Raw genomic sequence first — 57,671 nt, 5'->3', positions numbered from 1 at the left:
ATTATCAAATTCACTATGATACGCCCTTCCGAAAGCTGATACTAACGACGTTACACTTGCTTCACCTTGTTTCACGCACATACACTCTCCTTCATTTTCACAACAAAAATAGGGTTCCCCTGGCCAGGAGAACCCTATTATACACCTTATTTTTATATTGGTAAATTATAGCATAAATAAGTTTTTTTGTCAAGCTCCCAGCCTACTAACGCTCCAATAATTTGTGTAATCTCTAGCAGGAAGATTTCGATCTACACCGAATATTCCAGTTCATAACAATACAAATGGAGGGCGTCATGAAAAGATTAGTTATCATTACAGTTGGAAAAACTACATTTGCTAAAGAGTACTCCCCTACCCCAAATAAGAGATTATAAAAATTACATAATCATAGATTATTATGCAAATACTTCCTCTAGACGGCGCAGATGGTATATAATGATGGAAGAATCTACTTCTATATGCTCAATTTTACACAAAACAGCTCATGCATATGAAAGAAAAGAGGTACAAAAATATGAAAACAAAACAAACAATCGCTGCGTCTACACTAGCTTTAGCAATGATTGCTGGCGCGAACTCTGCTCATGCGGAAGTAAATGATGCTACTCCTCAGCAAAGTACGGGAGATCGATTAGCTGAAATTAAGCAACATAAACAAGAGTTAGATGCGAAATTGCAGCAACACAAAGAAAACGTGGATCAAACATTAAATGAACTTAACAAAGTTAAGGAAAATGTTGATACTAAGGTGAATGAACTACATGAACGTAAACAAGTTGCTGATGAAAAAATTAACGAGATTAAACAACATAAACAAGAGTTAGATGCAAAACTTCAGCAAGACAAACAAATCGCCGAAGATAAAATCGCTGAAATTAAAGAGCATAAAAAACAAGTAGAAGATAAAGTTGCTGAAGTAAAAGAGCATAAACAAAATATCGATAACAAAGTGAATGAGATTAAAGAACATAAACAAACTGTCGATGAAAAAGTGAATGAAATGAAGCAACATAAAGAGAACATTGATCAAAAGGTTAATGAACTTAAGGAAGTTAAAAAACAAGTAGATGAAAAATTAGCTGAGTTAAAGAAAGCGAAACAAACTGCTGAAGACAAACTCGCTGAACTAAAAGAAAACAAGCCGCATACTGGTAACACGTTAGAGGAACTTAAGAAAATTAAAGGCAATTTAGACAGTCTTTCCGCTAACTTAGAACTAGCTAAACAAGATGTAAAAAACAAACTAGCTGAATTACAAAAGGCTAGAGAAGATTTACTAAATAAAATTAACGAAATTAAACAATCGAAACAAACTGTTTCAGACGATTTAACAAAGAAAAAACAAGACTTAGATATTAAAATCAACGACTTTAAGCATACTGAGAAAAAAATTGACGACAAATTAGCTGAGTTACATACAACGAAGCAAAATGTTGATAACAAGATTAATGAAGTATCACAGTCCAAACAAACGCAAGCAGATAATGGTACTAAAAACAATAACGCTAAAGAACTTCCTAACGCTGGTAGCGAGCAATCAAACAATATGGCTCTAGGAATGCTATCTGTATTAGGCGGTGTTTTATTACTTACTCGTAATAAAATTAAAACGTTATTCTCTAAATAAATCCATTAAAAAAAGGAAAACCGCACATACATGTACGGTTTTCCTTTTTTTATATTAACTGTCCATCTCGAAGCGTCAATATACGATCACATACATCAAGCATTCTTTCATCATGTGTAATCATAATTGCTGCTTTTTGGCTCTCTTTCACTTCACGTTTCATCATTTCTACAACTTCACGTGCGCGTTTTGAGTCTAAGCTTGCCGTTGGCTCATCCGCTAATATTAAATCTGGGTTGTTCATGAACGCACGAGCGATTGCTACCCTTTGTTTTTCCCCGCCAGATAGTTGATTTGGATAATGATTCTTTCTTTCTCCTAATCCAAATGCCGCTAATAAATGATCCGCACGCTTTTCTGATTCTTGTTTACTTTCTTTTTTTAACTTAGCAATGTAAAGTAATTGTTCTTTCACATTTAAATATGGAACAAGATTTGCGAACTGGAAAATGAAGCCGATTTTTTTCAAACGAATGTCTGTCATTTCCTTTTCTGATAGCTTCGTAATATTTTGCTCACGAATGTAAATATCCCCTTTTGACGGTGATAATAGTGCACCCGCGATTGATAATAATGTACTTTTCCCTGATCCAGAAGGACCGACGATTCCGATAAACTCTCCAGCTTTCACATCAAGCGACATCGGATGAAGGGCCGTTACTTCCGTATTCCCTTCTCCGTACACTTTACTTACTTTGTCTAATTTCAATAATGAAGTCATTACATCCCGCCTCCAATTGCTTCTAATGCATCAACTTTTAATACTTGGTATAACGAAATAAGTGTTCCTAAAATACTAATTACGATAAAGATTGCTGCGTATTGTGCAATCATCGGTGTTGTTAATAAGAACGGCATACCCGCTGGTAAAATTTGTTCTAACCCTTGTACAAGAACGATACTAATTACCATCGCAACGACTGATAAGAATAACGCCTGTACGACTAAGCTATTTGCTAAATATGAGTTCTTTGTACCAATTGCTTTTAATACACCTAATTGCTGTGTTTTTTGTAGTGTAATAACATAGAAGAATACACCAATTAATAACGCAGCGATCACAAGTAAGAACGCAATGATCATCGTTAATGTTCCTTGCTCTTCTTTAAATCCTGGAATACTTTGCAGTACTTCTTTTTTATCAATAACGTGAGCATTTTTAATTTCTTTATCTGTGTTAAGTGCAATTGCACTATAATCTTTTTGGTTTGGTTGTGAAATAGATCCCCATACGTCTTCATTTACATAAACGACTGGTGTATGGCTAAACATTTGATCTTTCGTAAATCCGACGATTGTAAATTCTTTCTTTGAAACAGGATCGATAATTGTATCTCCAATATCGATTCCCTTCTCTTTAATCGATTCATCAGCAACCATCTCGTTGTTTGCTGTACCTAATTTCTCACCTTTTACAATGTTCGGTTCTAAAAATGAATCTCGTTCGCTTGAGAAAATAGCGATATCAACCTTTTTCGAACTATCCTTCTTTTCATATGTTGAAACTTTCACACGAAACGGAACTGCCTCTTTGTCACCTACTTGATTTACTACGTTATCTACATCGTCTTTCTTAATTTGTGAACGAAGTAATTTATTTTCCGCATCATCTGCTAAAACGAACTTATTTGCCTCCATATTTTGAATCGATGAAGCATTATCATATGATAATCCATTTGCTAATCCTGAAATAACAAGGACTAAAAATGATAATAACACCATAATCAATCCGATTAATCCGTATCTTAATTTTGATTGTTTTAATTCACGCAGAGCTAAAAACATTTCGCTCGCTCCTTCCTCTTTCTTTCTATGCACTTATCATAAAAAAGAAATATGAACGGAATATGAACAGAAGATTACAGAGGGAAAATTAAATTACAGCGGATACTTTTTGAGCGCGGGAAAGGTGCGGCTTTATAGCGGAAATGGGAGTACGTGAAATTTATATCAGCGATTTTTCAAATATATCAGCGCAACTGGAATTATATCGGCGGTTTTCACAATATATCGGCGCAACTCAAATTATATCAGCGATTTTCCGATTATATCGACTTACCGACAAAAAACGACAAAAAGAAGAGGCCGTTCCGAAACAGCCTCTTTCATCTATTTAGGAAGTTCAACCCGAACAGTCGTCCCTTCCCCTTTCGTGCTATATACCGAAACGGTCCCTTTATGCAGTTCAACAATCTTCTGCACGATTGATAATCCTAAACCGCTACCTTCTACGTTTCTTGCCCTTGCTGTATCTACTTTGTAAAAACGGTCAAAAATACGATCCATTTCTTCTTTTTCCATACCGATTCCGTTGTCTGATATAGAAATTATAACGCTAGACTCTAACTCTTCCACGAAAAACTCAATCGTTCCACCATCGTTTGAAAACTTAATGCTATTCGTGAAAATGTTACTCCATACTTGATGAAGTAAGTTTTCATCACCTTGTATTGTAATGTCTGGTACATCAAATTCAACGGCGATATCTTTCTCACGCCATTTCCATTCGAGCATAAAAATAACGTCTTTAATTTGCTTCTGCAAATTGAATTCTTTTATTTGTAGAACTTTCTCCTCCTTATCTAATGAAGCGAGCGTAAGCAACTGTTTACATAAACTAGACATTCGCTTACTTTCACCTTCAATAATTTGTAAGTAATGATTTCTTTCTTCCTCACTCATCTTTTCTGTTTGCAACGTTTTTGAAAAACCTTGTATGGAAGAAAGTGGTGATTGAAATTCATGTGAAACGTTCGAAACGAATTCTTGTCTCATTTCATCTAGTTCTTTAATACTTTTCGTCATCTTTTGGAAGCTTGTAGATAACGTTCCTATTTCATCTTTTCGTTTTACGTCTAATTCAATTTTATATTCCCCACTCGCAATTTTTTGCGTAGCCTTCGTAAATTTACGGATTGGGCGAACGATATAACCTGCTGCAATCGCTATAAAGATAATGCTTAATAGTACGATAAACCCAAGTAATACCGCTAAGAAAATTCGCATTTCGCCAAATTGGTTCTGAATGTCGGGGCGAATAAATAACGCGTACTGTTTATCACCGTGCTTTACCGGTACACCGACACTATTTATTAATTCATTATCGAAAAAACCGGTAATAAATAGGCGAGTCGGATATGTAGAAACACCATTAAATGTTTCACCTTGCAATACTTTATGGACTGTATCATCACTTATCGTCGTCTTACGAAACGCATTGCCGATACGCTTTCCATTCTTTTGATCATCGACAATATAAATTTCATACCCTAACTTTGCAATAGAATGCAAATACGTCTCTTGATTTTCTTCACTTTGCTTTTCATATAACGATTTAACTTCTTCCGCATACTTTAAAATCTTTTCACTATTATACGGTTTTAACTTCACTTGATAATATACGTTCGTTAATAAAAAGCCGATAATACTACTAAGTAGCATAATGCCGACCGTCATAAATACAAATCTAGAATATAGTGATTTCATCTTATTTCAACTCCAACTTATACCCGAGGCCGCGCACCGTTGTAATTTGAAAATCATCCGTTCGTTTTGAGAAACGATCTCGTAGTCGCTTCACATGAACATCAACTGTTCGTTCATCTCCTTCAAAATCCATTCCCCATACTAATTCAATTAATTCTTCTCTTGAAAATGTTCTCCCAGGATAACTAGCTAGTTGTGATAATAATTCAAATTCCTTTAAAGGAAGTAAAATCGTCTGGCCGTTACACTTTACTTCAACACCTTTACGATCAATTGTCGTTCCATGGAGTGTAATTATGTCAGCGCTCAGCATTTGATAACGGCGTAATAAAGCTTTCATACGGAAAATGACTTCAGCTGGTTCAAATGGTTTTACAATATAATCGTCCGTACCAGAAATGAATCCTTTCTCTTTATCGACTAACTGATCTTTCGCCGTTAATAAAATAACAGGTATATCATGATACTTCCGTATTTCTTCACATAACGTATAACCATCAACGAAAGGCATCATAATGTCTACGATCGCAAGATGAATATTTTCCTTCTCTAATACTTCTTGCGCTACCTTTCCATCTTCCGCCTCAAAAACTTTAAATCCCTCTTTTTGTAAATGATAATGCAATAACTCTCTAATATGTTTATCGTCATCAGCTAATAAAATATGTATCATCTTCATTAAACCCTCTCTCGTTCATCCTTCTACATCACTACATTAAGAAACAATTAGATTTTTTGCAAGAAAAAGAAAAGGATTCCTTAGAAGATACTCTTGTTATCATTGTGGTCAGCTGCTTTATTACTCTTATAACTTGGTGATGTTGTACTCTGGTGTACGAATAAGTGATCTATTACTTTTTTAGTAAGTGGCATAAAGAAATTCAGTAATAGCCCACCTAAACAAACAGTTAATATAGTCCCAACACCAATTGGTCCATGTAAAATCGTTGCCATTATTAAGAATATAAGGTAAATACATGTTCGTGCTATAAAGATATTCGTTCTAGTTAATTCTTGTATGATTAAAGTTAATCGGTCAATTGGAATGGGAGCAAAATTTGTTTGTAAATATATTGCAGTTCCTAATCCTGTAATAACTAATCCGATTCCAAAATAAATCATTTTACTGTACCATATTTCACGTGTAATTAAATTGCGTAATAAAAATAGCCACACATCAATACCAATACCCGTTATGAATGCTGTTAACAACCCTAGTACCTCTGGTTTTTTTCTTTTTAATATCGAATTACAATATATTAATAATAAAGCTATTATTATTTCCCAGCTTCCCACAGTAAGCCCCACATTTAAAGAAAGTCCTACTAAAAGTGCATCAAAAGGTGAAGTGCCAAAATCTGATTGTATTGTGAAAGAAATACCAAGGGTTAATATTAAAATTCCTAATACATAAAAAACATACTTCATTTTAATCAACCTCTTCATCGTTATTTTTGTTGCATTTACAATAAAAATATTTTATATTAAATGTAATTTCAAATTGTTGCATTTGCAATAAAAATAAAAGATAAGGAGTTCATTATGAAAGAAATTCTTCGTGAAATTGGCATGATTGCAAGGGCATTAGATTCTATTAGTAATATAGAATTTAAAGAATATGAGCTTACAAAAGGTCAGTATTTGTACCTTGTGCGAATATGTGAAAACCCAGGAATCATTCAAGAAAAGCTATCTGAGATGATAAAAGTAGATCGTACAACCGCAGCCCGTGCTATCAAAAAGCTTGAACTCAATGGATTTATCGAAAAGAAAGAAGATGAATCTAACAAGAAAATCAAAAAACTTTTCCCAACAGAAAAAGGGAAAAACGTCTATCCTTTTATTAAAAGAGAAAACGATTATTCAAATACTGTTGCATTAGAGGGATTTTCGGAAACAGAAGCGGAAACTATTTCTAACCTTCTTCAAAGAGTAAGAAAAAATATAGAAAAAGATTGGGAATTTGTAAAAAAGGGAAATAAGAGAAATTATTGATTATATAAAGGAGCGAACTATTCAAATGACTACACATACAGAAAAGTGCACCCTTAAAGATATACACAGACTTCAAGAAATTAGTTATGAAACATTTAATGAGACTTTTAAACATCAGAATTCACCCGAAAATATGCATCATTATTTGGAAAAGGCATTTAACTTAAAGCAATTAGAAAAAGAATTATCCAATATCTCTTCTCAATTCTTTTTTGTCTACTTTAACGATGAAATTGCTGGATATTTAAAGGTCAATATTGATGATGCTCAGTCTGAAGAAATGGGCAATGAATCACTTGAAGTAGAGAGAATTTATATAAAGAGCTCCTTTCAAAAACATGGTCTTGGTAAATATCTACTAAATAATGCTATTGAAATTGCAATAGAACATAATAAAAAGAATATTTGGCTAGGCGTATGGGAGAAAAATGAAAATGCTATTGCTTTTTATAAGAACTTAGGTTTTGTACAAGCTGGCTCTCATTCCTTTTACATGGGCGATGACGAACAAGTTGACCTTATAATGATCAAAACACTCATATAACTTTTTTTGAAAGGTGGGCTATTATGTATATTCCAAAGTATTTTAAAGTCACAAATCTTGATGAAATTTGGGATTTTGTTCAAAAAAACTCTTTTGGAACAATCGTCACAACAAAAAAAGAAAAACTAATCGCAACTCATTTGCCCTTTGAATTAACTAAACAAGGTGATGACTATTTTATTACTGGACATATGGCTTATGGGAATCCTCAGTGGAGAACATTTGAAACTTGTGAAGACGTTCTTGTAATATTTCAAGGACCACACTCTTACATCTCTTCTTCTTGGTATGAACATGAAGAAGTTCCAACATGGAATTATCAAGCTGTCCATATATATGGTAAAGCAAGTATTTTAGATAAAGAGGAATTAATAGATGAATTAACAACAATGCTGAAAAAATATGAAGAGCATCGTGAAAATCCAGTATTATGGGATAAACTTTCCCCTACTCTCTTAGAAAATGAACTGAAAGGTATAGTTGGATTTAAGGTTAAGGTGGGAGACATCCAGGCTGCATATAAATTAAGTCAAAATCGAAATGAGACGGATTATATTAACATTATTGAGAAATTGTACGATGAAGAAAATCCAGATGCAAAACAAATGGCGGAACTCATGGGGAGTAGATTAAAAAATCGCATATAACCCATTGTTATTCAACTCTCACATTTTAAAATTAAAGAACAGACTGGAGCGCTTTATCGGCGGTTTTCTTTAGAACGTAAAAGATTGAACTGAAAGTGACTGGCGTTTAATTAAAAAAGAATCTATTTTGAAAAAAGACTATTCAAAATAGATTCTCACGTTTTAGTATTAAGATTATTTTAATCAAAAACAATTTTTAAGCCTTCGAAATATCAACAAATCCTTCTCCGAATACGTCACGAACATCGTGTATAGCGATGAAGGCAGCCGGATCTGTAGTTTGAACAATCCGCTTTAGCTTCACTACTTCTTGCTTATTAATAACAACATAAAGAATTTCCTTCGGCGTTTTCGTGTAATAGCCATGCCCTGAATATACAGTAACCCCTCTGCCCATTAAAGTAGTCACCTTCCCGGCAATTTCATCTGGTTTATCAGAAATAATCGTAATGGCCTTTTTCGGATTTAAACCTTCAATTACAAATTCCATTACTTTCGTTCCTACATATAACATAATAATTGTCAGCATCAGTTTTTCTGCACCAATGATGAAATAAGATGAAAACGCAACGATTAAATCGAAGAACAGTAGACCATAGCTAATACTCCAGCCTAAGTATTTATGTGTCATCCTCGCTAAAATCGTAGTACCTGCAGTTGTTCCACCAACGCGAATGATGAGACCAATACCACACCCGATAAATATTCCACCGAAAATGGCATTTACGAGCATTTCATCAGAAGCAATTGTCCATCCTTCTGTTAAATGAAGAAATAGTGAGTTCGTAACTACAGCGATAATCGTATAAATTGTTGTAATCTTATTTAAAAATTTATAACCGACTATTAACAAAATCGCATTTAAAATTAAGTTCACTAAACCTGGTGACCACTCAAATAAATAGTACGTAATAATCGTGATACCTGTTACCCCGCCCTCACCAAACTCATTCGGAATAACAAATAAATTGACACCTAACGCAAAAAGAAATGCACCGATAATAATAAAAATAATGTCTGTCGTTCTTTTTTTCATACAGTACCTCACTTCTTATGTAAATATTTATTCTGCCATAAACTCTCACTATTATATCGTGGAATATTCAAATCGAACAGTGGTTTGTTTTTATTTTAATATAAGATAAAAAATCAACATTATTTATTATGTACTGCAAATAAAGTTTTGATTTCACCCGTAATTTACTCTTAAAAAGAAATGCTAAACATTGACTTGCACAAATTTCAAATAAAAAAGTACCCATCTCATTGTCATACGCAATGAGATGGGTACTGCATGATACATTTAGTTTTCACATGTATTGTTTGGAGAAAATTGCAAATAACGACCTATACTCGCCTTATTAAGACCAAATCCATACATCATCATTATTTTCAGCGTTCGTCTTTGCTTCATGAACTTTTTCAATATGATCAACTGTGTTCCAGTTAATAGAAATACCACCCCAGCCCACATACTCCATATCAATTTTCACTTTCTCACCCACATTAAATACTTGTCCCTTTGTTAAGAAAACATCAATAATATCTTTCTTCCCATTTAGCGATGGATACTCAACTACAACATATTTAGTAGCACCGTCTCCCTCATCTTCCATCGTTCCTACTTTTGATACTTCTCCAATTACATAATTAGGTGAGCCATCTTCTTTCATGTGCATACCTAACTTGTTTGTTGTATTTTCAACTGCAGTTGCAACCATATATTCTGTAAAATTACGCATCATAGATCCAGTAGCTTTTACTTCATCTCCTACTTTCACGTTTGAAAGTGAATCAATATACACACTAACAGGTTCCTCATATTGCTTAGATTTTACAACAATTACACCGTTATCTACTTCTACTACTCGTCCTTCTAACGTCGAGAAGTTCGATTCAATAGAAGCTGCACTTGCTTTTGTTAGTTCTAATCCTGGTACATTTGTTCCTGATAATGCTGCGATCCCTAAAGCACCTGCTAAAATTATTTTTTTCATACCCATATGTAACATCTCCATTCATGATGATTTTATTTTTTTGATTGGTATCGACCAACCTGTAATCATTATAGTTACAGGTTGTGAAAATAACAACCGTTTTCCTCATGCAATGATGCATACTGTGATTTTCAAATATAAATTTTAACAAAAAATGTTTGTAGATTATTCCTATATTCAGCACTAATACTAAATTCTCAAATTACAGCAGGTGAACTTATTGGAGGCGGAGAAACTAATGTCATGTACAATGTTCTTCAACTCTACGGTTTGTATAGCCGTAGTTCATTACATTATGTAGGAGCGGGATTCATATGTTAATAAAACCAAAGAGGTTACAAGCAGGAGATATCGCGGCGACAGTAAGTCCTTCATGGGGAGGCGCAGGTGATTCTGAAATAAGATGGCGATATGAGCAAGGAGTTAAAAGATTAGAAGAAGTTTTCGGTCTTACTGTTATTCCAATGCCAAATAGTTTAAAAGGTAGCGAATTCATTTATAACAACCCACAGGCTCGTGCAGAAGACTTAATGACAGCATTTCAAGATACACGCGTGAAAGCAATTATCGCGAATGTTGGCGGTGAAGATAGCATCCGGTTACTTCCCTATATAGATTTTAATGTGATACGCGAAAATCCGAAAATTTTTATGGGTTACTCTGACGTTACTATTTCACATTTATTTTGTCATAAAGCAGGCCTTTCCTCTTTATATGGTCCAGCAATTTTGACCGATTTTGCCGAAAATGTAGAGATGGATCCATACACAATTGAAATGGTAAATCGTACTCTCTTTTCAAATGAAACGATTGGCGAGATTCAACCAGCTCATGAATGGACAAGTGAGCATTTAGAATGGATTACAATAAATAAAGATACAAGACGTACGATGCAGCAAAACAATGGATATGAGCTACTTCAAGGCTCTACCACTGTACAGGGGCGCTTAATTGGTGGATGTATTGAAGTATTGGAATTTGCAAAAGGAACGGAACTTTGGCCTGAGAAAAAACATTGGGAGAATAGTATTCTCTTCTTTGAAACTTCTGAAGATCATCCAGAACCAAGTTATATAAAATATTGGTTACGAAATTATGCAGCACAAGGCATTCTACAAAAAGCAAAAGGAATCATTTTTGGTAAACCGAAAGACGAAAAGTATTATGAAGAATATAAACACGAAATACTGAAAGCTATGAAGGAACATAATTTAGAAGCTTTGCCGATTCTTTATAATTTAAATTTTGGCCATACTGAACCGAAGTTTATTTTACCTTACGGTGCAATGGCAGAAATTGATTGTGAGAATGGATCTTTCTCTATTTTGGAGAGTGGTGTGGAATAAAGTGAAACTTTAATCAGTGAGTGTTCCATTCACATTGCTATCAAGCTAACATTTTGAAGTTCTCCCAGAACGAAAATTTATTCTTTTCATAGGTATTCAAGGATGTAAAACAAATTTTGTTTTTTGCATATCTTCTACAGTTTCTTTTTGTAGTATTTGGTTATTTTTAAATTTACCATCATTCAATTGAGCAATCATGAAATTGGCTACATCAATCCCTGTAGAAAACATACTCCCTTGTGGCATATCGGTTGGTCTAGTTTGATAAAATGGAATGGCATTACCTTTAGCATCATATCCTGTTGCAAGTTTTTCTTTAATAAAATTAATCATAACAAAACTGCTATTATGCATTTCTAAAGGGTAAAAAAACATTTTTGGCCATAAACCTCAGCATAGTCATCAACAAAAACTGGTTTGCTTTCTTTTTCCTTAACATTTGTTTTGATTTTAGTTCGAACGGTATCCTCTCTAAAATCACTCTCAAATAAAAACCATAGTAAATCTATTAGATGAATTCCCAAATCTCCCAAGGCTCCACTAGTTCTATTACTTTGAAAATCATCTCGCCAAGTAAACGAAGTTCTCCTAAAAGCGCTATTTTTTTCAAAATGCAATCTTATTACTACCATTTCCCCTAATTCTTCATTTTGAATTAATTGCTTTAAAGCCTTAACATAGGATAAGTAGCGATAGTTAACCCCCATTGAAGCGACTAGATTAGTATTTTTTGCTATTGTCATCATGTACTTTGCTTCCTCACAAGAAATCACCATAGGCTTTTCACATAAAACATGTTTGTTTTTTAATAATGCTTGAACAGCTTGAGATTTATGACAAAAATTCGGAGAAGATATTATTACCTCATCAACTACTTCTAGTAACTCTTCATAGCTATTAAAAACCTTCCCACCAAAATCCCCTACCAATTTATCGGCATTCTCAGAATTAACATCATACACTCCAACTAATTTACAATTATCAATAGTTGATAATGCTCTAGAATGAGCTCTTGCAATACTTCCTGCACCTATAATCCAAATATTCATTATATGAACATCCCCTTTTAATTAATAATGTGCTTTAAAGTATTTAAAATTCCAATCGAGTATTCACCTTGAGCTAGCATTGAGTGTGTTTTTTTGGCCTCTTCTGTTGCATTTTCTACTAAATAGCCATGCCTTACAGCTTGTAGCATCCTTAAATCATTCCCACTATCTCCAAAAGCAATTGCTTTTGTTTTATCTAGTTCGTACTTGTCTAAAATAAATTTCACTATCTCATCTTTACCTGTTCCAAGTGGAATAAAATCTACATCATAGCAATTTTCTGGATCACCAGCTAATGGATTACATTTGTTAATATTAACTCCAACTTGGAATATCTCTCCGATTTCTCCTATCTTTTCTAAATTCTTTGCATCAATAAATTCATTTTGCTCTTCATAATAAAAATTAAATTTGTACTTAGAACTTCCTAATTGTGTCTGAGGTCTTAAAAAAATTTCATATTTTGATTCTAGCAATTTAATAATTCTTTCAATCTTCGAAGAATCAAAACCACCCTCTATAATTCTCTCTTCCCAAATTTGATCATCTATAGTAGTCCCGTTGCTATCAAAGTACGTTATTTCTGTACCTAATCCACTCGCCACAAAATGAGGAAAATACTGTATACCACCCTTTTTCATTTTTTCAACAATTGATTCTAAACTACTTCCCGTTACCCAACCAATTACTAAATCCCCTTTACTTCCTTGTTCATACAAATACTTTTCTAACAATTTCATATTGCTTCTTTTAGAATCATCCATGTTATGAGGATAATAAGTTTCATCAAAATCACAGAACACTACATATTTAGGCTTTTTAACCAGTGGTAGTCTTTCAAAATTTAAAGACTTTAAAACTTCATTATTTATTGACATTGAATAATCCCTCCAAAACGAAATTTTGCTTTTCTAACATCATATTTGGATGTAAAGGTAGATGTAATATTTCTTTATGAACTTGCTCTATATTTAACAGATTATTTCCCTTTACCCACTTGGTATTTTGCATATGAGATAATACTGGATAATAAATATCTGTTTCAATGTTATACAATTGGTACAATTTATTTTTCAACTCGTCTCTTCTTCCATTTTCAATTCTAATCGGAAAAAGGTGCCAGACATTATCTTCTGTCATCATAGGTAGCTTTATTAATTCTCTATCCTCTAAATCCTTCAACTCACGAATATATCGTTGAGCTAAATACGCTCTTTTTAAATTGTTGCATGATAAATACTTAATCCTTTCCAAACCAATAGCTGCTTGCAAATTATCAATTTTAGAATTGAATCCAAAGTCTAATACCTTTTTATTTTTTTATCAATTTCAAATCCATGATAACTATATTGATTACAACGTATTGCAAGATTTTCATTATTAGTAACTATTGCACCAGCTTTACCACATACACCAAAATTCTTGTATGGATTAAAACTAAGGACAATAATATCTCCATATTCTCCAAGATTTGAAGAACCAATAGCTTGACATGCTTCTTCAATAACTCTTAATTGATATATATCCGCGATTTCACAAATTTTTTTCATTTCACACTGCTTACCATACAAATGCACAGGTAAAATGCATTTAGTTTTTTTGGTGATAGCTTCTTCTATTTTAGATGGATCAATACAATAACTCTTCTGATCTATATCTGCAAATATAGGTTTTGCTCCGACCGCTAACACAACATTTTCAGTAGTAGCAAAACTATTAGCTGGCATAATTACTTCATCTCCCGGCTGAATACCAATAGATAACAATGACACCATAAGGGCATCTGTACCACTGCTTGTTGCAATTACAGACTTTTTATTTAAATAACTTCCGATTACTTCTTCTAGTTTTTTTGAAAATGGTCCACTTGTGAATTGACCTGTCGGTAAAATATTTTTTAAAACTGCTATAATTTTTTCAACCTCATCTTGAGAAATCAACCGATTAACTGGCATAAATTATATTTTCTGTATATTTTTCTGCTATAATTGAACATATCTTTTTCTATATCAATATCCATTTTCAATTTGTTTTCCCTAAATAATTTCTCTTTCATCTTGTGATTCGGTAATATATTACTAATTTCAAATTCTTTTTCTTTTGTCCCCCCCCTGTAAGCACTTTAATAAAGCTAAATTGGCTTTACTATGTCAAGAAATTATAGTAAGAGTTTTCACGTTAAATTACCTCTAAGAAATTATTTTGAAAATCATGAGTAGACTATACTTTATGTTATCGATTACATGTCAACATATTTTTTACGGAGGGTTTCTCTATGGTAACAATTAATGAAATAGCTAAATTATGTAATGTATCAAATGCTACTGTTTCAAGAGTTCTAAATAATCATCCTTATGTAAATTCAGAAAAACGTGAGAAAATAATAAAAGTAATGAAAGAATTCAACTATACTCCTAGTTCTTTAGCTAGGAATCTTAGGGTAAATAAGACACAAACCATTGCTCTATCAATTCCAAATATAGATCATCCCTTTTTCGGGAAATTAGCTAGAGAAATTTCTAAAGAATTATTAAAACACAATTACAAATTGCTAATTTATCAGACTTTTTATGAGAAAAAAATAGAGCTTGAATTACTTTCATTACTAAAGAATAAAGCTGTAGATGGTGTAATTCTCGCATCTCTAGAAAATAGTTGGGAAAATATAGAGCATTATTTAGCTTATGGGCCTATAATACTTTGTAATGAGTATGAGGAAAATGCACCTATTCCGATAATTTGTTACGATGAATTTGAAGCGGGATACAAAGCTGTTAAACATTTAATAAGCAAAGGTTATAAAAAAATTGGCTTTTGTTTTGACTCTCTTAATAGTCAAGCACAATTAAAACGCCAACAAGGTTATCTGCATGCCTTAAAAGAAAAACAATTACCATTCAATAAAAATTGGCTATTTGGAGATGCAATTACTATTAATGATGGATTTAAAATTTTTGAGAAGCTAGATAAATTTAAAGATAAACCTACTGCATTATTTACTGGAAATGATCAAGTTGCTGCTGGAGTCATTAAAGGAGCTACTATTAGGGGGTATTCTATCCCAACTGACTTAGCTGTTTGTGGTTATGATAATCAATTAATTTGTACAGTTACAACCCCAACAATTAGTACTATTGATATTCCAATTGTTGAACTGAGTAAACGTACCGTTAACGAGATACTACTATATATAAATACAGATGAATCTATTAAACGTAAAATTATTGAATACCCTACAAACTTAATTATTCGTGAATCTACATAATTAAATTAAAGTTTTTGCTTAAACTGATGTGATTAATAAAAAGAGGTCGTAAATAATAATGCGTCCTCTTTTTATCATTTTAGGTATTAAATTCTACGTACATTCGACATAAATTGATTAGTTTTTATGAATTTTATTGAAAAAATTGTAAAACGCCTCCATTTCCCCTTCTATTTTGCTATGATAGTTACAATTAAATAGGATTAAGATATTTCTATAGGATGGGGGAGTATATAGTGAGTGTTTCAGTAAAGGGAAATGAGCAATTAACCTCTCTATTGAACGACTGGTATCGATCTATGCTATCTCAACAAGTTGTAAAAGCTACTAATCTAAAAAAGAAAATTGATGAAAAAATTACTAAGTTAAGCATTGAGTCAAATCAAGAACGTCAGGATCAAAATTTGTTACTATATTACTCACTACTTGAATTTCGTTACACAGTCTTAACAGATAGCCTCGGTATTCAACAAAATAGTTTTGATGCTATTAGTGATTATGATATGCCTACAGACCATTTTCTACGCTTCTACTATCACTTTTTCAAATCCATTCATTCCACTTTTATATCAAGTTTTACTGAGGCAGAGGAACATTATAAACTGGCAGAAAAGATACTAGTAAACATTCCAGATGAGATTGAACATGCTGAATTCTACTATAGAATTGCTACTTTTTATCATCATACCTATAACATGCTCACTGCTATCGAATACGCAAATAAATCGAGAGCAATCTTTTCGAAGTATGAAGGTTATGAAGTAAAAACAGCCTTTTGTAATAGTTTGTTAGGGGGTTGCTGTATCTATTTAAAGCAGTACGAACAGGCAGAAGAATATCTACATTGTGCAATTGAATTACTACAGAAGAATAAGGAAGAAGATTCCTTGTTATACGTAAAAAGTACTATGGGGTGGCTGTATTCTGATCAAAGTATGTCTACGTTAGCTATTCGTCACCTTTCAGAAGTAACAGAAAAAATCCCTACACACTTCAAAGCTATCTTCCTACAGGCTAAGGAACATTATAAATTAGGAGAACAATTAGCAGCTAGCAAACTCATTGATAGGGGATTACAGATCTGCAGAGGAATTCATAACGAAGAATACTCACACCACTTCTCTATTTTAAAAAGATTAAATGAAAATATTCCACTGGAAGAATTAGAAAAAATCATTCAAGAAGGAATCTTATACTTTGAACAAGAAGAATTATGGGAATATGTTGTCGAATACGCCGAATTATTTGCCACAAAATGTAGACAATTAGAGAACCACCAAAAGGTAAGTGATTATTTCCATATTTGTTATCAAGCAAGACGAAAATCAATTGAAAAAGGAGTGTTAAAATAATGAAAAAAATCAGCCTATTATTATCGGGTATTGCTTTTATTGGGATTCTAACGGTGGGAATTTCTCCACTTTCTAAAGCGGATCAGTTTGCTACTCATGGACATTACCCTGTTCCTACATATAGTGTTGGCGATCATGGTAGTGCACCACAACAAACTTAATATAAGTGTATGTAAAGACCCTTCATTTGAAGGGTCTTTACATATCAAAATATGTATTGTTCTTTTTGGCTACGCCAAATCAAAATTCTTCTCTCGCCTATCACCCTGCACTCTCTTAAGGCAGGATCATTCTTTCGGAAAATCCGTTAAATAATAGAAATAGACTAACTATTATATCTATCAACTCTTTATATGCAATATTACATGCGAAGTGCCTTAAATATTTTGTTATACTATGTATGTGGATTTTTCATCCAAAAATCCTCTCAAACGCATATTTATGTATATGCCACCCTAATTGATGAAAGTGAGAAGAATGTTTATCATTTTTCTCACTTTTTTTATTTAAATTATGTGCTTGTACTTATTCTTTAGTTATTTTAAATAATAAAAGCTCAAAAAGAGAATTCACTTTTCAAATCCAACCTATCGAATCAATTATTGTCTAATAATACCACACCATCTTTATCAACTCATTTTAGAATATTTGAACAATAATTTTATATACAAGCTCTGCATAAATTATTCATTTTCCTTTATATAAGGCCTGCATTTTTACTTCTGATAAATTATCAAATATTGAATTATTATACACAAATCAAAAAACACAAGGTATTTTGTAGAATTTTGTCTATCAATATGTATGTACACCCTTATGTAGTGGATATAGACTGTGAGGTGTAAGGAGGTACCTTACAAAATAATGAAAAGGAGATTATAAAATGATTAGATTAACAAAAGTCTCAAAGTTAGTATTTACAACATTAATTGTGGGAAGTAGTTTAAGCTTCTTTGTGTCGTCACACAGTGTACAGGCTGACACCTTAGATCATAATTACCAAGACACTCAAAAATTCATACCACCTTCTAGTGCTAGGCAAACATTGGAACAAAAAAACAATATTGTTCCAGAATCAAAAGTTATTAAAAACCATTATGTAAAATATTCTAAAGCACATTTCCAAACTAAAGAAAGTATACCAAAAGAGATTTATTATTCTTCAGAAGGCTTTAAAGGCTATATACAAGCAAGTACCGTTTGGGATATGGGAGATCATTTCGCAACGCTATATTCCGGAACCGTTATTCGATGTTAGACTTTTAATCCCTTCTCTCCTAATGCTTATAATGAACAATAGCTCACTACCAATACTATAATAGCTATTGTTCAAAAAATAAACCACAAAATCTTTTGATTTCATGGTTTATCAAATATAAAGATAATGCTAAATATATACTCTAACATTACCTTCCCCAAAGTTAATTATAGAGTATTTTCTCAAAAAAGACACTCTTGTAGTGTCTTTTTTATATTATTTTGATTTATTCCCATCTTACTTTTGTTAAACTCATATATGTAATAATGCATATTTTTTTGATTGCATATTATGATATGCTCTCATTGTGAGCTGATACATAATTTCTTTAGATTGGAAAACTAAAACCTCGTTTACCCAATTTTCGGGCGCCTTATGGCGTCTTTTTTTTGCTATTGAAGTAAAAAAATAGGACCGTAATATCATTGTTAAAAAAATTGTATACTTCAACAAGAATTCCACCTACTAACCCTTATTTTTTGCGGTTATTTATTTGTTTCAACATAATAATTTTTCATCTCGTATATGCAATAGACAATGATAGCTAAACTCCAACTGACACCATAGTAATCATGTGTGTAGAAGTCATAGCCTGCCTTAATACCTTTTTCCATTACAACTAACGTAAATCCTAACGCCACCCACTTGTTAATTTTCATCTTAATATACGTTATCGCTATAATTATTAAAAATAAAATATTTGTAAGGTAGTTTATCGTTAGCTCATATTTTTGAATGTATACTGCCATTATACAAGCAACGATATTACTCGCAATGCCCAAGGCAACCACGGTTCTCCAAATCCTGTCCGAAATTCCCACTCCTGATTCAGTCCCTTCCTTAATCACATTCTTTTCCTTAATTCGTTCCTACACCCTATTCAAGGTATGCTGTATTATTCTTGTCTGATGAATATCTCATTATCTTTTCATATAGAGCAAACAAAATTTCCACTCATAATTTTTTCTTTCTTAGGCAAACTAGTTTTAAGCCGTTTGAACTAGCGGCTTCACTCTTCTGGTAATGGGGTAGTAAATTTATAGTAATTGACTAACTCATTCAGTCCATTGGCACTGGCAGGCGACAAAATTGTTGTCTGCCATTTTCATGTATACTTTTTCTTATTCCATTCCAAACCATATGTTTGCTGTACTGCTTTTGAAAAGAACGGTATTTGATTTTTGAATAAGTAAAAAAGATACAGCTCAGCCCACTTTTGGAATAGGACTTTTTCTTTTTACATATACTATTTTTGAGCCTTTTTACCAATACGTGTCCTATTGGTGTCTTGAATTCCTCCTAAAGGGGCGGCAGATACGACTGCATGCCCTTTTTATTTATACTGCTTTTCTATACCAATAAAACAGTTAAAAAATAAAAATGCACTATCACATATTTTTTCCAGTTCAGATTATGTTAAAATTTCTTAAGTTGTTTATTTCATAGTTGAATTATGATTTCATATCTAATTCAGCAATATGTGAGCTGTATCCCAAAAGAAAAGACACTCAAAAGGTGTCTTTTCTTCTTTTAATTTAAAAAACATTTTTCTTTTTTAAAGATTTTCTGTCTTGTTCTTAATTTTGTCAAAATCCTCATATAGCTATCAAAAACATATATGCTATTATGTTTTTAAGAAACTATATGTTCCCTTAACCCTGTATCCGACCCTGTATTTTTACAGGGTCTTTGTTTATTTTATTTACTTTCATTAGTTTATAAGAGTTAATACACATCCCATTTCAATTAAAATCGTTTAAATGTTAGTTAGTATTTGAAATGATAAATCTATTAGCTTTTTTGACAATGGTAATCTAATACTAGATTCCTAAATGTATACTACACTAAACATCAGTTAATACTATACATATAGTGTTAACTATCTTAATTGAATATTAGTAATAGTAAGTATAAATATTATCAATTTACTATATATTACATTTATGTAAAAATAGATGTATGTTAAGCTTTTTCAAAATCTTTCCCCTAATAAAGATTTGAAGTAGCATTTCATGATTCTCCTTACTGTTAATATGCCTTGAAAAAGAACCCAATAGGGTTCTTTTTCTTCTCATTACATCCTCAATAATTACTTATTTAAAATACAAAAAGAACTGACAATTTGAACTGTCCCCCAAATCATGGACACTTAAAAAAGCCCCATGATTCGGGATTTTTGTGTATTTTTATCAAAAAGGTTCTTTATCCAAACATGTAGAATTAGCACATATACAGTTTTTTATAAATGAAGAGGTGATTGTGTTGAAGTATTTAACAAAATCAAAAAACTCATCAGCAGGTCTGAGAGGGTATTTTGAATCCTATCCGTTAACTTCATTTTTCGTGATGGCATATTTATTCTCATGGGTTGTATTAATTCCATTTATCTTATCCCAATGGGGTATTTTCCCTAAAACAAAAGCATTTCATATTTTCTTTTTTGCCAATGCATTTGCAGGCCCTATGTTAGCAGCATATATCATGTTTCGAACTCTTGAAGGCAAAGAGTCATGGAAAAAAGTTAGAAAAAGCATTCTAACTACTAAGATCGGTTTGAAGTGGTACTTGTTTACTCTCATCGTTATCCCAACTACAATGTTTCTGGGGATGGTTATAGTAAATGGAGAGATACCAACTTTCCGTGACCTTAATTTTGAATTTTTTATAACCTATCTCTTCTCTTTTGTAGCAATTTTCTTTCTCGGTGGGCCTTTACCCGAGGAAATCGGATGGCGTGGTTTCGCTCTGCCTCGATTACAATTGAAATTTGGACCGTTAAAAGCTACATTACTACTTAGTGTTTTGTGGACTTTTTGGCATCTTCCACATTTCTTAACAGCTGCACAAAGGGGTGGCCCGGGTTCTGACCTTTCTCTCCTATATATTCATTTGCCAATTTTTATTTTACTATGTTTGCCAATCTCAATCATTCTTACTTGGGTCTATAACTGCAACCACGGTAACTTATTTATAATCATGCTAATTCATGCGAGTGTAAATACGTTTAGTTTAGCACAAACTCATTCCACCAACCCTGTTTTAAAAAATACGGATATATTTGTAGTGATAGGATTGGGATTTGTCGCTTTACTTATTCTTATTTTCACACGAGGTAATCTGGGGTATAAACAAACTTTTAATGAAGTAGAGTTCAGTAACAATAAAAATATAAGTAAATAGAAACAAAAATCATAGAATAATAGGTTGATGACAATAGTGTACCGCCACACTGCTAACAAGTTAACAATCATTTTCTTCTTCAAAAAACGCGCTTCTTTTTTCAAGCTGAAATACAATTGTTTGCAAAGAGATTCTCCGGATATTTGGTATCATATACCTTGGATAAATTAGATAGAAAAATAGGGTCTTTTCAACAGGAAAATAATTTATAGTGGAAAGAATATATTTATATTGATTATAATAATGTGTTTTGAATTGTACATTTAAGGAGGCGTTGTCGATGAGAAAATATTTCTATTTGATTGGGCAAAAAAACAAGAGGATAACGTATCACTAGCACATAAACTACGTGCTTCCTCTTCAATATTGGAAGGAGAGTATCAGATTGAATAAGATTTATTTAAAGGCTATTGACAAAAATAATTGGGAAGAAGCAATTAAACTTTCGGTTAAAGAAGAACAACAAACATTTATAGCATCCAACCTTTATTCTATCGCAGAAGTTCAATTTCTAGATAATTTCTATACAAAAGGTATTTACCTTGAAGAAAAAATGATTGGATTTACTATGTTTGGGATAGATCCTGAGGATAATAATTATTGGATTTATAGACTTATGATTGATGAAAATTTTCAAGGAAAAGGTATAGGTAAACAAGCTATATATCTGGTAATTGATGAGATAAGAAGAAATAATAACGCAAACATTTCTAGAATAATGATTGGATATGCCCCTGAAAACCTTACAGCTAAATTTGCATATAAAAAAGCAGGATTTACTGAAACTGAATTATCATCTTGGGGTGAACAGTTAGCTAAGTATTCCTTATAAGCAATTGAATTCTGTACATTCACTTTTAGACTAATTAAAGAAAAGAGTTTGATAGTATAGTAATATAGATAGGAAATGATTAAACTTTTTTATAAAAGAATAAACCAACTGAGAATATTAAGAGCGTGTTTTGATTTACCTTTTTCAAAACACACTCTTTTATTCCGAGATATCATATTAAAAGAAAAGAACAAATATCGGGAATTATATACTCCCTCCTGAGGCTAATTCGGTTTTATTAGCTTGATAATGTTGTAGCTATACCCCTTGAACTGAAAAATTATGAGTGAATGTCATTTTTCATCTTCTATTCTAACTAACAAGTCGTGAAATTCGTTTCTTCTTCCATGAAAGTTTATAATATCCATATTGCAAAAGTAAACTTACAATAAATGCAGCTGGATATCCAATCCATATTCCTTTTATACCAAGATTTGTATGATAAGAAAGGTAATAAGCAACTGGGACTTCTACAAGCCATATTGATACGACACCAATTATAGTGGGCCATAATACAGTTCCACTTGCTCGCATTGTCGCACCAATAATTTGAGCATGACCGAAAATTAAGTAACTCCAAAGCGTAATCATTACCAAACTATGTGCAATTTCGATTGTATTCGGACTCGTTAAGAATAACGATAAGATTTCTCTTGAAAACAAGTAAATAAAAGCGATTAATATACCACCAATTATATAGTTCATAACGATTCCAGCACGAATAACTTCCTGTAATCGATTAAATTGCTTTGCACCAATGGATTGCGCAGCGAAAATGGATACTGTAATTCCGAGACTGACTGCAGGCATCTGAACATAACTTGCAACCTGGTTTACAACCCCATATGCAGCAGTCGCATCCGAACCGAAACGATTCACAAATGCGATTACCGCAATCTCAGATAATGAAACAAGAATCATATTAATACTGGCTGGAATTCCAAGGCGTAATAATAGTTTTAACAAACCCCAATCCATACGAAGATATTTCCGTACTGTCTCATCTAATTGCAATGGATGATTCTTCTTCTTTAAATAAATAATCATAACAATAAATGTTATAATGGTTGAGATAACAGAAGCATAAGCAGCTCCGTACACACCAATTTTTGGTATTCCTAGCCAACCAAAAATTAGAATAGGTAATAGCATTATATTTAAGACTGTACTAACAATTAAGAAATAAAACGGTGTCTTAGAATCTCCTGTACCCCTAATAAACGTTGTATAGGAGAAATATAGAAATAAAACTGGCATAGAAATAAATAAAATACGTGCATAATGCACACTCATATCAATTATATTTTCTGGCGTACCCATAAGACGCATAATGTTCAGAGCAAATACATTTCCCACTATTGCCAAAATAACTCCTATTATAAAGGTAAATGTCAACGTCGTACCAACAATGGCTTTTAAACGTTCTTCATTACGGGCACCAAATGCCTGACCAATTAAAATCGAACTACCTGACCCAATTCCAATTACAAACGAAACCAGTAAGAAGAATAATGGAAAAAATGCTGAAATGGCAGCTAATTCATTCACACCAATCCATCGCCCTACTACCACCATACCAAATAATTGTCCAACTGATTGTAATATGTTACTTAAAAGCAAGGGAACTAGAAACATAGACATTGATTTCCATGTTGCTTTCTCTTCCTTTTGTTGATTTTTTAATCTTTTACTTTCTTGAATACTATCTATCGATGATTTCATATTTGATTTCCCCTTTTATTTGGAGGATTTATATCATTTTGAGAATAATACGTTAAAAGTGAAAAAAATTTCAAGTTAACATTATAATCTTATCTACATATTTCCCCCCTACGTAATAATGATTTTTGAGAATTTGTTTGTCATTCTTTTTTCTACACTTCTCCCTTTTGATTTACTCTTCAACATGTGCAACAGTTGGATTAATTTTCCTTGACCCGTTTATTTTAATAAAATTATTTATATTATTAAATGTAATAAACAATTAATAAATAAAATTGGTATAAAAAATGATTTTTGTAATTAACAAAGGTCATTTTTTATTTTTAAATATTGTAATTACTTAATAGTAGTTTATTTAAGAGTTACAAAATAAATATTCTTCCCTTGATTTGGTCTTCGTTATAGCGGTTAACATAGATTATTGCTCTTTTATATTATATATTTTTTAATAATTTGTCTAAAATATAACTAACCTGTTTTAGAACAAATTGGTTACCGAGTAGTTAGCTTTTGCTAACTGCTTTTTATTAATTAAGTATGTTCCAAAATGATGAATTCCTAACTATTAGGTTAGCTCGTGCTATCTACAAAAGGAGTTTGACGTTTTACTTAAATACTACAAAGTTACTCTACTCATATATTTTCCAATAAAAAAAGAGAGATATATAATCTCCCCTTCTAATCCATAAACTATACAATTAGCGAGTGAATCCTCCACCAAATTGTTGTTCAGCCATTGCCACTAGACGTTTTGTGATTTCACCACCAACTAATAATTCGTTACGGCTTCCACTATTATTGTTTGCCATCATTACGTATACTCGTTAATTTTCATGTCTATACTGTTTAGAGAAGGTATTCCATGCCATTCGGATTGCCCTCCAGCACATGATAAGTTTATAACCGTTCCTATAATTAGGAACGGTCTTATTTCATTCAACTATCCTTTTTAGTTACAGTAACTGTTTTTTTTATAAGCATTACTACACAGTTTCTTCTGTTCAAGATAAATTTTCACTAAAATCATTCAAATTCTCTTCACTATTTAATACATATGTTTCATATAATAGTCTTTAATATTCATTCATACGATTAAACCATAGTCTTTTATTTTTATAACTTTTACACTTAATTCTAATACACCCTTATTTGCATGATTAGAATGTGCAGCTTCATGTTGTCCAAAATAGCTTGTATTCTGCTCCATCTAAATAAATTAAAAGTTATAGCATGTATTTTTAGCTAGGGGTAACGATAACATTTCAGAAACCTCATGCTAAGCAAATTCGGATAAGAAAAGTGTCTCTGTTACACCCTGTACCAGAGACAAACTATTTATTTTTTCTTGATAACTAAACTTTTCACAAAGAAAGAATTTAAACAATTTATAGAATTAATACTTGAGAAAAAATAGGAGCAGCCTATCGTGACAGACTCCTCCTGAAATACACCCCTTGTATACATATAGGAAATGAATTTATTTTACCAATAATGAATATTCACCATTTTTATCATCAAACTTATAAACATTCAAATAATATTTCCCTGGTTTCGCTACGAATTTCCCCTTTATAGTATTTCCTTCATCTTCACCACAAGCTACGTAATTTTGCATGTCTGATTCATGATAAAGTACCCATGTCATCCCAATATTTTGTTCATTTACCACAGAAATATCTACTTCTTTTGGATCTGTAACATTAAACGTATAAACATCTGTTTGATCAGGAGTAATCAGATTTCCTTTTACAAGCGTATTAAACGGGAGTACCTTCTCCTCTTCATAAGATTCACCTGTTTGCGGATCTTGTTTTATAGTAACTTTTGTCTGTTCTTTGCTTTTTTTTCCTCTACTATCTTTCACTGTTAGTTCCACAGTGTATGTTCCTTTTTCTCCATATACATGGGTAGGATTTGCTTCTGTACTTGTTGTACCATCTCCAAAGTTCCATAGATAAGAAGTAACTTTTCCATTTTCACTTGTTGTACCATCGCTATGAAATTGAATCTCTTCATTTACTATCCCGCTGTATGGTCCATTCATATTTACTATAGTATTTGTTTTTTCCTTTTCCTCAGTTGCAACACCATGAAAAACAATATCATATTCAAACTCGTTAGCTGCATTCACACGATAGTTTACAAAATAGGCTGTAACTGTTTTATAACCACTCCAACCTTTTTGGGATAACTGCTCTAAAGTTCGATTTACTTGTTTACTCATCGTTTTCCAATCTTCAGACTCACCTTTTGATGTACCACCTGTATACTTGCCTTCCACGGTAAATGTATTAAAGAATTGCGACTCATATTTTGTAATTTTGGCATCTTTTATATTTGCTACATCCACAATTTCGTTTTTCACTTCAGCTAGCGGCTTTGGTGCGTGTTGAATTAAATAATCATTTGTTACTTGCGGTACATTATATTTATCTTGATTATCAATCAACTGCTGCATATATGCTTGATATTCTGCATTCAATTGTGTATTGTTGCTCAATGATTCACGATATGAGTCATAATTTTTCACATCGTTTGCACGGATTAAATCTTGAAGCTTATCAAATGTTTCAAATTGATGATTATACAAATATGACTGTAGTGCAAAGGAATACTTATAAAAGTCCCATGATCCATATTTTGAGAACAAAGTTTGCTTTGCTGTATAACGGCTTGCTGGATCAGATGATAAGCCACTTATCATACTTTTACGCGGAACAACATTATTTGTACGTGTAGATCCTGCAAAAAATTCTGCATTCCCTTCTTGGAACCAAGTTAATCGTTCATTTTGATACATTTCTCCGCTTCCAAATAAACCAGGAACCTCATATCTTCCTTGTAAATAGTGAGTGAACTCATGACGGAACAACTCTTCTAAACTATAAATACTCTGCTTTGGCGTACGCTCATATGTAAAGAAAGTCCCCTTCTCTTCAATATAAATTCCACCGTTGTTTGTTTCATATCCATATAATTGTCTATTTAATTGATATTCATCTGGATTATTATAAATTACTATTGTTAGTACATCATCAGCGTTACCCGGTTCTAGCGCTTTATCATTACCAATTACACGATGATATTGTGCCTTTACTTCTTTGGCTGCCCAATATAATTTCTTAATTTTTTCTTCTGTTACTTTATCTCCCGTCTTGAAGACAATTGATCCGTCATCAAATGTATATGTTTTAGGTAGGTATTGTCGTTTCCCTTCTTCACGTATTTTCTGTAGATCTACTGCATTTCCACTATAATCTTTTCCACCATAGTTTGTTTTAATTTGTTCTACTGCTACAAAATAAGGTCCACTTAGACGAGGATACAAGCTCATCGCTTGTGTAATAACTTCCAATCCTTTGTTTGAATTACTATGAAATTTCCCTAAACGACCTGCATAATAAATACCATTATTAATTAGCCAACCATTTTCATTTGTTATATTCCCCACGAGAGCAATTCTATTAACCTCATTTATAAAGTTATCAATCTTTCCATACCACATTGTTTCATTAGGTTGCTTATTCGTATCCTGCAAATAAGACTGTATATCATAATCAATTCCTTTTATAATTTCATATATGGCTTGTCCTTTCGCATAATTGCTTACATACGTTGAAAGGTTATCATTATATTGTTTTAAAACATTTACTGCATACTGTATTGTTTCAGTATCACTAGAGGCATTACCAATTAATTTTCCATATGCAGCTACTACTCTATCTTGCTCAGCTGTACCTAATGTGAAGTTTGGATTTTTCGCAATCGCTTTCAATGCTGGTAAACACTTGTCATGGAAGCTTCTCTCTTTTAAATAACTTAATTCATTATTATAATATCCTACATAAAAAGCAGAACGTAATACTTCAACAAATGTTTCAATGCCCTTTGAGTTTTCTTTCGTAAACGTCCTTCCTCGTTGTCCTAATTCATTAATGATAACGTTCATGCGTTCTTTATTCTGATAAAATGCTTTCGTATCTTGATTGAATTGAAATAAATCCGTAATTTGATTCCAAGAAATTTTTGATAATGTATCAATGAGTTCGCTATTAGGCATTTTATTCAGTTCTGCCAGAGTATAGCTTTGCTTTAATTGAATTTCATCACGTTTCATAACCAGAGTAGGACGTTGTGAAAAATCTCCTATTTTTAAACGTTCTTCAAAAGTCAAAGTTTCGTCCGTTTTTGTAGCATGTACAATTTCATCTTTTGAAGTTTCTGTCCCCATTGGTTTCATCTGTAAGATATTATAGGGTGCTGTTTCTTCTGCTGATACCTGTGTTTGAATACTTCCAAATGATAATGCCATCGTACTAATCCCAATCATCATTTGGGTAAATTTTAAATTCTTGTTCATTACATTTCCTCCATTTATATATTCCATCCAAAAATATAACATTTTATCTTAATAAATCATTATAATATGTATTATTTCATATTTTATTACATGAATTTCCTTATAAACTGATATTAAATAAAATATTATAGAAGTTCTTTCTTTTTCATCCTTACTCATGAATTGGGTATATCTTTTGTTTGAAATTTACGGGTTCATCGCAAGAAACCAAACTCTCTGGCAAGATTTCATAAGATATTTGGTGATAAAAAGCTTTGGATTTCTTAAGCAAATAGTTGTAATTCAATGGATACAGAAATAGACATACAAAAACGTGATCTTTTCTTATAATTTTACAAAAAGAATAACGTATTTTTTTATAAAAAATACTCGTCAAAGTGTAAAATAAAAAGGGCTATCTCAGCCCTTTTTGTTTTATAAATCCTCTATATTATATTCAGTATATCCCTCATAATAGTAACTACTATTAATACTTTTCATGAATATTTCATGACTATTTATTTCATCTACTAATACATTTTGGAGTAAATGCTTAATCTCAATATCTTTAATTGGGCTGCGTTCCATTACAGTAAATAATCTTCTTTATCAATTTTATTGCAGTCGACCACCTGATGAAATTCATTTTTAAAGATTAAATCTCCCCATATTCTTGTCGCTCTATCGTTTCCTTCTCTAAAGGGGTCGGCTATATTCATTTCAACTTAAAGAGAGTCTGTGTTTTGACACAAGCTCTTTTTTATTGCATTTCAAATATATTCAACAAGGTGAGTCTTTTTCAATTACAGCAATATAGAAAAAAGTCTGGTTCTGATGTAAAAACTTCAAAATAACCGCAATTAATCTATAAAACTCGGACATACCAATGAAGAAGCATTCAAACGAATCCGGACTGTTTAAATTTGATTATAAAACTATTTTTCTCTAGCAAAATAAAGCAAGGCTATGGTCGGAAAAGCGATTCCTATCCATAATGTTAGATTCCATCCTCCTAAGGCATATGCCCATCCTCCAATAAAGGATCCAACAGCACCTCCTAAAAAGAATATAGCCATAAATAGCCCATTTAATCGACTACGAATTTCTGGACTCAACGAGAAAATTAAACGTTGGCTAAGCACAAGGTTTGCAGATACTCCCATATCCAACAGAATTGCAGCAATTACTAAAACAGCTATTCCTATGGGCGAACTACTTTGAATAATAAGTGGAAGTAATAAAGAAATAATAACAATAGTGAGAGCTATCCCAGTGGCGGGTCGTGTCCAGCCAAGATCAGCTAGACGACCACCTATTGGAGCGGCTATTGCACCTGTAATTCCGACAAGTGCATATAATGCTATGGCAGTCTGAGAAAAATGAAAAGCAGGACTAGATAATAATAATGGAACAGTGGTCCAGAATAAACTAAAAGCCCCAAATACACAAGCATGATAAATGGCGCGACGGCGTAAAATTGGAGTAGTACGTAGCAGTTGCCACATTGAATTAAGTAAGGCTATATAATTTGTTTTCGCCTTTGGTTTCCTAGTAGGGAGTACTTTCGATAATACAAACGCTAAAACAATAATTACAGTAGCAGATAAAGCAAATATTGCATTCCATCCCCACATATCGGCTACTAGACTAGATATCGGTCGCGCAAGCATAATACCTAATAACAGACCACTCATGACATTGCCAACTACGCGACCGCGTGCATTCTCCGATGAAAGATATGATACAAGAGGTACGAGTACTTGCGCTGCGACCGAACCCAGTCCAATAAAGAATGAAGCAATTAACAACAAGGTTGCGCTTTTTACAAAAACCATAGAAATGAGTGCAAATGCACTTAAAAATAACAATATAAGTATCAATTTTTTATTCTCAACAATATCCCCCAAAGGCACAAGAAATAATAAGCCAACAACATATCCAATTTGAGTTAGCGTTACAATTAATCCAGCGCTACTATTAGAAAGCCCAATTTCATTACTAATTACCCCAATTAAAGGCTGTGCATAATAAAGATTAGCCACAATAATACCACATGCAGTTGCTAAAAGAATGACTAAGCCTGATGAAATATCCTTATCAATTGCTTTATTTTTAAAATTAGACATAACTATTTCCTCCCATACTTTTATTTCAAAATTACTAAATCACCTTGGCAAGTACTACTGCGATGCCATTTTTTATTGTAATAAATTAAGTTTGAGCTACTTTCCATTCTGCTTTTAAAAGGTCCAATTTCTTCTCTTTTTTATCCCCCTTATCTAAATGTTTTAGCAATTTAATTTGTGATTTTTGGAACCTAAATATATCCATAACATTACAAGATGTTAGTTAGTTAATTAATAAACTAAACGTTCAGTTTATTAATTAACTAAAATATATACTAAACGTTCAGTTTTGTAAATAGGCTATTTTGTTTTTTGTTCGTATTAAGTATACTAAACGTATAGTTTATGTTTTGAAAGGAATGATTAATGTGCAAGGTAAAAGAGGTCGACCACGTAATATTGAAACCCAAAAGGCCATACTTTCTGCGTCCTATGAGTTATTATTGGAAAGTGGCTTTAAAGCAGTCACAGTCGATAAAATTGCAGACCGTGCTAAAGTCAGCAAAGCTACGATTTATAAATGGTGGCCAAATAAGGCTGCTGTGGTAATGGATGGTTTTCTTTCTGCTGCTGCTGCTAGATTGCCTGTACCTGACACAGGTTCAGCATTGAATGATATTTTAACTCACGCTACAAGTTTAGCCAGTTTTTTGATCAGTCGAGAAGGAACTATTATCAATGAGTTAGTTGGTGAAGGGCAATTTGATTCGAAACTAGCAGAGGAATATCGTGCTCGATATTTCCAACCACGTCGACTGCAAGCAAAGCAACTTCTGGAGAAGGGAATTAACAGAGGAGAATTAAAAGAAAACCTCGATGTTGAATTAAGCATCGATCTCATTTACGGGCCAATTTTTTATCGGTTGCTAGTAACCGGTGAGAAGTTGGATGATTCCTATGTACATGACTTGGTTATAAACGCATTCGAAGGGATACGTTTGAAGTAATTAACATATAAACAAAGATTTAGATTTCCACTGTTTCCTATACTGATGTAACTTGTATTAACTTAATAAATAAAGTATCTAATTTTTTAAAACTGTTGTATATGGGATCGTCCCCGTATGCATCAGTTTTAAAACAGGATTAATCAACAAGCTAATCACGCTTCCTTTTTGATTTTTTGCAGGTTGTAATGTTTATTAGTTATTCATTTTTCATTTAAAAATAGATTAAAACCACATAAGAACCCTGAATTTGTATTGTATACAGTTTACCTATTCTAATTAGTTTTCATAAAATATATTCTGTTTACACAGGAATGGCTAGGTTTTAATCTCTTCTGAATCTAAGGTTTCATCAAATAAATGAATGGCTGTAATTTGTCTACAATCGTAGGTATGATAATAATATGTACCAGACTCCATACACATTGTGCTTGTATAGATGGTATTGTCTAATATCCCTTCTTCTGTGATTACTCCACCCTTAGGAACTTCGCAATTTGATAAGATATGAAAACCGGCTGATATTCCCTCTTCTTTTGAATCGTGATATATTTTAGATGTTGATATCATTGGATTTAAGCAATAATTACTTAAAAAATTAATAAATAAAAACCCTCCACAGCTGCAATTCTATCCTCATTTTTATTAACCAAATCATACTGTAAATCATTTGTGAGCACTGCATATTTCATAATAATCCTACCTCCAATTAACTAAGAATTTAATTTTTCTAAAATACAATATCCATTATCCCACCAGTAGTAAGAATATGTAAAATATTATTTTTTATCTGAATTTTCTAGATGATTTTCTGAAAATTAATACCTAATAGGACTCTATTTCCTATTAGGTATTAATTTAACGCTTTTTATTTTGAATAATCACTCATATGTAATTAAAGTTTTTCACTCTCTGTAAAAAATGATTTATGTTCTACTGGAGAAGAAAGCACTATCAAGGTTGTAGGCTTTCCATACTCTAAGCACAAATTAATATAGTCTTCGAGTGTATGTACAGATTCCGTCACTACCTTTGTTAGATAACTATACATACCGGCAATACGGTGGCATTCAACCACATCCGAATGTTCCATTGCAAACTTTTTATATTTATTGCAATCCCTTGGTTCCATCAAAACAAACGCAGTAATATGTTTTTTTAATTCTTTCGGATTAACAATCGTGCGATAACTTATAATTACCTCCTGTTCTTCTAGTCTTCTAACTCGCTCTGTAACAGAAGGAGAACTCAAACCTACCAGTTTTCCTATTTCAACCATACTTAAACGTGCATTTTCCTGAAGATGAGAAAGAATCTTTAAATCTGTATCATCCATTGCTTGGCCTCCCCTTGATTAATTAAGAAAATATTTAATAATTCTTAAATTCTTTAAGAAAATTATAATTAATACATAAATTATAGCATGTTATCTTTTTTTTAAACTTTATATAATTAATATCAATTAACGAAAGAGAGGCTGAGAATCTTGACACAACAATCATTGAAACGTTCAATTACTTGGGTACAGGGGACCGCATTAACCATCGGAGCTGTGTTAGGTTGTGGAATCCTTATTTTACCTTCAATTACTGCAAATAGCGCTGGACCAGCTTCAATTTTATCTTGGGTTATCATGTCTATATTAGCTTTTCCTATTGTAGCGACTCTAGCGCGTCTTGCTAAAATGATTCCTAGTGCTGGAGGAATTACAGCTTATGTTCAAATGGCATTTAATGCAAATACAAGTGCCATCCTAGGCTGGATTATGTTAGGTTCTATTCCTATTGGAGTACCTATTATTGCTTTAACAGGTGCCCATTATATTGGATATGTTTTTCCAATAAGCAATCTTAGTGTTATAGGAATTGCAGCATTAATTTTAATTACCTCTTTGCTCCTACATATAAAAGGGATAGAACTATCGTCAAAAGTTAGTGTGTTTGTAATTTGTATTATTTCACTTTTAATAGTTGTCGCTGTTATCGTTTCTATACCATATGTAAAATTAAGTTCTTTTACACCATTTGTACCAAACGGGTGGTCTTCCGTTGGCGCTTCTTCTGTAATTATCTTTTTCTCCTTTGTAGGGTGGGAAATGATAACCCCATTAGCTGAAGAATTTAAAAGACCTGCTAAAGATATTTCCATTAGTTTATTTTTAGGAGCAATTTGTATCTCCATTATGTACATTGCTATATCTTTTGTAACAATAGGTACTCACTCATATGGTGATAAGAATCAGATAGCTTCCCTTAGTATTCTAATATCAAAAGGATTAGGACCAATAGGTACCTATATAACAACTATCTTAGCAATTTTCATTTCGTTTAGTGCTGTACATGCTAACATTGCAGGTTTTTCAAGGATGATTTACGCTCAAGCTAGAGAAGGACATTTCCCTTCCTTCTTTGCTAAGTTACATTCTCAATTTCAAACTCCAACTAGGATATTACTAGTTTTAGGAGGAATTTTTAGTTGTATTTTAATTTTTTATGGTATGACACGACCAAATTTAGAAATGCTTCTTAAAGGTCCTAGTGTAATATTTATTACCTCATATATTTTTACAATGCTAGCTGCTCTTAAATTATTAAAAGTGCGTGATATTGGTTGGTGGATGGCCTTCCTATCTCTAATTATATGTATTATTGTATACTCATTTAGTGGTTGGGCTATTTTCTATCCAGTTATCTTATCAATTATTGGTTGGATTTATATAGTTATAAATAAGAAGTATAGTACTATAACCAATCATCAAATAAATATATCAAATGAAAAGTAGTTTCTACTCCTATAAACTCATACCATAGATTATATACCGTTATTAGCACTATCCAGGTTGGAATAAGTACAGTTTCAGCTGACTTATAATTAGATCAATGTAATTTAATAAAATATGAATGATTAATAGAAGTTATTTTTCATCTTTCAATTAACAACCCTTTTTTATAACGTACCTCTGCAAAGAAACGTTATAAAAAAGGGTGATTGATTATGTGCAGACCCTCTTTCCCCTTACTTCACATATACATAAGTTTCATTTGCAATTACAAAGTAGGTTTTATCCTTACTGTTGTATATTTTATATTGTAGCGAACCTGCACCAAAACAGTATAAATATAGGTTCTCGTGCAGTTTTTTTCAAACTATAATAAACTCCGGAAAACCAACTAAGGAGCATAATAGATGAGATTTGTTAAAGAAAAGTAGTTTGAGAAAGATAATATGTCTGATATTCTAAAGGAACGTGGTATTTCAATTTATCCAACGACCATTATGCACTAAATTCGTGAATATGAAAATTTTATCCGTTATATTTGAAAAACAGCATAGCAAAAATACATTTAGAAATGGATGAACTATATATAAATGTCAACTAATCTATGTAGAAAAACGTTCACTTAATTGTGCATAAAATTACTCAACTTCGAGAGCTAAGTGATTCTTGAGGGATGATAAGAATATCTGTAGATGCTTCAAGGTAACTACATAATGGTGTGAGTTATATACTTACAATTTCGGGTTAAACCATACACATAAAACAACTAACTCCTTTGCTCAATATTTTCTTTAGCTAGGTGTTCTAGAGCACAAGGAAATATATGTCGTTGCAATTTCCCACTTAACTTAATGTCTAGTTTAGTGTACCACCTCCAATTACTGCGTTACTTTTCGGGTTCAATTCATTATATTTTCTACTTTATCTTTATACTCAACATATTCTTTTCCCTCCATCACCGCTATCACCGCAAATTCATCATTTAAAACCATTCAACCCACATGTTTGCATTAATCACTCCACATATAGTGATACATTTTATGCTACCTAGCCTTATCTCCCCTTCATTACTTCCTCTTCAAGTTGATTTCTATATGTAAGCATAGCAATTATCTTTGTACGATTTTTTTCATCAGATTCAAATTGCTCAATTGTTACGTCACAACGAATCGTATCCCCACTAAAAACAGGACGCAAAAATTCAAAATCCATCTTACAAGCTAATACGTTATAATCACCGCCGATTTTTGTAGAAAGTGTTGAAGTTAACAGTCCTTGTACAACAAATCTCCCTTGCTCATCTGGTGTAACATGGTGCGCCCCCTCATCCCTAGAAACCTCTGTGAATAAAGCAATATCTTCTTTCGTAAAAGTTCGTTCAAAGGTGGTTTTTTCGCCTACTTGTAATTTAATTTCATTGGTACCCCTCCTCAAAGCTCTTTTAAAATAAGAAAAACCGAAACTAAAAATCATTTCGGTTTTTCTAACTAAAGAAGTCTATTTATTTTAAAGAATGAACAAACAACCCACTACGAAGTTTCGGTTCAAACCACGTTGATTTCGGTGGCATGACTTCTCCGGCATCTGCGATTGCTAATAAATCTTCCATAGATGTCGGATATAATGCGAATGCTGCTTTGTATTCGCCGCTGTTCACAAGGCGTTCTAGTTCTTCTAATCCGCGGATTCCTCCGACAAAATCGATACGTGAATCAGAACGCGGATCATGTATTTCAAGCACTTGGCTTAATAAATGGTCTTGCAGAATAGATACATCTAAACCTCTAACAAGATCATTCGCATCAAACGTTTCCTCTTTCACTGTGAGCTTATACCACTTCTCATTTACATACATACCAAATGTTTTTGGCTCATTTGGTTTATACGGAGAAACAGGTACTCCTTCTACATAAAAGTACTGCGTAATTTGATTTAAAAACTGTTCCTCTGATAAGCCATTTAAATCTTTCACAACTCGGTTATAGTCCCAAATCGATAATTCATCATGAGGGAATAGAACCGATAAGAAGAAATTAAATTCCTCTTCTCCTGTGTAATTTGGATATTGTTCTCTTCGCATAAGTCCTACTTTTGCAGCTGATGCAGAACGGTGATGCCCATCTGCAATATAAAGATTAGGAATATCTTCAAATGCGTTTACTAAAGTCGTAATTACATCTTCATCTGCAATCTTCCACGCAACATGCTTAACACCGTCTTCTGCTGTAAATGTATAAATTGGCGCATGCTCTTCTTTCCAGCTTCTAATTAAATGCTTTACTTCATCTTTTGTACGGTACGTTAAAAAAATCGGACCTGTATTTGCGTCACACACATCTACGTGGCGAATACGATCTAGCTCTTTTTCATGACGTGTTCTTTCATGTTTTTTAATTGTATCATCTTCATACTCATCAATAGATGTACAAACGACAAGGCCTGACTGCGTTCTTCCTTGCATCGTCAGTTCATAAATATATAGCGCTGGCTCTTCATCTTGTATGAACACTTCTTCTCGTATAAATTGCTTTAAATTGTCTCCCGCTTTTTCATACACGCGATCATCGTACGGTGACAGTTCAGGATCTAAATTAATTTCTGCTTTATCAACATGCAAGAAAGAATATGGATTCCCTTTTACAACTTCCCTTGCCTCTTCACTATTTAATACGTCATACGGTAAAGCTGCCACTTGTGCCGCTTTTTCCTCTACTGGACGAATGGCCCGAAACGGTCGTATTTTTGCCACATTCCTCTCTCCTTTACACAATCATTCGAACGGCTACAACACCTGTAATTTTGCTTATATTTTCTACAATATTCTCTTTTATTATATCATCAATTCCGTTATCGATATCAATCATTGTGTATGCCCAAGAATGTTTACTACGATTAATCATATCGGCAATATTAATATGATGTTCCGCTAAGCATCCTGTAATTTGCCCTACCATATTCGGGACGTTTTGATGCATAATTGTAATTCGTTTCTTTCCGATATACGGCAATTCTACGTTTGGATAGTTTACTGAATTACGAATATTTCCTGTCTCTAAATATTCACGTAATTGGCGTGCTGCCATTACTGCACAATTTTCTTCTGATTCAGACGTAGATGCACCAAGATGAGGCGTTGCTGTTACATTTTTCATCTTTATTACATTTTCATTTGGGAAGTCCGTTACGTAATGTGTAATAATATCTTCTTCTAATGCTTTTTGAAGAACCTTTTCATCTACAAGTTCTCCTCTAGAGAAATTAAATAGACGCATCCCTCTTTTCATCTTCTCTATAGCGTGTTCTCCAATAATCCCCTTCGTTTGATTCGTAAGAGGAATATGCAATGTAATATAATCACACGTTGCAAAAATTTCATCAAGGCTAAATGCTCTTTGCACATGTGTAGAAAGACGCCAAGCTGTTTCAACTGAAATGTAAGGATCATATCCAACAACGTCCATCCCTAACGCTAACGCATCGTTCGCAACTAAAGCACCGATTGCGCCAAGTCCGATAACACCTAGACGTTTCCCTGCAATTTCTGATCCAACAAATTGTTTTTTTCCTGATTCAACAAGCTGTGGTACTTCTTCACCCTCTAAGTTTTTCGTCCAACTTACACCATTAATAATGTTACGTGAAGACATAATAAGACTGGCAATAATGAGTTCCTTTACGGCGTTTGCATTTGCCCCCGGCGTGTTAAATACTACAATTCCTTTTTCTGTACATCGCTCGACAGGAATATTATTTACACCAGCGCCAGCTCTTGCAATCGCCTTTAAGTCTTTTGAAAATTCTTCTTGATGTAAAGAGTAGCTACGAAGCAAAATTCCATCTGGATGATTGATTCTATCTCCTACTTCATAACATTCTTCAGTAAAAACTTGCAAACCTTTTTCTGCAATTTGATTTAACGTTTGAATACGAAACATATCCCCATCTCCCTATCTATTCTCAAGCTCAAATTCCTTCATATAATCTACTAATTGTTGTACGCCGTGTGCTGGCATCGCATTGTAAATACTTGCACGCATACCGCCAACTGAGCGATGTCCTTTTAGCGTAACGAAACCGCGTTCCTTCGCTTTTTGTAAAAACTCACTGTTCAGCTCTTCTGACGGTGTTGTAAACGGAATGTTCATAAGTGATCGATACGTAGGATCAACTGGTGAAGTAAACAATTTTGATTCATCTAAGAAATTATAAAGAAGTGAAGATTTCATTCTATTTTGTTCTTCAATCGCAGATACTCCGCCTTGCTCTTTCAACCACTCTAGTACAAGTTTCGTTACGTAAATACTAAAGGACGGCGGTGTATTATATAAGGAGTTATTTTTACTGTAAGTTTCATAATTTAACATTGTCGGACAAGAGCGATCTGCTCCCCCAATTAAATCTCTTTTTATAATAGCAATCGTTAAGCCCGCAGGTCCTAAATTCTTTTGCGCCCCCGCATATATAAGACCAAACTTCGAAACATCATATCGCTCTGATAAAATATTTGAGGACATATCCGCAACGAGCGGCACTTTTTCTACATGTGGAATGTCCACATATTTTGTCCCCTCAATTGTATTATTCGTTGTAATATGTACATAATCTAGTTTTTCATCACTTAATAAACCGTCCAGTTTAGGAATCGTAGTAAACTTCTCTTGCTCGGAAGAAGCAATCACTTGTACTTCCCCAACTTTTTCGGCTTCTTGCAATGCCTTTTTAGACCATGAGCCAGTTAGTACGTATCCAGCTTTTTTATACGTATTCATTAAGTTCAACGGTATCATAGAGAATTGTAATGACGCACCGCCTTGTAAAAATAAAACTTCATACTCATCAGGGATGCTCATTAATTCACGAAGTAAGTTACTCGCTTCCTCTATAATACTTTGAAAATAAGAAGATCGATGACTCATTTCCATAATAGACATGCCTGTCCCGTTATAATTTAATAGCTCCTTTTGCACTTTCTGTAAAACTGGCAAAGGGAGTATTGATGGTCCTGCTGAAAAATTATAGACTCTCTCCATTACCCTCATAACCTCCCTATTTCTCATCGGATTATTTTTTAAACTTTCTGAATTATAACCTAAAATATAATATGTGGTCAATTTGTTTTCTATTATTAGGGCGCAAGACGCGATGGAATCGCTTGCAAGTGCAGACTTTTTTATGGACATATAAAAAAGTGTTAAGTACATAATCGTACTTAACACTCTAATAATGAAAGAATAATAGCTAATCGTTCGTAAAGAACCGATCAAAAATTTGATAAATAGCAGAGAGACCAATGAGCCAATAAATAGTGTCCACAAGCGCCGGCATAGAACCAAACCATTTCTCAACTACATTGTAATCTAACGCTACAAATAACCAATTCAAACCGCCAAGAATCACCAAAATTACTGTAAGGTAAGACAAAAATTTCATTATGATTGCCCCCTAGGTGATAAGATGGTGAAAGGCCTTTCACTAGAAATATATGTAGTAAACTTTAAAACTTACCTATTTTATAAAATTTATTTTCTGTACCACCCGTTAATAACTGCCTCTGCTTCTTTACTATGTATTTGATACGCATGTGTACTATCATTAGAGCCAATAAACCAAATTGAAAAACCTTTAAAATATGGTTTCGGTTCTAATACATCGCGGTAAGCACGCCATCCATTTAATTGCACATCCTTCGAAAACACATTTGAAACATCTGGATTCCATGGATTTTGTAATCCAAGTTCACGTGCTGGAACGTTAAATCCACCGAAGTAAACTGGCTTTCCTGTTGCATTATGTAATTGTTCCAATTGCTGAACAACATTTTGCCCACGATTATATACTGTTGTCGCAAATAAACTTTGCTTCACTTCTTCATATGTTGGATTTCTTTTTCCTGAAACTTCAAACCAACTGTCTATGCTAACAATATCCACCTTTTTTAAATACGGGCGATTGATTTTCTCTTTAAACTTCGCTTCATAAGAAGGGTCCCAGCTTGCTGTTAACCACCAGTTCATTTGATACAAAACATTTCCTTTATACTGATTACGAACAAAATCAATTGTATCGCTCCAGTATCCTTCTGCATACTCCATATTCACGAAATTAGAAGCAATCTTTAGTCCATACACATTGTATTTACTTGTAATGGAATTAAAAATATCTTGCAGAATAACCGTCTTCCAATTCCAGAAGAAATCATTAATGTTACTTGGGTTCCATTCTGTCTCTCCAACATTCCCCTGCTGAATATACGGGAACGGTTCCACTATAACTTGAATATTACGCTTTAATAATTCTTGAATTAAAATAATAGCTTGTTGCTTTTGCGCTTGATTAATTACCATGTTCGTAGAAGTCACATTTGGGATATCTACTTGAATCGGTACATTTACTGTATTTAAATTTAAGCGCTCCACATCCGCTAATACTTTCGCTACATTTCCAACTTCCCATACTGTTACGTTTCCTGATTTGATTTTTCCAGATTGAACAGTATTTACATCTGCCTGTACATTTCCTTGAAAACAAAAAGAAAACAACATAAGAAACACTCCTAAAAAACTTATTAAACTCTTATTTTTCTTCACAACTTTCCCCCTATAATTTTTGGCTTTCTTGATTATTTTATACAACGTTTCATATATATTCCACAAAAAATCCAATAAATTTTTATTGATAAAAATGCTATTCATCCTTTATTCACATCTTACTCATACTAAGCTCCTAAAAATAGTAAGATAAATAAAAAAGGAACGGATTTCCGCTCCTTTTTTATCTTTTTACAATTATCAATCCATTTCCCTTTTAGGCTCTACCAACATGATATGGGATTCCTTTTCAGTGAAAGGTTTATGCTCAACGCCTCTCGGGACAATAAACATCTCGCCTTTAGAAATTTTCACCTGTCCATCACGAAAATCGATGAACATCTCCCCTTCAAGCACAATAAATAGCTTATCTGTATTAGGATGCTCATGCCATATAAAATCTCCATTAGCTTTAAAAAGCTGAATTTGATCGTCATTCATTTCACCAATCACTTGTGGATACCAATAATCGTTAATTTTAGATAACTCGTCATTTAGTTTAATAGGTTGGTAATGGATAATAATCCCTCCTCACTTTCAAATTCCACTATATTACAGTAATATAAGTAAAAAAGTCGTTATTACGCTTAAAAAGAAAATGCTCCGGCCAGAACTTTTCATTCAGATAGTACAAAGGAGTGATTTCAATGAAAGTACTTTCAATCCAATGTTTCCTTTAACTCTCCATAAGTATAGAACAGTGATTTTCAAATAAGAATGGACCCCTGTTGACATTAGTATGGATTATTGATGAACTTCTCGCGATATTTAGTAGGCGAAATGCCAACTCGCTTCTTGAAAACTCTACTAAAATAAAAAGGGTCTGCGATTCCAACAGCCTGCGCAATTTGTTGTACAGGCACATCACTTGTACATAACATTTTTTGAGCCATCTTTATACGATAGTTCAATAAATATTCTGCTGCCCCCATACCTGCATGCTTTCTAAACACGTAAGAAAGACGATTTCGATTAACATTATTTTGTTCTGTAAGTGTATGAATTGTAATATCTTTATAATAGTATTTACGAACGTAACTAGATATTCGTTCGAATAAAGTATGCGACTCATAATTGCTTTCTCTATTGAAAACACTTAATAAAGCTTCATTCAACGCTTCGCGAAACAGCATTTCGGTCTGAAACATCGAAATGCCTCCACGCTGATTATATACATCCCAAAGACGCATAAGTAATTCGACAAGACGAGGAGATTGTCCTGTTAATAATTCAAAATGCTGATGAGTAAAGCCAGAGTCTTCTCGTTCTGAATTGCTTATCCGATATAAAACAAGAATATATTCCCAGTTTATTTCACCAAGCATTTTATGGGCTAATGTCATTTTTGCACCCCCATGTATAACTTTTCCTGGGGAAAGAGTATACGGCGTACCATTAAATTGAAATTGCGTCTTCCCTGTAATTGGAAATACAAATCCTGGGAAAGAATCTGTAGACTCAGCAAAAGGCACACCTGGATTTTTAGCATAACGATATACTCCTTCTACTCGGAAAGGAGTATTGGCAAGATACTCTGCTAACTCATTCACGTCTAACTTCACAATACACGCCTCATTTCAATAATAGTTTTCTTGTAATTCGCGAGATTAATTGGTGTACATTCTGGGAAACGCTAAACTAAAAATAGTACATACAACTTAACAAGATCTGGTTATTAACCTATAAATATATTGTTTTTCATTTATTGACCAAAGTATCCTCCCTATATTATTGATAATGATTTTCATTGTAGTTTGATAAAAAAACATTTGTCAAGTTGGCTGGCCTAGAAAAATGATGAAACAAGGGGGATAGAGGAACAGTTCTGTTGCAAATAATACCTAGTCTTTGTTAACTAATTCCCCTCAAAACTGGAATGATCATGTTAATAGTTGTAATGACTTTATTAGTTACAGCACTTACAGCATGTGGAAATAATCGTAATCCTGAAGAAGTTGCTACAGCGTATTTCGAAGATGGAAACAGCCTACTATCAAATTAAATGATAGTAGGCTGGCTGTTAAAATTATTTAAGAACTGGGTTATGTTCTAAATGATAAGCTTTCATTATCAAAAAGAGTATTACTAGTTCCCTCCACAAACAAAAACACCCTATCACTTCGGTTCTAAATTTAGCACCTTCCCCTCTATCCCCTCCGTATTCAATGTAGTCGTATGATACGTGCCATTTACCCAATCATCTATTTGATCATGATACCAATCGCTTCTAAAATGGCCCGACTGTCCTGGCCCTACGATATGATAACCGTTTGACATATCTTTCGTATCAATAATGAATCTCCAAGACGCCCCGTGATTTACAATGCCGTTTTCGCCGTAACTCGCTGCTTGCACGGTAACTTGGCTCCGACCAATCGGAACTGGTTTCTCACGATTAAAAGCGAGTAATGCTAACATACTCGATGATTTCGAAATTGGATGTGTAAAAGCGAGTTGATGGTAATCGCCCCACTTCCACTCTCCAATATCGGGTCCATATTCCTTCTGCAATTTCTTCATTACATTCTCGTACGATGTATGCACAACTTTTGTGAAACCTCCGTACTTCGTAAACCAAACGCTAGTTTCTCCCGCTACTTCTTTTCGAATCAATTCATCAACAACTTGTGACTTCCCTTCAAATAACTCCATTACATCTTTCGGTATTTCTTTTGAAAATAACGTATTTGAAATCTCTTTCATTAACAAATGGAATATTAATGGTGCCGCTTCATCTTTACTATCGTAAAAATTCCACTTTGTTAATTGGTCTACGCCTTCTTTCTCTACCTCATTTAAAGATGCTTTATTTAACTCTTTTAAAAATATAGGAGTAAACTCTTTCCCATATAAATTCTTTTGATCCATCTGTAACTCTTCTAAATCTTTCACCGTATACTTTTCCTTCTCTTGCAAAAATTCTTGAATACGCATTTGCCTATATGGCTGCGCCCACGTATTGCTAATATGATACGGATAATCATCATCAACAATTTTATTATTCGCAGTTGAAATAAACCCTTGTTTTGGATTAATTACTTTTGGAAGTTGATCAAACGGGATATACCCTTCCCATTCATATTCATCTGTCCATCCTGGAACAGGTAAGCTACCATCACCTTTTTTACGCACTGGTATATTTCCATTCGCTTTATAAGCAATTGTGCCGTCGTTTGATGCAAACACAAAGTTTTGGGTTGGTGTATGAAAATCTTGAAGAGCGGTTTCAAACTCATTCCAGTCTTTTGCTTTGTTCATATTTAATACAGCTTTTAACTCAGCTGACGGTTCTAAAGCTGTCCACTTTAAAGAGAATACTGTTTTCGTTTTCTCCTTCCCCTTATCCGCAAACTCTGAAATTACTGGTCCATGCCTCGTAATCGTAACGTTATAAAGAATTGTCTTCCCGCCTTTTACTTTAATAGACTCGTCTACAACGGTAGCTTTCTCCCATTTATCGTTATACAGAAATTCATTTTCATTATTAGGATTTCTCTTCTCAATATATAAATCTTGCACATCAGGCCCTGTATTCGTAACACCCCACGCTATTTTGTCATTGTGTCCTAATATAACACCTGGTACTCCAGCGAAAATAACGCCACTCACATTTAAACCTTTCATTTCAAGTCTCGTTTGATACCAAATAGAAGGCGTCGCAAGAGATAAATGAGGATCATCTGCTAAAATTGGCTTACCTGACGCACTCTTCTCACCGCTCACAACACAGTTATTACTACCGTTAAACTCCGGCGGAATTATCGTTTTTGAAAAACTTTGTGCTACGTCCACATTTGTATTTTTCAGTTCAGCTAGCAATCTAGGAGCATCTTTCGGATATGCAGGAAATAGCTCATTCGCTTGCTCTTTCGGAAGATTTTTCAGCGCCCAATATCGAAATGCCTGTCCGTGCCAATGTCCTCCTAAGTCAAACGCCATATACTTCCCAATCGTTAAAGTATCAACAATTGACCACTCAGCAGGTTCATAACCTAATATAGTAAACTCAACTGGTAATTTCTTTTCCTTTTTCGCCTCACGTATAAAAGCGTTCACCCCATCAGCAAATGACTGCAGGGCATCTTTCGCTTCTCCATTATATTGACTAACTGAAGCTTCGGCCGCTCGCCGTAAACCGAGTGTTCGAAACAATTTATCTCGGTCAACAGCTGCTACCCCAACAACTTCACTTAACATACCAGACGCTTGTCTTCTACTTAAATCCATTTGAAACAACCGATCTTGCGCTTGTACATATCCTTGTGAAAAATATAAATCATGTGCATTTTCCGATTTAATATGCGGGACACCTTTACTATCCCGCTTCACCGTAACAGCGTGTTGTAAATCCTCTAGCTTTATCGTTCCATCTATCTTTGGCATAGATTTCAGCGTATATATGTTCAAAAAAATCGCAGCGGAAATAACTAACAAAAGAACGATACTACTAGCCCAAATAAAAATTCTTTTTCCCCTTTTTCGTTTCTTCTTTATAACGACTTCCATATAACCACCCCTTTCTCACACTATTCGCTTCTTTTTGAGAAAGAACCTTTTAAAGACATTGAAAAACCCCCTTCATTTTCCTACCAATGAAGGGGGTTTTTCTTATCGTTCGCTACGCCAACTTTCATTATGCCCAAGATTTGAATCTGTCGCTACTTGGACATTATATAACATTTCACTAAAGAAGCGTTTATCTACTTCTTTTGGTACAATGCGTCTTTCATCATCAATCTCATCGTATTCATATGAACCACGCTTCACTGTACCTGCTTTATAAAATTGAATGTCAAATACACATACATCTTCTTCATCTTCATAACCAATCGGAGCTCCGCTAAATGACAATTGCACGCCTAATCCGGTACGAGTATCTTCTTTGTAAAATGTATAATATACACCGCCATCTTGAACAGACCCACGGATCCATCCAAGCTTCGTCATCTTACCGAATAACGAACGACCATTTAGTAAAATACCGCCAAATCTCTCAATAGCACTCTCATCATTCTTTTCTACTACAAACACTGGACGCTCAATTTGTAGGAACGGCTGAACAATTCCCGTACTTTCTAATTGCTCTTTCCATAATTCCTTCTCCGCCCCAGACAATTCTAACGGATGAACGAAACCAATAACAGTGCCAGATGAAAGTTCATAACTCTTCCCGTCAATTGTACAGAACACGCCACCTTCTGCATAACGGAATGCCTTCAGCAACTTCCCTTCCTTATACTCACCCCAAATGAGTGAAATAGAAAATTGCTTCATAATTGGATTATCCATAAATACAGATTTCCATGCATTATGTGACCAATAACGCTTTAACGAAAGTGCCGCTTCTAATCGTTGTTTTTGCATTGAAAGAGTAGTTCGGAGTTCCTTCTTTAAAGAGGCTAATTCTTTTTTAGCCTCTTCAGCCTTTTCTACATCATCTTTTGCATTCGGCTTTGGAAGTGACTTCATACATTTTCCTTCTTCTGTCTCTAATTCAATTTTTGACTCTGTAGTTAAAATGGCAGTAAAACTTCGATTCCCGAAATCAATTATCTTTTCACCCTGTATAGTAAAGCCGAGGTCCGGCACCAATTGATCTTCCAGCTCTTCCTCTGTTATACCACGTGTTTTCGCAGCAAGACTTAGCGCTTCTTTTGCTGCATTACGTACTTGCTTATGTTTATATTTAAATGCTATTGCATGAATAGACATAAGTGCAAGCTTAGATGAAGACAAACCTAAAGCACGAACGGCATCCGCTGCTATCTTTCCTCTCATTTGAAGCACCCATTCATCAATTTGCTTTATAAGTATGTCGACCATTTTGTCGTCACTATACATTCCGTATAACGAAAGAATTCCACGCTTCTTCACATCTGCGTCTTGAGAAATCCATATTTGATATATTGTTTGCACACATTCTTTTAAGTCCTCTTCATTTAAAGCTCTACCAATTACTTCTGCCGTTTCTTTCTTCTCAATAACAGCATCTGAAATATACTGTTGTAAATAGGCTAACGGAATTGCAGCATCAGCAATTTCATCAGAGTCACGTAAACGGATTTGTGGCTCATCCCCAATCAATTGCAGAAGTGAATTTCTTGTTTGTTCAGTTAAAATACGTGCACATAGTTCTTCTATTTTTTCTTCCTCCGTTTGGAATAAAAATGAGAATTTTCCTGCGAAAGATTCATTTTTACTTTCTTGCAAAGCTTCCTGTACAATTTTCGTATATTTTTCAAGCTTATACTCTATTAGTATTTTCATCACATTTTCACGAACAATCTTCTTTTTATTATGAAGTTCAACTGCTACATCTGCTGCAGCTTCCACATCTTTTGAAAGCAGTTTAACTACAGACTCACGCATTTTTTTAGATGAATCTCCTAAGCTTTTAATTAAAATTGGACGCATTTTAATCATGTTATCCTTTGCTAACTCTTCTAAAATATATGCTTTGGCCACAGCAGAATACTCATCAAATCTTTCAATGATGTACGCTTGTTCTTTTACAATTACACAAACAAGCGCTTCCTTCGCCTTATTTCTCTCTTCACTGTAGCATGCAGCTTCTTCAACTGCATAAGCCATAAGCTTTTCCTTACTTAACCCATACGAAAGCAGATCTTCTAATACTTGTTTCGGTTCTACTCCTCTGACAGAACATTCGTAAAGAAGTTCGTATAAATTAACACTATCATCATCTCCAAACTGTAGTGTAAGTACAGCTTCCCTCTTCGCTACATCATCTATATCCCAAAGAAGCGCAACCTCTAACACCGGCATACCCCAATACATACTCCTATATTTCGGATTTTTAAGTATTTGCTTCATATCCTCAAGTGACAATTTCCCTTGTAAATAATCACGATATGTATCCCGCACTGTAGACAATTTTATTTGCAAAGCAGCAACAAAAAATTCTTCTCGCATTTTCCCTATATTTAGCTCATATCCTTTTTCAGCTAACGTTCGTGCGATGATGAGATAATTCATTTTACTTACATATTGCAAAGTATTTTGAATAAATTCAGGATCTTCCTCCAACATAAAGCATAGCAATTCATATTCATACGTCTTACAAAAATCCTCACTATTTAAATCATGTTGCCTTAGACGATGCGCAAAAAATCTTTCCTTAGAAATCCAAAACTGTGTACAAAAACTTTGAATTTCTTCATATGTTTCTCTATTTACACTACCAGTTTTTTTGTAGTTTTGAGACTGACCGAGAGTGTGACACATATAACGTGTTGCATAGTTTATAAAACCCCAAACATTTTTCTTCGCCAATATTTCAATATATCGCCTCGCAACATTCGAATATTTATGAACACAAAATAATAGCCGCCAAATATGTTCCGGTAAATTCCCACCTATAAATACTTCACTATCATCTTCACCTTTTAAATACCGTTTAACTGCTTCAACCTTTTCCTTTTCCCCTAGAAGTTTCAATATAAATTCTGTATGTTCTTCTAACCTTTCATTCAATAAAGAACTATATGTACGAAACTTTTCATAATCTACATCAAACATTATGAGAAGTAATGTTAATTGTTGCTTAGTTGGTAAAGTATGTAATTGTCCCTCTATATAGTTCGGACTCTCTTTTGTTAACTCTCTAAGAAAAACATCTGCTTCATTTACATAACTTGAAATACTGGATAAATATTTACATGCGATTGCTACAAGTTTGTCCAAAGGAAGTGCACTTTTTTCTAAATAAATCTTCATTTTAGAAAAACTGACATGCGCAAAACGGACTACAAGAACATTTAATAATTGCTCCTCGAGTATATGGTAAAATAATCGAAAAAAATCCGGATCTTGTTTATGCACTTTCCTAAAATCGTTTATAAATCTCTCCGCAAAATCACTTCTTTTTTGATCACGAATTGTCGTTAGTTGAATATTTTTTAAAATCTCTTCTTCTTTTGTCTGTAAATATCGTTGTGATAATTGTTTCTGTTCTTCTGTCATATTAATATATTGAAACAACTCAGATGTACTAGTAGTCAAACTTTGTACCCCCCGCATCTTTTTATCTATTATAAAAATACCCTTATTTAATGGTAGTATAGCATAAAACCCACAAAAAACGAACGTACATTCTATATTAAATTAATGTAAATTAAAATACACTACTCAACATACATTTCCTTCTCTCTAAACTTCCCATTACAGACTTCTCTCCACTAAAATCCTTTAACTTTTTGCTACACCAATTCCTCAAAATCCCCTTCACATAAGCTAACGTTTTCTTATTATTTTCAAACGCAATTTTAAGTGCCTCTAACACTTTCTCTCCAGAAAGTCTTTGTATCCAATTCTTCAATTCCTTCACAATATATGGGGATAAACTACTAATATTTTGTTCATAAAACTTATAAACTTCACTATTTGGAACGTCCTCTTCTATGGTTTCCACCTCTATCTCTTCCTCTTCCGCTTCTTCTTTCTCTTCAATAACTACTTGTGAACTACTATTATCCTCTTCTTTTGGCATACCAAAATGCTGCAATAATAATGGAATCTTGTATTCTTCTTCAAGGCATTTATGTAAAAATATATGTATGAACTCATTACTTTTTATAGTCTTTAACTCACGTAATACGCACTTCTCCACATTCGTATTTGAAATAGGGTTATAGTGTAACCAGTTTATTATGAATACCTCTTTCGTTTCCGTATCATATAGAATCTTTCCATACTCAACAAACCTGTTTAGCAACTTCTCAACAGTCTCCATACTATAACCTGTTTCAAGCTCTGCCACACGCTTCGGTAATATATAAATACCACATTGCTTCGTTTTCGTACCAGTTAACAAATATATGTAAAAATAACGCTCCTCTGGCGTTAAATCTAATATGAATTCATCTTGCCAAAAGTTCACCTGCACATTACGGTATACCGCCATATGTTTCCCTCCACTCTTTGCTAGTAAATAGGAAAATTTTAATCCTTCATTATAAAGATAGGCATGCGGGAATGGTTTTGGCATTCGAATTACAATTTTTTTACTACTACAACGCCGGTTTCATTTTTTCGCGCTTGTTTTGTTCTTGTAGTTGTTTTTGCTTTTGTTTTTTCTTAGTGATTTATTACTTGGTAGGGGCTTATGAGGGGCTTGGAAGGGCATTCTACATTACAATCTATCAAATACAATTGTTCTTCCTACTAAATAGGAGCTATTCCAAATTATTATTTTGGATAGCTCCTTTCAAATTCTTCTTATTTTTTTACTTCTACCAATGTCAGCTTCTACATACAATTTCTTCTGCTATTTGTGGGCAGTAAAACTCTCATTTCAAAATTTGGTGAATAAACTGCTTGATTGCAATGCGAGTGGCCCTCACTGATTAAAGTTTCCTTTTATTTTTGCATTGAATCTAACATCTTCACAATAAAGGCAGCCGCCTGACCACGAGTTGCTGTGCCTCGAGGATCAAACTCATTATTTCCAATACCATTAACTACCTTTAAGCTGTATAATCGTTGAACCGATTCTTTGTATGTTATTAAATGCTTATCTGTAAATGGTAATGCTACTAACTCACCTGTAATTCCTTTATATCGTAATGCTTTGTCAATCATAATAGATACTTCTTCACGAGTAATTGGTGAGTTAGGATCAAAAATCCCTTCACCACGACCATTAATAATTCCTGCACTTGCACAACGTTTAATACCGTCATGAAGTGATGGATGTGCCTCATTGATATCTACAAATGACTTATTTCCCTCTGGTAGTTTAAGAGCATTCGAGATTAATTTCGCAAACTCCGCTCTCGTTACATTTCGATATGGAGCAAATACACCATTGCCTTCGCCTTGCATAATACCTAGACTGTTTAATTTACGAATATGCCCTTCAAACCAGCCACCTGTAATATCATCTTTTGGTTTTTGTACTTCTTCCTTAGGCTTTTGTACTTCTTCCTTTGGTACATTGTAGTTAATTTTAATCCAACTTGGGTCATAGAAAATCCATTCTCCATTACCTACTTTATACCAACCATTTTTAACGGCTAATACTTTGTAACGATCTCCGTTTGAAGCTTTACGTACAACACGATGTTCAATACCCGCATCACTACGTACATTGATGCCACTACCATTTACCACTAGTTCCATGCTAGGTTCAGCTGGATTATTTTCATTTGGATTAAATGAGTCATTTTTATCTTGTAAAGGCGTATCAATCTGCGCATTTATATTTGCATACCACTGAATTCCTTGTACGAAACCAGCCCAATTACCACGTGAAATTAAAATGTCAGGACATTTTTTCCCGCTCCATTGTTGATGCTTGTAAATATGATCTGCACCAATTCCTTCTTTGTTCATTAAATAACCTGCAAGTCGTTTTGCATTTTCTAACGCTTTATTGTAATCACCGTCTTGGTTAACCGCAATCTCGATACCGATAGACTCCCTGTTTCCTGAACCATCTCCATCTCCTGCATGCCAACCATTTTCGTTTGTTGGTAAGTGTTGATAAATTTGTTTATCATCTACAGTAAAATGCCATGAAGCTGTTCGGAAAGTGCCTTCAGTTGCTTGCTTGTATAAATATTTCGCATGATTTTCAGCATTCGCACCAGCGGCTGTATTTGCGGTCTCATGGATTGTAATGTAACGTGCTTTCATCGGATTCGCAGGACGAATATCAGGATTTCCTGCTGGAACAATCCACTCCACAAATGGAACTCCTGCAAGTGTTCCATATTTCTTCGTACTCTGTGCACTATATTGAATACCTCTTGGCTTTGCAACAGGTTTCATTTGACGATCAGATCCATCATTTCGACCATCTACAGATTCAAATGCCTTTTCAATGTTTGAAATAGCTTCCTTTTCTGCTACTTGTCCCTTCTTAGCATCTTGCATTTTGTTTAATTCTTCTGTTTCATCATGTTTATGCTTATATTCTTCTAAAAGCATTTTTTCATTTCCAGATACTTCTGCTTCGTTAATTTGTACATGATCAGGAACTTCCAACTTGAAATTAGAATAATTTAATCCGCTCGTTCCGTGTTCTCCTTGGGCAATATTAAGTTGATCAGTTTGAGATTTGTTGATCTCTTCTGCTGATGCTGATAAAGGTACGCTCCCTAAAATCACTAGACTTGTTGATAGTGCGATTACTTGTTGTTTGATTGTCTTATTCATTATTATAATAAATACATACACACTCCCACCGTGTATGTATCTCAACCTCCCTTTATTGTCACATTAATTTTTAAAAATATGAATCTACTATGTACTCCTAATATATTTCCTTTTTTATTTATATATTTAAATTATCATATTTTATACCCATTAAGAAAATATTTATATGTCATCCCTACAGATGAATTTCATCTAACATACTTTTTATAAAATTCATCAACAAACATTATTTTACAACTAATTACAAATACCGTCAAAATAATCAATTTAAACTTAGACAAATAACTGGCATACAATTTCATAATAAGAGATCCTATACTATCGAAATACATCTATTACAAATTCCCTTTAACGTTTTCAACAATCTCATTTATCGTATTCCGATCAAACTTATCACTAATTTCATATGACTCACGATCTCCTACGAATTGCACGCCTACGATATCATTGCGATCCTTACCGTATTGCACTTCAATAATAGATCCTCGCTCTATTTGTTTCCAAATGAGACCTGCTTCATCTTTATTATCTAAAATAATGCAGTCTTCAATATTTTCATCAATCCCAATTAATTTATTATCATCCATATATCCAATCTCGTATTGTTGCCGTTCTTTCGCTTTGCCACTTACTAATATACCTTTGCTACCATATGAGTAATCCATATAGTCCTTTTTCTCCGTTTGTACCGCTTTCGGCTTTTGTGCTTCAGTTTTTTCAGCAGTCCCACAACCTGTAATAAGACTGATTGGGATAACCACTATTAATACGAATCTAGTAAATTTCTTTATCATTTGTAACCAACCTCATATATTTAATGCAAAACTCCATTTATTACTCTATTAAAGAATAACATGATATTAAGTAAACAGAACGAAAGATAACATATTCTTTACATACTCGCACTTTAATGAAGGACTAGGCCATTTAAACCTAGTCCTACATAACTTTAACTTTGCTTCACATACTTAATTGTATGAAATGACGTCTCATTAAATAATTGCAAGTTTTCCCCATCATAATCTTGAACTTTATATGCTATTTTCTTTTTTTGAATTGTATCTTCTACACCGTCTACTAAACGTTTATTGAGATGTAAATAGATTGTAAAAGCCTCCTTATCATATTCCCAAGTGCCTTCAATATAATTCTTTTTATTTGGATACTCACCTTTACCATACGTTTCAAATGTCTTATCACCTTTTAGAATAAGTGACATAATGAAACCGTCTGTTCCTTTGAATCCCCAATTACCGATTAATTCCGTACCATCTTTCACATTCTTCATAACGTTATCTGTATTAATTCCAGCTTTCTTATCTAACTCTTTCAAATCTTTCATAGATACTGTACCGTCACCGATTTTAATATCCCCTTCAAGATCTTTGAATGCCTTAAGCCAGTAAATATCTCCTTCTTTCACTAGCTTTTCAGATTTCTCTATTAACTCTTTATCAGTCTTATCACCTTTTTCTCTTTTTTCTTTTCTGGTGAATACTTCATTTATTAAAGAAAAAGACTCTCTAAAATAACTAATTGCTTTTTCAAAATCTTTTTGTTGGTTTACATACTCTGTAGGGGGATCTATTGACTCAAATTTATCTAACACTTTATTTAATTCTTTCACACTATCTACTATATCTGATTTCTTTTTCTTACCGTCAAAAACCTCTCTTGTAATATTGTTATGCTCCGCAAACAACTTATCAAACTCTACCCCTAATTTATACACTTTATTAGGATAGTCTTCCTTTGAAACTTTTTCTTTCTTACTATTAGACTTCGATTCTTTTACTTTAGACTCTTCCGTTTTCTCCTGTTTAGAAGTGTTCGTTTTCTCAGAAACTCCACAACCAAATAACAACATGACCGGAACTGCTACCCCTAGTAGTTTCTTTGCATTCATGACTGATTTCTCCTTCTACTTGAATAGATTACTCTTGCTATACCCATCCTCTTTTTTTATCTTGTAATTAAAGTTACAATCGCAATAACTCCTAGAATCGGTCCCCAATATTCCATTTTTATAAAAAATAATGAGTGCTTTTTGTTAAACATAACTTTTTCACCAGTTTCGGCATCTATATAAACTTTCCCATCTGGCTTATTAATATATTTACCTAAATACCAAGACATAACCCCTGATATAATAAACATTACCGCCATTGGCCAACTATGGTCTTGAAAATATGTAGCGTCCCCCGTTATAGATCCAAAGATAGCCTTACCCAAAAGAGTATTAATAATTACAATAATTGCGACTAAAAAACCCCAACCAGACCAAATAATCATCTATTTCTCCTCCTAAAGCGTACAACTTTGTACTTTATGTTAATTTGAACTGCAAACGAAAATGTTTAAAAAACCGAATATTCAGACGTTGATAATCATATTTAGCTTACATTCGATTCTAACTTTAATGTCCTAAATGCAAATGAACCAGATATAATTTGTAAAATTGTCGGAATAAGTAAAAAGAATAATGACATAAACAACATAACTATAGGAATCACAATCATACAAACTCCATAAACTTTATTATTAACCTTGTTTACTAAACACGATAAAATGAACAATCCTATTTGAACCGTTAAAATAATAGAGTAATAAGCTAAAAGTTCGTAATCAACACCTTCCATAATATTAAACGCTACAACTATTAATATTATGGAAATAATAATTCCCAAAATGCCACCAATTAAACCTAATACAAATTCAGGTGTTCTTTTCAATTCAATCCCCCTTTTTTGAAAAACTAACTGCTTGTATATTTTTCCCATTCACCATCATACCAAATATTCACTGGAAAAACTATACAAATGTATTTTTTATTCTACTATACTTTGCTTCTAACTATAGATAGCTTGTAGCAGTCACAAAATCAAAAGCTTCAAAATTACTAACCGGTTTCGATACTTTTAGAAAGTAGACATACCCCTTGAATACAATTAGTATTAACATATGAAATACGAAAGGCTTAAAAAGGCTTTCACATGAAGAAAGGAAGTTGCACAACTATGGATTTTAAAACAGTTATGCAAGAACTTGAATCTCTAGGTAAGGAACGAACGAAAAAAATATACATATCTAACGGTGCGCATGAGCCAGTATTCGGAGTAGCTACAGGTGCCATGAAACCAATCGCTAAAAAAATAAAATTAAATCAAGAATTAGCTGAAGAACTTTATGCCACAGGCAACTACGATGCTATGTACTTTGCAGGTATTATTGCCGATCCAAAAGCTATGAGTGAGTCTGATTTTGATCGCTGGATAGACGGAGCGTATTTTTACATGCTATCTGATTATGTTGTAGCAGTAACTTTATCGGAGTCAAATATTGCGCAAGACGTTGCTGATAAATGGATTGCAAGTGGGGACGAGCTTAAAATGTCTGCAGGCTGGAGTTGCTACTGTTGGCTTTTAGGAAATCGCAAAGACAATGAGTTTTCCGAAAGTAAAATTTCCGATATGCTTGAAATGGTGAAAGATACAATTCATCATTCTCCAGAACGAACAAAATCCGCTATGAATAATTTCCTAAACACAGTAGCAATCTCATATGTACCACTACACGAAAAAGCAGTCGAGATTGCAAAAGAAGTTGGTATAGTTGAAGTCAAACGTGATAATAAAAAAAGCAGTGTGCTAAATGCTACAGAGAGTATTCAGAAAGAACTTGATAGAGGAAGACTTGGTTTTAAGCGTAAGTATGTAAGGTGTTAAAAAAGATTCGTATTAGGGTGTCAATCTGATAAAGATTGATACCTTTTTCATTCAGGTTATATATCCCCTCATTTACTTTTAACTTATATTAAAAAATAATATCCTGATAACCTACTTCCATTACCTTTTCATTTAATAATCGAACTCCTACACCATTTTCTATATCCCACGTACAATTAAATGTAATTCCAACCTCTCGCCCTTCCGTAATATCTGCATACGGAACAACAATACCCTCTAAACCGATCATCTCTAGTATTTGATCAGTTGTTTCAACTAATGGATAATTTTCTTGCACTCCAATATCATATCCCCATTCACATCTCCTTTGTTTGTAATAGTCTAATATAGACTGTAGTAAACTTATTTGTACCTCTTCCCAATTTTTTATTAATGATTGATACGCTACATACTGCCCTTCATCAAACATCTCATCTTCTTCACCATCTATCATCAAATCAATCTCAGTGACATTGCCTATAAAAGTTATAGGCATACGCTTACCCCAAGCATAATTATATTCAATCTCTCCAAAAACTGAATCGTTCATTGTCATTTATCCGTCACTCCTCTCGCACTTATTACTAAGGTGTCCCTGCTTATTGTTAACTCCCATCAACACTTAACAGAGTGCGATAGAATGGTTTTATATTCATCACATATATCGTTTTCTTATACGACTACATATCCATAAAAATACTTTTTACCAATCTTCCATTCTTTCTTTGTTAGAACATCGATATATGACATCAACTCTCTATTTTTTTCATCTGTTATTATCGTATCGTACTGAATTGGACATTTGATTCCACTCCAAATTGATAAAACGGAAGGTATAGTAACAACATTATAAGTAGTTCTATCTCTTAAAAAACTCATAACTTCCGAAACTAACTCCTTTGTCAAATCTCCAGGAAAAGATAGTCTATTACGATAATAGTATTCTTGCGTATCGTTATTTTCGATAAAATCAGAATAAACTTCATTAAATTCTTCTAACGATACTTCATAATACTCGTCCTCAATTCCAAGCATCCATGAAAGTTCATTTCTTATAGCTTTTTCAACAAAGGTATCTTCCCACTCTTCTAGTAATGCTAAAAGATATGGTACTACATGATATGAAAGAGTTTCACCAGCACTTACTACAAAATTATGAACTCCATCCTCTGAAGCACTTGAAAGGAATTTCAAATTATTCGTTTCTAATAAATCATCGTGAGTAGCTGCTGAACAAAATAGTCTAGTGCATAAATTCAAAACAAGCTCATCTCGAGTACTATTCATAAGTTCGATTAGTAACCTCTTTACAGAGAAATCACCAAGCTTTAACAATTCATTAATTAAAATAAAGGATTCTTTCTCTGTTGCACTATCCCTTAAGTTAGACTTAAGAGTTTCAATTGTATGATTAGAAACTTCTCCATACCAAATATCTTTTTTTAAATGCTCTAAGTCCATCATTCTCTCTCCTTTTATTGCTGCTTACATTTATACGAACCATTTCATATGAATAATATTATTAATCATGTAACTTATTTAAAAACTCCGTAAAATTTTTAGCAATATGGAATACATTTTCTCTTGCTCTTTCCTCCGCTTCCTCAGCCGTAATCCCTTCACTTTCCATCAATGTTTCCTTTTCCCATGCCCCCTCATGTTCCCAAAAGACGACAATTGGATCTTC

Annotated in this window: 50 protein-coding genes and 6 pseudogenes (2 of these 56 running past the window's edge); 15 read left to right on the top strand and 41 right to left on the bottom strand. The window is 33.4% G+C overall.

What is annotated here, in order from left to right:
- Positions 1-81, bottom strand: partial view of a class I SAM-dependent methyltransferase gene (locus ACS2QP_RS16540; protein WP_438882623.1) — the start only. 840 nt of this gene lie to the left of the window's left edge; the window shows 81 of its 921 coding nt (coding positions 1-81); its start codon is at positions 79-81; the stop codon falls past the left edge of the window.
- Between the two features lie 436 nt (positions 82-517).
- On the opposite strand from ACS2QP_RS16540, the gene ACS2QP_RS16535 reads away from it, so the two are divergent.
- Entirely contained in the window at positions 518-1,630 is a 1,113-nt protein-coding gene (locus ACS2QP_RS16535; RefSeq protein ID WP_438882622.1) for an LPXTG cell wall anchor domain-containing protein, read from the top strand.
- 49 nt (positions 1,631-1,679) lie between these two features.
- Here ACS2QP_RS16535 and ACS2QP_RS16530 read toward each other — a convergent pair whose 3' ends face one another.
- From ACS2QP_RS16530 to ACS2QP_RS16510, 5 genes are all read right to left on the bottom strand, one after another.
- Positions 1,680-2,351, bottom strand: coding sequence for an ABC transporter ATP-binding protein (locus tag ACS2QP_RS16530; RefSeq protein ID WP_000202606.1), 672 nt, complete (start codon positions 2,349-2,351; stop codon positions 1,680-1,682).
- A complete protein-coding gene (locus tag ACS2QP_RS16525; RefSeq protein ID WP_006922800.1) occupies positions 2,351-3,415 on the bottom strand; it encodes an ABC transporter permease in 1,065 nt (354 codons plus the stop codon). Before ACS2QP_RS16525 ends, ACS2QP_RS16530 begins: the two co-directional genes overlap by 1 nt.
- Before the next feature lie 324 nt (positions 3,416-3,739).
- Entirely contained in the window at positions 3,740-5,116 is a 1,377-nt protein-coding gene (locus tag ACS2QP_RS16520) for a sensor histidine kinase (protein WP_438882621.1), read from the bottom strand.
- A gap of 1 nt (position 5,117) precedes the next feature.
- On the bottom strand, positions 5,118-5,795 hold the full coding sequence (locus ACS2QP_RS16515; RefSeq protein ID WP_000781966.1) for a response regulator transcription factor: 678 nt from the start codon (positions 5,793-5,795) through the stop codon (positions 5,118-5,120).
- 80 nt (positions 5,796-5,875) lie between these two features.
- Positions 5,876-6,544 (bottom strand): YczE/YyaS/YitT family protein, encoded by a 669-nt coding sequence (locus ACS2QP_RS16510; protein WP_438882620.1) that lies wholly within the window; start codon positions 6,542-6,544, stop codon positions 5,876-5,878.
- A gap of 114 nt (positions 6,545-6,658) precedes the next feature.
- Between ACS2QP_RS16510 and ACS2QP_RS16505 the strand changes: the two genes are divergently transcribed.
- The 3 genes from ACS2QP_RS16505 to paiB are packed head-to-tail and all read left to right on the top strand — an operon-like array spanning position 6,659 to position 8,302.
- On the top strand, positions 6,659-7,111 hold the full coding sequence (locus tag ACS2QP_RS16505) for a MarR family winged helix-turn-helix transcriptional regulator (RefSeq protein ID WP_326263613.1): 453 nt from the start codon (positions 6,659-6,661) through the stop codon (positions 7,109-7,111).
- A 25-nt stretch (positions 7,112-7,136) separates the two neighbouring features.
- Complete coding sequence (locus tag ACS2QP_RS16500) at positions 7,137-7,655, top strand: GNAT family N-acetyltransferase (RefSeq protein WP_153581400.1); 519 nt, start codon at positions 7,137-7,139, stop codon at positions 7,653-7,655.
- A gap of 23 nt (positions 7,656-7,678) precedes the next feature.
- Complete coding sequence (gene paiB / locus ACS2QP_RS16495; RefSeq protein ID WP_438882619.1) at positions 7,679-8,302, top strand: protease synthase/sporulation negative transcriptional regulator PaiB; 624 nt, start codon at positions 7,679-7,681, stop codon at positions 8,300-8,302.
- 196 nt (positions 8,303-8,498) lie between these two features.
- Here the strand turns inward: paiB and ACS2QP_RS16490 are convergent, their stop codons facing one another.
- A complete protein-coding gene (locus ACS2QP_RS16490; protein WP_000747497.1) occupies positions 8,499-9,338 on the bottom strand; it encodes a YitT family protein in 840 nt (279 codons plus the stop codon).
- Between the two features lie 325 nt (positions 9,339-9,663).
- Positions 9,664-10,305: an ATP F0F1 synthase subunit alpha gene (locus ACS2QP_RS16485; protein ID WP_061457452.1), complete on the bottom strand. Its 642-nt coding sequence runs from the start codon at positions 10,303-10,305 to the stop codon at positions 9,664-9,666.
- Positions 10,306-10,613: 308 nt separating this feature from the next.
- On the opposite strand from ACS2QP_RS16485, the gene ACS2QP_RS16480 reads away from it, so the two are divergent.
- Positions 10,614-11,645: a S66 family peptidase gene (locus tag ACS2QP_RS16480; RefSeq protein ID WP_061457453.1), complete on the top strand. Its 1,032-nt coding sequence runs from the start codon at positions 10,614-10,616 to the stop codon at positions 11,643-11,645.
- Positions 11,646-11,744: 99 nt separating this feature from the next.
- Here ACS2QP_RS16480 and ACS2QP_RS16475 read toward each other — a convergent pair.
- The 4 genes and pseudogenes from ACS2QP_RS16475 to ACS2QP_RS16460 all read right to left on the bottom strand — a co-directional run.
- A pseudogene (locus tag ACS2QP_RS16475) lies at positions 11,745-12,036 on the bottom strand (serine hydrolase); the annotation flags it as partial.
- Positions 12,023-12,694 (bottom strand): annotated as a pseudogene (locus ACS2QP_RS16470) (Gfo/Idh/MocA family protein); the annotation flags it as partial. The pseudogenes ACS2QP_RS16470 and ACS2QP_RS16475, both read right to left, overlap by 14 nt.
- A 17-nt stretch (positions 12,695-12,711) precedes the next feature.
- The gene (locus tag ACS2QP_RS16465) at positions 12,712-13,572 is read right to left on the bottom strand and encodes an HAD-IIB family hydrolase (RefSeq protein WP_061457455.1); all 861 of its coding nucleotides are present in this window, start codon (positions 13,570-13,572) and stop codon (positions 12,712-12,714) included.
- Positions 13,559-14,871: pseudogene (locus ACS2QP_RS16460) on the bottom strand (DegT/DnrJ/EryC1/StrS aminotransferase family protein). The gene ACS2QP_RS16465 and the pseudogene ACS2QP_RS16460 overlap by 14 nt, the downstream one beginning before the upstream one ends.
- Positions 14,872-14,969: 98 nt before the next feature.
- Between ACS2QP_RS16460 and ACS2QP_RS16455 the strand changes: the two are divergent.
- The 4 genes from ACS2QP_RS16455 (at position 14,970) to ACS2QP_RS16440 (ending at position 18,569) form a co-directional block, all read left to right on the top strand.
- A complete protein-coding gene (locus tag ACS2QP_RS16455) occupies positions 14,970-15,959 on the top strand; it encodes a LacI family DNA-binding transcriptional regulator (protein WP_000256370.1) in 990 nt (329 codons plus the stop codon).
- 236 nt (positions 15,960-16,195) lie between these two features.
- Entirely contained in the window at positions 16,196-17,311 is a 1,116-nt protein-coding gene (locus tag ACS2QP_RS16450) for a tetratricopeptide repeat protein (RefSeq protein WP_061457457.1), read from the top strand.
- Positions 17,311-17,472, top strand: a complete 162-nt coding sequence (locus ACS2QP_RS16445) for a hypothetical protein (RefSeq protein WP_438882618.1) — start codon at positions 17,311-17,313, stop codon at positions 17,470-17,472. Before ACS2QP_RS16450 ends, ACS2QP_RS16445 begins: the two co-directional genes overlap by 1 nt.
- Positions 17,473-18,194: 722 nt before the next feature.
- Positions 18,195-18,569, top strand: coding sequence for a hypothetical protein (locus ACS2QP_RS16440; protein WP_000620456.1), 375 nt, complete (start codon positions 18,195-18,197; stop codon positions 18,567-18,569).
- A 485-nt stretch (positions 18,570-19,054) separates the two neighbouring features.
- Here ACS2QP_RS16440 and ACS2QP_RS16435 read toward each other — a convergent pair whose 3' ends face one another.
- On the bottom strand, positions 19,055-19,390 hold the full coding sequence (locus tag ACS2QP_RS16435; protein WP_438882617.1) for a hypothetical protein: 336 nt from the start codon (positions 19,388-19,390) through the stop codon (positions 19,055-19,057).
- A gap of 1,441 nt (positions 19,391-20,831) precedes the next feature.
- On the opposite strand from ACS2QP_RS16435, the gene ACS2QP_RS16430 reads away from it, so the two are divergent.
- On the top strand, positions 20,832-21,749 hold the full coding sequence (locus ACS2QP_RS16430; RefSeq protein ID WP_061457460.1) for a CPBP family intramembrane glutamic endopeptidase: 918 nt from the start codon (positions 20,832-20,834) through the stop codon (positions 21,747-21,749).
- Positions 21,750-22,134: 385 nt separating this feature from the next.
- Positions 22,135-22,581 carry a GNAT family N-acetyltransferase gene (locus tag ACS2QP_RS16425; protein ID WP_001034039.1) on the top strand — a complete coding sequence of 149 codons (447 nt, stop codon included), beginning with the start codon at positions 22,135-22,137 and terminating at the stop codon, positions 22,579-22,581.
- A 312-nt stretch (positions 22,582-22,893) separates the two neighbouring features.
- Here the strand turns inward: ACS2QP_RS16425 and ACS2QP_RS16420 are convergent, their stop codons facing one another.
- The 6 genes and pseudogenes from ACS2QP_RS16420 to ACS2QP_RS16395 form a co-directional block, all read right to left on the bottom strand.
- Complete coding sequence (locus tag ACS2QP_RS16420; protein WP_400154827.1) at positions 22,894-24,222, bottom strand: MATE family efflux transporter; 1,329 nt, start codon at positions 24,220-24,222, stop codon at positions 22,894-22,896.
- 779 nt (positions 24,223-25,001) lie between these two features.
- Positions 25,002-25,115 carry a small, acid-soluble spore protein, alpha/beta type gene (locus ACS2QP_RS16415; RefSeq protein WP_098584290.1) on the bottom strand — a complete coding sequence of 38 codons (114 nt, stop codon included), beginning with the start codon at positions 25,113-25,115 and terminating at the stop codon, positions 25,002-25,004.
- 272 nt (positions 25,116-25,387) lie between these two features.
- A complete protein-coding gene (locus ACS2QP_RS16410) occupies positions 25,388-25,510 on the bottom strand; it encodes a hypothetical protein (protein WP_078421534.1) in 123 nt (40 codons plus the stop codon).
- A gap of 270 nt (positions 25,511-25,780) precedes the next feature.
- Entirely contained in the window at positions 25,781-28,663 is a 2,883-nt protein-coding gene (colA, locus tag ACS2QP_RS16405) for a collagenase ColA (protein WP_332284244.1), read from the bottom strand.
- A gap of 414 nt (positions 28,664-29,077) precedes the next feature.
- Positions 29,078-29,367 (bottom strand): annotated as a pseudogene (locus tag ACS2QP_RS16400) (protein adenylyltransferase Fic); the annotation flags it as partial.
- 210 nt (positions 29,368-29,577) lie between these two features.
- The gene (locus tag ACS2QP_RS16395; protein WP_242259283.1) at positions 29,578-30,768 is read right to left on the bottom strand and encodes an MFS transporter; all 1,191 of its coding nucleotides are present in this window, start codon (positions 30,766-30,768) and stop codon (positions 29,578-29,580) included.
- A 368-nt stretch (positions 30,769-31,136) separates the two neighbouring features.
- Between ACS2QP_RS16395 and ACS2QP_RS16390 the strand changes: the two genes are divergently transcribed.
- Positions 31,137-31,715, top strand: a complete 579-nt coding sequence (locus ACS2QP_RS16390) for a TetR/AcrR family transcriptional regulator (protein WP_001161705.1) — start codon at positions 31,137-31,139, stop codon at positions 31,713-31,715.
- 318 nt (positions 31,716-32,033) lie between these two features.
- Here the strand turns inward: ACS2QP_RS16390 and ACS2QP_RS16385 are convergent.
- From ACS2QP_RS16385 to ACS2QP_RS16375, 3 genes and pseudogenes are all read right to left on the bottom strand, one after another.
- Positions 32,034-32,258, bottom strand: a pseudogene (locus ACS2QP_RS16385) (linear amide C-N hydrolase); the annotation flags it as partial.
- Positions 32,259-32,323: 65 nt separating this feature from the next.
- A pseudogene (locus tag ACS2QP_RS16380) lies at positions 32,324-32,407 on the bottom strand (cysteine hydrolase); the annotation flags it as partial.
- Between the two features lie 203 nt (positions 32,408-32,610).
- A complete protein-coding gene (locus ACS2QP_RS16375; RefSeq protein ID WP_000342842.1) occupies positions 32,611-33,051 on the bottom strand; it encodes an Lrp/AsnC family transcriptional regulator in 441 nt (146 codons plus the stop codon).
- Positions 33,052-33,201: 150 nt separating this feature from the next.
- Between ACS2QP_RS16375 and ACS2QP_RS16370 the strand changes: the two genes are divergently transcribed.
- Entirely contained in the window at positions 33,202-34,497 is a 1,296-nt protein-coding gene (locus ACS2QP_RS16370; RefSeq protein WP_332284561.1) for an APC family permease, read from the top strand.
- 1,050 nt (positions 34,498-35,547) lie between these two features.
- Here the strand turns inward: ACS2QP_RS16370 and ACS2QP_RS16365 are convergent.
- The 8 genes from ACS2QP_RS16365 to ACS2QP_RS16330 all read right to left on the bottom strand — a co-directional run bounded on the left by ACS2QP_RS16365 (position 35,548) and on the right by ACS2QP_RS16330 (position 42,643).
- Positions 35,548-35,907: an enoyl-CoA hydratase gene (locus ACS2QP_RS16365; RefSeq protein ID WP_438882643.1), complete on the bottom strand. Its 360-nt coding sequence runs from the start codon at positions 35,905-35,907 to the stop codon at positions 35,548-35,550.
- A gap of 88 nt (positions 35,908-35,995) precedes the next feature.
- A complete protein-coding gene (locus ACS2QP_RS16360; RefSeq protein WP_332284559.1) occupies positions 35,996-37,243 on the bottom strand; it encodes a DUF1015 domain-containing protein in 1,248 nt (415 codons plus the stop codon).
- Between the two features lie 13 nt (positions 37,244-37,256).
- On the bottom strand, positions 37,257-38,429 hold the full coding sequence (locus ACS2QP_RS16355; RefSeq protein ID WP_332284558.1) for a 3-phosphoglycerate dehydrogenase family protein: 1,173 nt from the start codon (positions 38,427-38,429) through the stop codon (positions 37,257-37,259).
- A gap of 12 nt (positions 38,430-38,441) precedes the next feature.
- On the bottom strand, positions 38,442-39,524 hold the full coding sequence (gene serC, locus ACS2QP_RS16350; protein ID WP_438882616.1) for a 3-phosphoserine/phosphohydroxythreonine transaminase: 1,083 nt from the start codon (positions 39,522-39,524) through the stop codon (positions 38,442-38,444).
- A gap of 208 nt (positions 39,525-39,732) precedes the next feature.
- Positions 39,733-39,924 carry a DUF378 domain-containing protein gene (locus ACS2QP_RS16345; protein ID WP_000670804.1) on the bottom strand — a complete coding sequence of 64 codons (192 nt, stop codon included), beginning with the start codon at positions 39,922-39,924 and terminating at the stop codon, positions 39,733-39,735.
- Between the two features lie 89 nt (positions 39,925-40,013).
- Entirely contained in the window at positions 40,014-41,081 is a 1,068-nt protein-coding gene (locus tag ACS2QP_RS16340) for a glycoside hydrolase family 113 (protein ID WP_000739788.1), read from the bottom strand.
- A 201-nt stretch (positions 41,082-41,282) separates the two neighbouring features.
- Positions 41,283-41,522: a cupin domain-containing protein gene (locus ACS2QP_RS16335; RefSeq protein ID WP_000997182.1), complete on the bottom strand. Its 240-nt coding sequence runs from the start codon at positions 41,520-41,522 to the stop codon at positions 41,283-41,285.
- A gap of 293 nt (positions 41,523-41,815) precedes the next feature.
- Positions 41,816-42,643, bottom strand: coding sequence for a helix-turn-helix transcriptional regulator (locus ACS2QP_RS16330; protein WP_000762815.1), 828 nt, complete (start codon positions 42,641-42,643; stop codon positions 41,816-41,818).
- A gap of 314 nt (positions 42,644-42,957) precedes the next feature.
- Between ACS2QP_RS16330 and ACS2QP_RS16325 the strand changes: the two genes are divergently transcribed.
- The gene (locus ACS2QP_RS16325; RefSeq protein WP_100650550.1) at positions 42,958-43,083 is read left to right on the top strand and encodes a hypothetical protein; all 126 of its coding nucleotides are present in this window, start codon (positions 42,958-42,960) and stop codon (positions 43,081-43,083) included.
- A gap of 113 nt (positions 43,084-43,196) precedes the next feature.
- On the opposite strand, the gene ACS2QP_RS16320 is transcribed toward ACS2QP_RS16325, so the two are convergent.
- The 8 genes from ACS2QP_RS16320 to ACS2QP_RS16285 all read right to left on the bottom strand — a co-directional run bounded on the left by ACS2QP_RS16320 (position 43,197) and on the right by ACS2QP_RS16285 (position 54,991).
- Positions 43,197-45,587, bottom strand: a complete 2,391-nt coding sequence (locus tag ACS2QP_RS16320; protein WP_438882615.1) for a penicillin acylase family protein — start codon at positions 45,585-45,587, stop codon at positions 43,197-43,199.
- Positions 45,588-45,689: 102 nt separating this feature from the next.
- Positions 45,690-49,103 carry a DUF4132 domain-containing protein gene (locus ACS2QP_RS16315; protein WP_438882614.1) on the bottom strand — a complete coding sequence of 1,138 codons (3,414 nt, stop codon included), beginning with the start codon at positions 49,101-49,103 and terminating at the stop codon, positions 45,690-45,692.
- A gap of 112 nt (positions 49,104-49,215) precedes the next feature.
- Entirely contained in the window at positions 49,216-50,004 is a 789-nt protein-coding gene (locus ACS2QP_RS16310) for a DnaD domain protein (protein WP_153581390.1), read from the bottom strand.
- A 455-nt stretch (positions 50,005-50,459) separates the two neighbouring features.
- Positions 50,460-52,259: an S-layer homology domain-containing protein gene (locus ACS2QP_RS16305; protein ID WP_322367564.1), complete on the bottom strand. Its 1,800-nt coding sequence runs from the start codon at positions 52,257-52,259 to the stop codon at positions 50,460-50,462.
- Between the two features lie 335 nt (positions 52,260-52,594).
- On the bottom strand, positions 52,595-53,053 hold the full coding sequence (locus ACS2QP_RS16300; RefSeq protein ID WP_061113010.1) for a hypothetical protein: 459 nt from the start codon (positions 53,051-53,053) through the stop codon (positions 52,595-52,597).
- Between the two features lie 155 nt (positions 53,054-53,208).
- On the bottom strand, positions 53,209-54,165 hold the full coding sequence (locus ACS2QP_RS16295) for a DUF3994 domain-containing protein (RefSeq protein ID WP_078438820.1): 957 nt from the start codon (positions 54,163-54,165) through the stop codon (positions 53,209-53,211).
- 56 nt (positions 54,166-54,221) lie between these two features.
- Positions 54,222-54,551, bottom strand: a complete 330-nt coding sequence (locus ACS2QP_RS16290) for a hypothetical protein (protein ID WP_000587853.1) — start codon at positions 54,549-54,551, stop codon at positions 54,222-54,224.
- A 101-nt stretch (positions 54,552-54,652) separates the two neighbouring features.
- A complete protein-coding gene (locus ACS2QP_RS16285) occupies positions 54,653-54,991 on the bottom strand; it encodes a DUF4064 domain-containing protein (protein ID WP_000831724.1) in 339 nt (112 codons plus the stop codon).
- A gap of 285 nt (positions 54,992-55,276) precedes the next feature.
- Between ACS2QP_RS16285 and ACS2QP_RS16280 the strand changes: the two genes are divergently transcribed.
- Complete coding sequence (locus tag ACS2QP_RS16280; protein ID WP_438882613.1) at positions 55,277-55,984, top strand: DNA alkylation repair protein; 708 nt, start codon at positions 55,277-55,279, stop codon at positions 55,982-55,984.
- Positions 55,985-56,072: 88 nt separating this feature from the next.
- Here the strand turns inward: ACS2QP_RS16280 and ACS2QP_RS16275 are convergent, their stop codons facing one another.
- From ACS2QP_RS16275 to ACS2QP_RS16265, 3 genes are all read right to left on the bottom strand, one after another.
- On the bottom strand, positions 56,073-56,540 hold the full coding sequence (locus ACS2QP_RS16275; RefSeq protein WP_438882612.1) for a DUF6985 domain-containing protein: 468 nt from the start codon (positions 56,538-56,540) through the stop codon (positions 56,073-56,075).
- Positions 56,541-56,656: 116 nt separating this feature from the next.
- Complete coding sequence (gene imm47 / locus ACS2QP_RS16270) at positions 56,657-57,445, bottom strand: Imm47 family immunity protein (RefSeq protein WP_326263624.1); 789 nt, start codon at positions 57,443-57,445, stop codon at positions 56,657-56,659.
- 61 nt (positions 57,446-57,506) lie between these two features.
- A protein-coding gene (locus tag ACS2QP_RS16265; protein WP_128975167.1) for an SMI1/KNR4 family protein crosses the window boundary here: on the bottom strand, positions 57,507-57,671 show its 3' end. 327 nt of this gene lie beyond the right edge of the window; the window shows 165 of its 492 coding nt (coding positions 328-492); the start codon falls outside the window, past its right edge; it ends in the stop codon at positions 57,507-57,509.

This window comes from Bacillus cereus group sp. Bce019, assembly GCF_051781745.1.
GTDB lineage: Bacteria > Bacillota > Bacilli > Bacillales > Bacillaceae_G > Bacillus_A > Bacillus_A cereus.
The sequence above is the reverse complement of the archived record's forward strand: the minus strand, read 5'-3'. Positions and strand labels throughout refer to the sequence as shown.

What these genes read in the sequence shown, in the direction of transcription:
- ACS2QP_RS16480 (WP_061457453.1), top strand. Translation starts at nt 10,614, where the DNA reads ATGTTAATAAAACCAAAGAGGTTACAAGCAGGAGATATCGCGGCGACA.
- ACS2QP_RS16535 (WP_438882622.1), top strand. Translation starts at nt 518, where the DNA reads ATGAAAACAAAACAAACAATCGCTGCGTCTACACTAGCTTTAGCAATG.
- ACS2QP_RS16295 (WP_078438820.1), bottom strand. Translation starts at nt 54,165, where the DNA reads ATGAATGCAAAGAAACTACTAGGGGTAGCAGTTCCGGTCATGTTGTTA.
- ACS2QP_RS16530 (WP_000202606.1), bottom strand. Translation starts at nt 2,351, where the DNA reads ATGACTTCATTATTGAAATTAGACAAAGTAAGTAAAGTGTACGGAGAA.
- ACS2QP_RS16325 (WP_100650550.1), top strand. Translation starts at nt 42,958, where the DNA reads ATGATCATGTTAATAGTTGTAATGACTTTATTAGTTACAGCACTTACA.
- ACS2QP_RS16345 (WP_000670804.1), bottom strand. Translation starts at nt 39,924, where the DNA reads ATGAAATTTTTGTCTTACCTTACAGTAATTTTGGTGATTCTTGGCGGT.
- ACS2QP_RS16355 (WP_332284558.1), bottom strand. Translation starts at nt 38,429, where the DNA reads ATGTTTCGTATTCAAACGTTAAATCAAATTGCAGAAAAAGGTTTGCAA.
- colA (WP_332284244.1), bottom strand. Translation starts at nt 28,663, where the DNA reads ATGAACAAGAATTTAAAATTTACCCAAATGATGATTGGGATTAGTACG.
- ACS2QP_RS16440 (WP_000620456.1), top strand. Translation starts at nt 18,195, where the DNA reads ATGATTAGATTAACAAAAGTCTCAAAGTTAGTATTTACAACATTAATT.
- ACS2QP_RS16515 (WP_000781966.1), bottom strand. Translation starts at nt 5,795, where the DNA reads ATGAAGATGATACATATTTTATTAGCTGATGACGATAAACATATTAGA.
- ACS2QP_RS16510 (WP_438882620.1), bottom strand. Translation starts at nt 6,544, where the DNA reads ATGAAGTATGTTTTTTATGTATTAGGAATTTTAATATTAACCCTTGGT.
- ACS2QP_RS16280 (WP_438882613.1), top strand. Translation starts at nt 55,277, where the DNA reads ATGGATTTTAAAACAGTTATGCAAGAACTTGAATCTCTAGGTAAGGAA.
- ACS2QP_RS16520 (WP_438882621.1), bottom strand. Translation starts at nt 5,116, where the DNA reads ATGAAATCACTATATTCTAGATTTGTATTTATGACGGTCGGCATTATG.
- ACS2QP_RS16335 (WP_000997182.1), bottom strand. Translation starts at nt 41,522, where the DNA reads ATGAATGACGATCAAATTCAGCTTTTTAAAGCTAATGGAGATTTTATA.
- ACS2QP_RS16300 (WP_061113010.1), bottom strand. Translation starts at nt 53,053, where the DNA reads ATGATAAAGAAATTTACTAGATTCGTATTAATAGTGGTTATCCCAATC.
- ACS2QP_RS16420 (WP_400154827.1), bottom strand. Translation starts at nt 24,222, where the DNA reads ATGTCTATGTTTCTAGTTCCCTTGCTTTTAAGTAACATATTACAATCA.
- ACS2QP_RS16500 (WP_153581400.1), top strand. Translation starts at nt 7,137, where the DNA reads ATGACTACACATACAGAAAAGTGCACCCTTAAAGATATACACAGACTT.
- imm47 (WP_326263624.1), bottom strand. Translation starts at nt 57,445, where the DNA reads ATGGACTTAGAGCATTTAAAAAAAGATATTTGGTATGGAGAAGTTTCT.
- ACS2QP_RS16415 (WP_098584290.1), bottom strand. Translation starts at nt 25,115, where the DNA reads ATGATGGCAAACAATAATAGTGGAAGCCGTAACGAATTATTAGTTGGT.
- ACS2QP_RS16290 (WP_000587853.1), bottom strand. Translation starts at nt 54,551, where the DNA reads ATGATTATTTGGTCTGGTTGGGGTTTTTTAGTCGCAATTATTGTAATT.
- ACS2QP_RS16485 (WP_061457452.1), bottom strand. Translation starts at nt 10,305, where the DNA reads ATGGGTATGAAAAAAATAATTTTAGCAGGTGCTTTAGGGATCGCAGCA.
- ACS2QP_RS16465 (WP_061457455.1), bottom strand. Translation starts at nt 13,572, where the DNA reads ATGTCAATAAATAATGAAGTTTTAAAGTCTTTAAATTTTGAAAGACTA.
- ACS2QP_RS16395 (WP_242259283.1), bottom strand. Translation starts at nt 30,768, where the DNA reads ATGTCTAATTTTAAAAATAAAGCAATTGATAAGGATATTTCATCAGGC.
- ACS2QP_RS16455 (WP_000256370.1), top strand. Translation starts at nt 14,970, where the DNA reads ATGGTAACAATTAATGAAATAGCTAAATTATGTAATGTATCAAATGCT.
- ACS2QP_RS16445 (WP_438882618.1), top strand. Translation starts at nt 17,311, where the DNA reads ATGAAAAAAATCAGCCTATTATTATCGGGTATTGCTTTTATTGGGATT.
- ACS2QP_RS16525 (WP_006922800.1), bottom strand. Translation starts at nt 3,415, where the DNA reads ATGTTTTTAGCTCTGCGTGAATTAAAACAATCAAAATTAAGATACGGA.
- ACS2QP_RS16490 (WP_000747497.1), bottom strand. Translation starts at nt 9,338, where the DNA reads ATGAAAAAAAGAACGACAGACATTATTTTTATTATTATCGGTGCATTT.
- ACS2QP_RS16305 (WP_322367564.1), bottom strand. Translation starts at nt 52,259, where the DNA reads ATGAATAAGACAATCAAACAACAAGTAATCGCACTATCAACAAGTCTA.
- ACS2QP_RS16410 (WP_078421534.1), bottom strand. Translation starts at nt 25,510, where the DNA reads ATGGAGCAGAATACAAGCTATTTTGGACAACATGAAGCTGCACATTCT.
- ACS2QP_RS16375 (WP_000342842.1), bottom strand. Translation starts at nt 33,051, where the DNA reads ATGGATGATACAGATTTAAAGATTCTTTCTCATCTTCAGGAAAATGCA.
- paiB (WP_438882619.1), top strand. Translation starts at nt 7,679, where the DNA reads ATGTATATTCCAAAGTATTTTAAAGTCACAAATCTTGATGAAATTTGG.
- ACS2QP_RS16505 (WP_326263613.1), top strand. Translation starts at nt 6,659, where the DNA reads ATGAAAGAAATTCTTCGTGAAATTGGCATGATTGCAAGGGCATTAGAT.
- ACS2QP_RS16320 (WP_438882615.1), bottom strand. Translation starts at nt 45,587, where the DNA reads ATGGAAGTCGTTATAAAGAAGAAACGAAAAAGGGGAAAAAGAATTTTT.
- serC (WP_438882616.1), bottom strand. Translation starts at nt 39,524, where the DNA reads ATGGAGAGAGTCTATAATTTTTCAGCAGGACCATCAATACTCCCTTTG.
- ACS2QP_RS16310 (WP_153581390.1), bottom strand. Translation starts at nt 50,004, where the DNA reads ATGGCGGTATACCGTAATGTGCAGGTGAACTTTTGGCAAGATGAATTC.
- ACS2QP_RS16275 (WP_438882612.1), bottom strand. Translation starts at nt 56,540, where the DNA reads ATGACAATGAACGATTCAGTTTTTGGAGAGATTGAATATAATTATGCT.